Raw genomic sequence first — 50,168 nt, 5'->3', positions numbered from 1 at the left:
GCCCGTGAACGTCTCCACCCACACCGGCTCAGCCCGCAACACCCCACCCATACAGGCAAAATGCCCAGAACAGAGCCTTCTGCAACACCCTTTAGCTCCAGCCAGATATGTTCGGCCTTGCTCAGCCAGTCGACCGTACGGCCGTCGAGTCCAGCCAGGACTTCTTGCGACATACCGCGCCGCTGGCGATCTCAGGCGAATCGCCCGACGGGCACAGGTTGGTCACCGAGCTTGGCCTTGCTGCCGCACAAGATCCTCAAGTTGATCCAACCGCTCGGTGAGACGGCGCACATCCCGATGCATCTCCGACAGATACTCAGTGATCTGCTCGAACTCGGCGCTTCGCTTCGGCGAGGCACCCTCACCGGGCAGTGCGACAAAGCTGCCTTTGCCCTGGTGAGAACTCGCGTAGCCGTCCTCACGGAGCCGAGAGATCGCCTGCCGGGCCACAGTACGCGATACGCCGTGCTCGGTCATCAGCTTCGCCTCTGAGGGCAACCTGTCGCCCGGTTCGAGTTCCCCGTTTCGGATCTTGCGCTTGAACTCGTCGGCGATCTGCAAGTACGCGGCCCGCCCGGCGGTGAAGTCGGCCATAGCCCCTCTCAGTGGTTGTCATACCTAAGGGCTGTCCCGTAATCCCCGGCGGGCGCACGACGACAGCTACGGCACCTCGCCGCGTTGTCGAATCACCCAAATACATCCAGTATGAGGGCGACCCTCCGCCTTGCGATGCACCGCATCTGACGCCGTGCGCTGATCCACCGGGGGGATTACGGGACAGCCCTTAGTCCAGCACATCCCGCGCAAGGGAGTCGAGACCGACCACTTGACACAACAAGTGGTACGAGTTCATGCTCAACCCAGAGATGACGTACTAAGTACGTCAAGTAGTCGCATCTAGGAGCGCACTCATGCGTCAGATCCCCGTTGACACCTCCGCCGCCACCGTGACGGTCACCCAGCCTCCCCAGAAAAAGATCCACGACCGCCGCTCCGGCGAGATCGCCACCGACGCAGAGACCGGCGCCGACCTGATGACCGTGGACGTAATGTTCGCGCTCAACGGTGCGGTCGAGATCCTAACCGTGACCGTCCCCGAGCCGGGCATTACTGGTGAACTGACGATGGGCACGCCCCTCGCGCTGACCGGTCTGACCGCCCGGCCGTGGGAGAACGAGTTCAACGGCCAGAAGCGGCACGGCATCGCCTTCCGCGCGGTCGCCGTTACCTCGCTGACCGTCGGCGCCTCGCAGCCGAAGGCGGCCTGATTATGATCTGGTTAACGGTCGCTCTGGTGCTGGGCGTCGCCACTGCGGGTCTCCTGCGTTGGCGGCTCCCCACCTGGCACTGGCTCACCTTCGGTGCCACCCTGACGAGTCTTCGGGTTCTATTCCGCTACATAACTGTCATGGATGCCTGCGGGCTGACGGTCCCGCCCTCGTGCTGGCACCTCACACTGGCTCGGGCCACAAACCGACCGGTTCCTGGTCCCCGCGCCCGGCGCATCCTGCATCTGCAACTGACCGGGCTGGTGCTGCGGCTCAAGCTCCGCTCTGGTCAAGACGTGTTCGACGTAGCAGCCTCGTGTGACCGGCTGCGGCACTCGTTCACCATGTACGGCGTAACCTCGCGAGAACTGCGCTCCGGCGTCGTGGAAATGCAGGTGACCGGATACGACGTGCTCAAGCGGGTGCAGATACCGACCAAGGGTGTGCTGCAGCCGGACTGTCGCCGTTCAAGCTCGCGTACTTGCCGGCCTGCGCGGTGGCCATGACCAGATGTCCCAGCGACTCGACGCTGACGCGCACCAGCCGGTCGTCCACCCGGACGGGCCTCACAGCGTGGGGCGGGGCGGCACCCGGCGCCCGCTCGGCGGTCGCCTTCACGATGATGTCGGCCACCGCCTCCGGGGTGACCAGGTGGACGGCTTCCTCCTCGTCCATCCCGACCCGCTGCGCCATGGCGCCGACGAGGTGAGCGACGACCCCATGCACGGCGGCGGTCTCCACCTCGACTCCGCGGGTCAGCAGCACGGCGCTCGTCTGCGCGACCAGTGCCCTGAACGGGACGGTCTCCTGGGGATCTGCCACAGCCCCAGCCTACGAGGGGATCTTGGAGTGGTTCCACAAAATGATCCGATCCCGCCAGAGACTCGTCCGGGCCGCCCGGCTGCGATCCGGCGGGCTTCCGCGCACACTCCACCGCACACCGGCTGCGCAAATGCGCTCCCCTTGCGCCCCCTTGGACCGGGCGGCACGGAACGGGAGTCTCCGTCCGCCGGGTAATCACCCCGGCAAAGCGAAAAACCCCAGGTCACGGCGAGTGAGTCCTGGGGTTCTTCAGAGCCGCCTTCGGGATTCGAACCCGAGACCTACGCATTACGAGTGCGTTGCTCTGGCCAACTGAGCTAAGGCGGCAAGCTGCGGGATACCGGCTCTTGCGAGACACATTGGCATCAGCAGCGGTGACGAGTCTACAGGGTTGTTGTGAGTGCCCCGAACCACCCAGGGCTTCGGACGGGAGGCTCACTCGCCTCAATTCCACTTGCGCATGAGAGGGCAAAACGGGACATACTTTTACGAAGATCCATTCATCCCTTCGACCCGGTCATGCGCCTCCTCACGACCGTCGCACGGACACCCCCAGCCCTCTCCCGATGAAGCGAGGCACCATGGGCCGAGCCACCCAGCAGGCCGCCGCCGATGCTCCGTGGCAGCCCGGGCGGGAGCGGTGGGCGATGTTGGCGGTGTTGTGCGCCAGTCTGCTGCTGGTTGCGCTGGACGCCACCATCCTGAACGTCGCCCTGCCCTCGCTGATCGACGACCTCCAGCCCAGCGCCATCGAACAGCTGTGGATCATCGACATCTATGGGCTCGTCCTCGGCGGTCTGCTCGTCACCACCGGCGCGGTCAGTGACCGGTACGGCCGTAAGCGCCTCTTCCTCGGCGGGATCGTGATCTTCGGACTGGCGTCCGTCGTCGCCGCCACCGCCAGCAGCACCTGGCAGCTGATCGGGGGCCGGGTACTGCTCGGGGTGGGCGGGGCCATGGTCATGCCGTCCACGCTCTCCCTCATCCGGAACATCTTCACCAACGCCCGCGAGCGCGCCCGGGCCATCGGCATCTGGGCCGCCGTCGCAGGAGCCGGCGCGGCCCTGGGGCCGCTGATCGGCGGAGTGCTCGTGGAGGAGTACGGATGGGCCGCGGCCTTCTGGCTCAACGTTCCGGTCGTCATCGCCACCTTCGTCGCCGGCCTCTGGCTGCTTCCGGAGTTCAAGGACGCTGGGCATGCCCCGCTCGATGTGCCGAGCGCACTCCTCTCGGTCGTCGGTGTGGTGGGGCTGGCCTGGGGCATCAAACACATCGCCAAGGGCAGTCCGGGTGTCGTGGACATCGTCGTCCTGGCCGTCGGGGTGCTCGTCCTGGTGGTGTTCGCCCGTCGGCAGTTGGGACTGCCCGACCCGCTGCTGGACGTTCGGCTCTTCCGGAACCGAGCCTTCACCGCCGCGGCCCTGGTCATCCTGATGGCGATGCTCGCGATCGGGGCGGCCCTCTTCCTGATGTCGCTCTGGCTCCAGTACGTCCACGGCTACTCGCCTTCCCAGGCAGGGTTGCGCACGCTGCCCGCAGCGCTCGCCGTGCTCAGCGGATCGCTGCTGGCTCCCGTGTTGATGGACCGGCTGGGGGTCCGCGCCCTCATGACGCTGGGGCTCGGGGGTGTCGTCGCCGGGTTCCTGGTCCTGGCGCTCTCACCGGAGCCGACCAGTTACGGATACGTCGCCGTCGTCCTGGTGCTGCTGGGCCTCGGAGATGGACTCGCAATCACCACGGCGTCGTCCGTTCTCGTATCGGCCGTTCCCGCGGCCCGGGCCGGGCAGGCAGGGGCGGTTTCCGAGACCAGCTACGAACTCGGCGTCGGGCTGGGCGTGGCCCTGCTCGGGTCGATTCACGGGGCGGTCTACGCGGACCACATGGTCGGGCAGCCGGCGCAGGCCCGGGAGTCGATCGGTGGTGCGTTCGAGCTGGCTCAAGGTGGGGGCGGGCAGATCCTGGAGGTCGCACGGATCGCCTTCGACGACGCGTTGACCACGACGGCCTTCGTCTCGGCCGGGATCGTCGCCGTGGTCACCGTACTGGTGGCGTGGTTGGTGCCGCGGGGATTCACCGCCACGGCCGGGCACTGACCCCGCGCAACCCCTCAGGGGCCGACAGACGGCGGCAGGAGGCGGCAGGGGTGGTGGATCAGCGGCAGCGCTTGCCGTCCTGCGGCACCGTGCCCTTCAGGAGGTAGGCGTTGATGGCCGAGTCGATGCACTCGCTGCCCCGCCCGTACGCCGTGTGCCCGTCCCCGTCGTAGGTCAGCAGCCGACCCGACGCGAGCTGGTCGGCAAGTGCCTGAGCCCACTTGTAGGGGGTCGCCGGGTCCTTCGTCGTGCCGACCACCAGGATCGGGTCCGCGCCCTTGGCCTCGATGGGGTGCGGTGTGCCGGTGGCGGGGGTGGGCCAGTACGCGCAGTTCAGCGCCGCCCAGGCGAACCCTCGCCCGAACACCGGCGATGCCTTCTCGAAGTCGGGGAGCGCTTCCTCCACCTCCTGCGGCCGGCTGAAGGCGGGGGGCAGGTCCAGACAGTTCACAGCGGCGTTGGCGTACATCAGATTGGTGTACGAGCCGTCGCTCTCGCGCTCGTAGTAGCTGTCGGCGAGCGCCAACAGGCCGGCGCCGTCGCCCTCCATCGCGCTCGCCAGTCCCTCACGCAGCTGTGGCCAGGCGTTCTCGTCGTACATCGCCGTGAGCACACCGGTCGTGGCCAGCGACTCGCCGAGTTCACGGCTCTCGCCGGTGGGCACCGGGCGCGCATCCAGTTCGGCGAAGAACTCCTTGAGGCGGGCGGAGGCGTCCGCGACCGAGGTGCTGCCCAGCGGGCAGTCGGTCCGTGTCACACAGTCGGTCGCGAAGGAGCGGAAGGCGGTCTCGAACCCTGCGGTCTGATCACGGTTCACCTGACGGGCGGGCAGCGAGGGGTCGAGTGCGCCGTCGAGCACGAGGCGTCCGGCCCGGTCGGGGAAGAGTTCCGCGTACGTCGCCCCCAGGAAGGTTCCGTACGACGCTCCGACGTACGCGAGTTTCCGGTCGCCGAGTACTGCGCGCAGTACATCCATGTCACGCGCGGAATCCTCGGTGGAGACATGGGGCAGGACCGTGCCGGAGCGCTTCTCGCATCCGGCGGCGAATGCCTTGAAGGAGGTGGTGAGCCGATTGGTCTCGGCCGGGTCGTCCGGCGTCTGGTCCACCTGGGTGTAGGCGTCCATCTCCTTGCCCGTCAGGCATTCGACGGGCTCGCTGCGGGCGACCCCCCGCGGGTCGATGGCAACCATGTCGTAGCGGGCACGGACCTGGGCCGGATAGCCGATGCCCGCGTACGCCTGGAGGTATCCGATGGCGGACCCGCCGGGGCCACCGGGGTTGACCAGCAACGATCCGATCCGGGCGCCCGGCCCGGTGGCCTTCTTGCGGGCCACCGCGAGTTTGATGGACTCCCCCTCCGGCTTCTCGTAGTCGAGGGGCGCCTTCAGGGTGCTGCACTCGAATCCGGGGACCCCGCACTCCCGCCAGGCCAACTTCTGCGCGTAGTACGGCTTGAGCTCGGCGACAGGGGCGGCGCTCGTGCCTGAGCCCGAACCGCCGCCCTCGGGAGTGGATACCGAGGAACTGTTGGAAGGATCCGTTCCGGTGCAGCCCGACAACAGCAGGCCGGCTGCGGTCACGGCGAGGACTGAGCTGCGGAGCATGCGCCTTGGGTCCATCCCCGGAGCCTAGGCGACTGTGGGAAAAGTTGCCCATCCGTGCTCTTACGGGTGAATTCAACCGGTAGATGGATGCCTCTTCGTGCGACGAACAACCATCGGGACGTGGTGGAGCACAGCGTCGAACTGGTGCCGTGCCCTTCCGCTGTGGTCAACCCGCGCGCAGCGCCATCGCCATGGATTCGACGGCCAGCAGGGCGGCCACGTTCTTCTGGAGGGCGTCCCGGCAGGCGAACACCGCCTCGATCCGCCGCAGGGTGTTCTCCGGTGTGGAGGAACGGGCGATCCGCTCCAGGCCGTCCCGTACGTCCCCATTGGCGATGGCGACCTCCGAGCCCAGTTGGAGGGCGAGCACATCGCGGTAGAAGCTGGTGAGATCGCCGAGCGCAAGATCCAGGGTGTCCCGTTGGGTGCGGGTCCTACGGCTCTTCTGGTCTTTCTCCAGTTCCTTCATCACGCCCGCTGTCCCGCGCGGCATCCGACCGCCCTGTGCGGCACCGAGAGCGGCCTTCAACTCGTCGACCTCCTTGGTGTCGACCTCGTCCGCGACCTGCTTGGCATCGTCCTCGGCGGCATCGATCAGCTCCTGGGCGGCCTTGAGCGCGGCTCCGACGTCATCGACCCGCAGGGGCAGTTTGAGGATCGTGGCCCGACGGGCCCGGGCCCGCTCATCGGTGGCGAGCCGTCGGGCCCGGTCGATGTGCCCCTGGGTGGCACGAGCGGCGGCGGCGGCGACCTCGGGCTCGATGCCGTCCCGACGGATCAGCACATCGGCGACCGCGTCGACGGGGGGCGTACGCAGCATCAGATGACGGCACCGGGAACGAATCGTGGGCAGCACGTCCTCCAGCGACGGCGCGCACAGCAACCACACCGTACGGGGAGCGGGCTCCTCGACGGCCTTCAGCAGTACGTTGCCCGCGCCCTCGGTGAGTCGATCCGCGTTCTCCAGGATGATCACCTGCCAGCGGCCGACGGCCGGGGAGAGCTGAGCGCGACGGACCAGGTCCCTGGTCCCCTTGACACCGATCGACAGCAGGTCGGTGCGGACGACCTGGACATCCGTGTGCGTACCGATGAGGGCGGTGTGGCAGCCGTCACAGAATCCACAGCCCGGCACCCCGCCGAGGGCACGGTCGGGGCTGATGCACTGCAACGCCGCGGCGAAGGCACGGGCGGCCGTGGCCAATCCGGAGCCGGGGGGGCCGGTGAACAACCACGCATGCGTCATTGTGGAGGTGTCGGCGAGGGTTTCCCCACTGGCCTCGGCGGTGACGAGCGCATCGGCGTCACGGGCAGCGGCGCTGAGCTGCTTGTGCACCCGCTCCTGGCCGACGAGGTCATCCCAAACCGCCATCTGCCGGTCACCTGCCTTCTGTGCTGAGGGCTCCCATTGTGCGCCAGGGGACTGACAGTGCCGTCCACCGAGAGGCCAGCGGCTCCCGTACGGGAGCCGCTGGGGCAGTGACAGCCGCAAGCCCAGCCGACAAAGGGCCCGCTCCTGCTATCGCCCGCGCCGACGGCCGGGGCCGTTGCCCCTCTCGTCGTCGTCCCCGTGGGAGCCGAACAGTTCATCGGCGAGCGTCGGCAGATCGTCGAGAGGGGTCTCCTCCGCCCAGTCCGAACGGCGGCGCGGACGCCCGGTTTCCGGGTCGATCTGGGGCAGCTCCCGTGTGCGGTCGTTGGGTCCGACGAGACCCGACCCCGCGGACGATCGCGGGTCCTCCGCAGCCCGGGGGCGGGAGGCCGGACCGGAATCCGACCGCGGCTTACGACCAGTGCCCCGGCCGCCCGAACCCGTGGAGCGGGCCGAACCGGTCGGCCGACGCTTCGGCTGCTCATCGCGGAAGATCCCCGGGGGCACCCGATCGGTCGGCTCCTCGTCCCGCACCGGCGGCAGAACCGCCGTCTCCTCCAACCGCTCGTCCCGCACGGGCGGCAGAACCGCCGTCTCCTCCAACCGCTCGTCCCGCACGGGTGGCAGAACCGCCGTCTCGTCCAGTTCACGATCCGCAGGAGCACTCCCGGAGATCTTGGGGACCTCCTGCGTCACATCATTGGGTCCCACCACGGGGGTGGGTGCGGTGATCTCCTGGGTTGACGGGTCGGTCGTGTCCACGATCGGCGTCGGCACGGTCACCTCATGGCCCGAGGTCACCCCGCTCTTCGCGGTGGCACCGCGAGCCGGTCCCGCACTGTCGTCCTGAGCGTGCCCAGATCGCTCGGCCTGCTCAGTTTGTTCGGCTTGCTCAGCTTGCTTAGCTTGTTCGGCCTGCTCAGCTTGCTTAGCTTGTTCGGCTTCCCGAGCCGCTGACTCCCGGGCGGCCTCCGCCGCAACCGCTGCTTCCTCAGCCCTGGCCTTCGCCGCAGCTCGCTCCGCCGCCCGAGCCTTCGCAGCAGCCGCCTCCTCGGCAGCCCTGACCTTCGCGGCAGCTTCCTCAGCCGCCTGAGCCTCCGCCGCCTCCTTCGCGGCCTTGGCCGCCGCAGCCGCTTCGGCGAGCAACCGGGCCTCTTCCGCTCGCAGCAGGGCCTCCTCAGCCCTGCGCTGCTTCTCCAGCCGCCGTTCCTCGGCCTCGGCGCGCAGCCGTGCCTGCTCCTCGGCGAGCCTGCGCAGTCGCTCCTGCTCCTCCTGCTTCGCCTTTTCCTCGGCTTCCCGCCTGCGACGCTCCTCCTCGGCCGCCCGGCGCTCCTCCTCGGCGCGCTGACGGGCCTCTTCCGCCTTGCGCTCCTCCTCGCGCTGGCGTGCGGCCTCCTCCTCGGCCTTGCGACGGGCCTCCTCCTCGGCGCGGAGCTTCGCGAGCTGCTCCTGACGTACGCGCTCCAGCCGTTCTTCCTCAGCCTTGCGAGCAGCTTCCTCCTCGGCCTTGCGGCGCAGCTCTTCCTCCGCCTTGCGACGGGCCTCCTCCTGGGCCCGCACCTCGGCTTCGGAGAGGGGGAGCAACCGGTCGAGCCGATGGCGTACGACCGTCGTCACGGCTTCGGGGTCCTGTCCGGCATCCACCACGAGATAGCGTCCGGGATCGCCAGCGGCGAGCGTCAGGAATCCGGATCGCACCCGTCCGTGGAACTCGGCCGGCTCCGACTCCAGCCGGTCCGGAGCCTCGGTGAACCGCTCCCGCGCGGTCGCGGGCGAGACATCGAGCAGGACCGTCAGATTCGGCACCAGCCCGTCCGTCGCCCAGCGCGAGATACGGGCGATCTCCGTCGGAGACAGATCACGGCCCGCGCCCTGATAGGCGACCGAGGAGTCGATGTACCGGTCGGAGATGACGATCGCGCCCCGTTCGAGGGCGGGCCGCACCACCGAGTCGACGTGTTCCGCGCGGTCGGCGGCGTACAGCAGTGCCTCGGCACGGTTGGAGAGTCCCGCGGATGACACATCGAGCAGAATTGACCTCAGCCGCTTGCCCACCGGGGTGGCGCCCGGTTCGCGGGTGACGACGACCTCGTGGCCCTTGGCGCGGATCCATCGCGCGAGGGCTTCGACCTGCGTGGACTTGCCCGCACCGTCGCCGCCTTCGAGGGCGATGAAGAAACCGGTGGGAGCGATCGCCTGTGCCGGGTCGGCCCCGCCGCGCAGCGCCTCGGTCAGATCGCGACGCAGCGGTACGCCGGAGCGGTCGTCCGTCTTGGCGAGCAGGACCGCCGCGACGGGCAGCAGCAGCGCACCCATCAGCATCAGACTGAAGGCCGCACCGCCGCGGACGAAGGCGAGGTCGCCGCCGGCCAGTCGCTGCGGTCCGATCGCCGCGGCGAACAGGGGCGCCGCGAGGGCGCCGAAGGCGATGGAGACGCGCACGACCGCCTGGAGGTGGTCGTTCATCCGGGCCTGTCGGGGGTCCTCGCACTCCTGGGCGATGAGCGCATGACCGGTCTTCGCGGCGACACCGGCTGCGAAACCGCCGATCACCGCGGCGAACACGACGGTCGCCGTGTCGGGCACCAGCCCCATCGACAGCAGCGCGATCCCCGTAACCGCGAGGGCGAGCGCCAGCAGACGTCGGCGGGAGAGCGTCGGCAGCACCGACTCGCCCCCGCGGATTCCGAGGGTCGTACCACCGGTCAGAGCGAGGACGAGAAGGGCGAAGGTCAGCGGGCCGCCACCCAGGTCGACGGCGTGGAGCACGGACACGGCAACGGCTGCCGCGACCGCACCAGCGACCGCCGCGCAGCCGATGACGAGGAGCGGGATCGCGCCCGTACGACCCTTCTCGACGCCGTCACCGCCGACGGCGGACGGTCGACGCAGCCCTTCTAGCGGCGAGCGCGGGCGCGGAGTCGGCGACGAAGGCAGGGTGACGAAGGCGAGTACGGAGACGGACGCGGCGAAGAGCCCGGCTGCGACGTACGAACCGAGGGCCGCCTGGTGCAGGGAGAACCAGTCGACGCCCGTGCCCAGCGCCTTGCCGACCAGTGTGGCGACGAGCAGCGCCACGGCGGCGATCGGGATGGCGACGAAGCCCGTGCGGAGCCAGAGCCTGCGCAGGGCGTCGAGGTGGTCCGGCAGGGGACGCACCGCAGCGCCCTCCAGGGGCGGCGCGGGGAGCAGTGCCGGGGCGGCGCCGTCTCGGGCAACGGTCCAGAAGCGTTCGGCGACGCCCAGGACGAACACGGTGACCAGCAGCATCAGTACGGCGTTCGCCGGGGTCCAGTCGAGCCACAGGGGGGCGACGATCAGCAGGGCCAATCGCACCCCATCCGACGCGATCATGGTCCAGCGACGGTCCAGGGGGCCCTTGGGCGAGGTCAGCGAGGTCAGCGGACCGAGCAGTACCGCGCCGAAGAGGAAGGTGGCGAGGATGCGTGCGCCGAGAACGGCGGCGACGGAGAAGGCCGCTCCTCGATAGCCGTCACCGAGGGTTCCCTCCGCCACCGCCGCTTGGAGGGTGAGCAGGAGCAGCACCAGAACGGCCATGGCGTCGCCGACCGCTCCGACCGCCTGGGCGTTCCACAGCCGACGCAGTGAGGGGACGCGCAGCAGGGAGCGCAGCGCCCGCTCGCGGGAGTCCGCGGCAAGGGCGTCGGAGTCTGAGGCAGTCTCTGAGACGGTGCCCTCGACCGTCTGCTGCTTGGCTGGCTGCTCGGCTCGCGTCATCCGCCCAGCCTATCCGGAGCGCCTAGCTCCCTGAGGGGTCAGCCCGAACATATGGGCGTTTCTGGACAGGGCTGCCGGCTCCGCCGCAGGCCATCGCCGACCTCTCGACACCCTTGCGACGCAACCGTCACATTCTCCACACAGCGCGATCATCCACACGGAAGAGGATGCAGGGGGTAAAACAACCGAACGGGCCTTCACGACCGGAGCTGAAGCCGGTCGTGAAGGCCCGTTAGGTGGACCCGTTCGGCGAACCATGCGGTGGACTCGTGCAGTGAGCCCGTGCAGCGAGCCCATGCAGTGAGCCCGTGCAGTGATGAGCCTTGGTGCGTCTATGCGTCGCCGGTGGCCTTGGCCGACGCAGTGGTCTTCTTGGCGGGCGCCTTCTTCGCCACCGTCTTCTTCGCGGTGGTCTTGGCAGCCGTCTTCTTGGCCGTGGTCTTCGTGGCCGTGGCCTTCTTCGCGGTGGCCTTCTTGGCGGGCGCCTTCTTCGCCGTCTTCTTGGCAGGTGCCTTGGCGCGCTTCTCGGCGAGCAGCTCGTAGCCGCGCTCCGGAGTGATGTCCTCCACGCTGTCACCGCTGCGCAGGGTGGCGTTGGTCTCGCCATCGGTGACGTACGGACCGAAGCGGCCGTCCTTGACCACCACGGGACGCTCGCTCACCGGGTCGTTGCCCAGTTCCTTCAGCGGCGGCTTGGCCGCTGCCCGCCCGCGCTGCTTGGGCTGCGCGTAGATCGCCAGGGCCTCGTCCAGCGTGATCGTGAAGAGCTGATCCTCGTTCTCCAGGGAGCGCGAGTCGGTGCCCTTCTTGAGGTACGGGCCGTACCGACCGTTCTGCGCGGTGATCTCAACGCCTTCGGCGTCCTTGCCGACGACACGCGGCAGGGACATCAGCTTGAGGGCGTCGGCCAGGGTGACCGTGTCCGGGGACATGCTCTTGAAGAGCGAGGCCGTGCGCGGCTTGACCGCGTTCTTGCCGGTCTTCGGGGTGCCTTCCGGCAGGATCTCGGTGACGTACGGGCCGTAGCGCCCGTCCTTCGCCACGATCTCGTTCCCCGACACCGGGTCGGTGCCCAGGGCGAAGTCCCCGCTGGGCTTGGCCAGCAGCTCCTCCGCGTACTCCACCGTCAGCTCATCCGGAGCGAGGTCGTCCGGAACATCGGCGCGCTGGTGGCCCTCCTGGTCCTTCTCACCCCGCTCGACATAGGGGCCGTAGCGCCCGACGCGCAGGACGATGCCGTCGCCCACCGGGAAGCTAGAGATCTCCCGGGCGTCGATCGCACCGAGATCGGTCACCAGGGCCTTGAGACCGCCGAGGTGGTCGCCGTCCCCGTTGCCCGCGGCTGCGGCGTCGCTCTGGGGGGCACCGGCGGCCTGTGCGCCCTGACCGAAGTAGAAACGCTTCAGCCACGGCACCGACTGCGCCTCGCCCCGGGCGATGCAGTCGAGGTCGTCCTCCATCTTGGCGGTGAAGTCATAGTCGACGAGCCGGCCGAAGTGCTTCTCCAGCAGGTTGACGACGGCGAAACTCAGGAAGGAGGGCACGAGGGCCGTCCCCTTCTTGAAGACATAGCCGCGGTCCAGAATGGTGCCGATGATCGAGGCATAGGTGGAGGGGCGACCGATCTCGCGCTCTTCCAGCTCCTTGACCAGCGACGCCTCGGTGTAGCGCGCGGGCGGCTTGGTCGCGTGGCCGTCGACCGAGATCTCTTCGGCGGCGAGCGCGTCTCCCTCAGCGACCTGCGGCAGCCGGCGCTCACGGTCGTCGAGCTCGGCGTTCGGGTCGTCGGCCCCTTCGACGTACGCCTTCATGAAGCCGTGGAAGGTGATCGTCTTGCCGGACGCGGTGAACTCGACGTCGCGGCCGTCCGCCGCGGCGCCACCGATCCGTACGGTGACCGAGTTACCGACGGCGTCCTTCATCTGGGAAGCCACGGTCCGCTTCCAGATCAGCTCATAGAGCCGGAACTGGTCACCGGTCAGGCCCGTCTCGGCCGGAGTGCGGAAACGATCACCCGAAGGGCGGATCGCCTCGTGGGCCTCCTGCGCGTTCTTGACCTTGCCCGCATAGACGCGGGGCTTGTCCGGCAGATAGCTGGCTCCGTAGAGCTGGGTCACCTGGGCACGTGCCGCCGACACCGCGGTGTCGGAGAGCGTGGTGGAGTCGGTACGCATATAGGTGATGAAGCCGTTCTCGTACAGCTTCTGCGCGACCTGCATCGTGGCCTTGGCGCCGAAGCCCAGCTTCCGCGACGCCTCCTGCTGCATCGTCGTCGTACGGAAGGGAGCATACGGGGAGCGGCGGTAGGGCTTGGACTCGACCGAGCGGACGGAGAACGAGGTGTTCTCCAGCGCGACGGCCAACGCACGGGCATGTGCCTCGTCCAGGTGCAGGATCTGGGCCTGGCCCGACTTGAGCTGTCCGTCCGGACCGAAGTCCCGCCCCTGGGCGACCCGCTTGCCGTCGACCGTGTTCAGTCGGGCGGCGAGGGTCGAGGGGTCGGAGGGATCGCCGGCGCGGCCGGTCGAGAACGTCCCGGTCAGATCCCAGTACTCGGCGGAGCGGAACGCCCTGCGCTCACGCTCACGCTCGACGACCAACCGGGTGGCGACGGACTGCACCCGGCCGGCGGACAGCCGGGGCATGACCTTCTTCCACAGGACCGGCGAAACCTCGTAGCCGTAGAGCCGGTCCAGGATGCGACGGGTCTCCTGGGCGTCGACCATGCGCTTGTTCAGCTCGCGCGGATTGGCGACGGCCTCTCGGATCGCTTCCTTGGTGATCTCGTGGAAGACCATCCGGTGGACCGGGACCTTGGGCTTGAGGACCTCAAGGAGATGCCAGGCGATGGCCTCGCCCTCGCGGTCCTCATCGGTGGCCAGATAGAGCTCGTCGGAGTCGGCGAGCTGTTCCTTGAGCTTTCTGACCTGCGCCTTCTTATCGGCATTGACGACGTAGACAGGCTGGAAGTCATGCTCGACGTCGACACCGAGTCGGCGCACCTCACCGGTGTACTTCTCGGGCACCTCAGCCGCGCCGTTCGGGAGGTCGCGGATGTGCCCGACGCTCGCCTCGACGACATAGCCGGGGCCGAGGTAGCCCTTGATCGTCTTCGCCTTGGCTGGCGACTCGACGATCACGAGGCGTCGGCCGCCCTGTGCGGTCTCGCTGGTCGGGGACAACTTCGCTCTTCTCTCCGGTTGAATGCTTGGCTGGGCAGACACGGCAGTACGACGCTGATGACGCACGTCGTGACACTGCTGCGGCACTGCTGGGCACTGCTCGAAACTTTGGCGCTCCTGCTGCCGCTGCGGAGTGTGACGGTACAACCCGCCCCCGTGTCAAACGGTAAAAGCCCGCAACGGCCACTCGAACGGTAACCCGAGTCCGGGCATTCCTGCCGCCCGGACCGACACGCCACTGTTCTGGCGCCCCGATGGAAGGCGACCGGGCGCCGACCGCGGAAGGTGGGAGGTCGGGCACGCACTCCAGGACGCCGAAACGAGGCCGACGGTCCAGGTCGGGCGGTCACCCCCGAGGGCGCCCCTCATCGATCACAACTCTTGATCAGAACCAGGAGTCCCAGGATCGAGGCCGGTCGGGCAGCGTTCAAACAGTCGCAAAAGTCGTCTCAAGAGTACGCATCGAGGCAGCGTCGAACGGCGCGCCCACCCCAGACCGCCACCCCGAGCAATTCACAGACGCACAGACGCACAGACACGCAGACACACAGGACACTCAGCCGGCTCAGCAGTCTCAGATGGTCCAGTCGACTCAGCGGGCCCAGGGAACTCAGCAGGGCGGCCGAGCTCACCAGATTCGACGAGCCGGCCGGAAGCGAACGCACCGCGAGCATCAGAGTGCCGTTGAACGAGGGGGCGGAAACGTACTCCGGAGGGAAGAACAGGTCTCACCATGGTGCGCCTGGAGCCACAGTCGACCGAGCGTCTGCCGACCGCCGTCGACCAGGAGAGGTGCGCCTAGCTCATCGGCAGGCTCACCCTTCGTTCACCAGCACGCGTCGGCGGCTGTGAACCAGCAGGTCGCGCCTCCACCCAGCACACGGGATGGCCCACATCCAGGGACTCGGCCCGATCGGGCGGCGGGCCCACCCCTGCCCGATGGCCCCTTGTTCGGACACGGCGACGACTCAGGCAGACGGCTCCTCAACTCAGGCACGGCCTCAGACCCGGCCGAAGCACCAGACGCCCAGGGCCAGTGACACAGCGCCGAACCCGACGGTGAGGGCGACGGCCATCCCGGGATGCACCCCGTGGGCAACCGGTGCGCGATGGGTGGATCGGACCGCCGTCCACAGCAACAATCCGGCCCCGAACAGCGAGAACGCCGCTCCTGCGAAGATCGCTGGTCCACTTTCCATGCCGTGCCCCGTCCCGCGCCCGTGCCGCCATCGAGGTGTTGTGGGGTGATTCCCCGCGGCTGAGGCTGGCAGTTCATGACGTCCTGGACACCAATTCCGGATGAACGCCACGGGGGTTCACCCGAGCGAGGGGGGCACTCCTCTTTTTGGGCTCTGGGTTTGCGCTTTGGGTTTGGGTTTGGGTTTGGGGCTCTGGGTTTGGGCTCTGGGTTCACCATTTGGCGTTTCCTGGGCTGTTCTTGTTGCTGTCTCGTCCTTCCTCGGGCGCCCGAACGTTCAACACGGCAGGTATCGGCGTTCACCCCATGGCGGGTGGCAGCCGTTCGGCCGACCGCCCGTAGGGACGCCTCGCTGCCCGGAGGGCCTGGTCGAACGCGCTCGGGGCGGTCGAAGGGTGCGGTCGAAGCACCGCACATCCGTCCGAGCCCATGCACCTAAGTGGAGTCGGACAGCGATGCCGTCACAGACAACCCCCGAAGCCGAACAATGGCCTGTTCTCTTCCACATCTCTTCCAAGGGGCGACTGGACTCCCCTGGTGCGAGCGGTAGCCGCACACGAAGAGGCTCCCGACCGGTGCGCGGCTTCCGGATCCGCCCCCGTACAACGCCCGGGGCCGAATCCGAGCCGACCCGTCTCGGTTCGCTTCGGGGCGATCAACCGCCGCCGTTCGTCCGAGCCCTGAGGCAGCGACCGGCCGCTGGGCTGCCGGACACGGCCACTACCTCCACGCCGACCGCCGCGGGGCGTTCAGGTCATTCAGGTCATTCAGGGTGAAACATCACAGTACGGTTGGATCGGTTGATGGGACGGGCTCCAGGAAGCCCTCCTCCACCAGCAGTCGCAGCGCCTGTGGCGTGCGGTCCCGCAGCAGCACAGGGTCCTCGTTGATCAACTGGGCGATGGCGTCCAGGATCCGGCCGGCGCTCAACGTCCCGTCACAGGCACCCGCGAACCCCGCGCCGACCGTGTCCACCTTGGTCGCGCGGCGCATGCCGCGGTGCTGCCTGAGCACCACATGCTCCGGATCCTCGGCGCCGGGCTGACCGACCTGTTCCTGGACCACGTCGGCGGACAGGATGAAGCGGTCCGCGAGAAGGGCCGCGTCGTCATGGCTGCGCAGATAGTCCTGGCGGGCGAAGTGGGCCCGTACGGTCTCACCGAGCGGCTGCTCCACCGGATGCGGCCACTCCTCCACCACCACGGAAGGCCGATCGACGCCCGACTTCCGCAGGGTGATCCAGCCGAAGCCGACCGCCCGGGTGCCCCGCGCCTCGAACTCGTCCAGCCATCGCTCGTACCGTTCGGCGTAGCGAGCGGGGTCGCCGCGGTGGTCACCGCTGTCGCGCAGCCACAACTCGGCGTACTGCGTCACGTCCTGCACCTCTCGCTGGACGATCCACGCGTCACAGCCGTCGGGCACCCAGGAACGCAACCTCTCCTGCCACTCCTCGCCCTCGACGTGCTCCCAGTTGGCAAGGAAATGCGCATATCCGCCGGAATTCAGGCGGTCCCCCGCCCGCTGGACGAGGGAGCGACACAACTCGTCCCCCGCCATGCCACCGTCGCGGTAGGTCAGCCGGGCGTCCGCGCCGGGTGAGATCACAAAGGGCGGATTGGAAACGACCAGGTCGAAGGTGTCCTCCCCGACCGGGTCGAAGAGCGAGCCCTGCCGCAGATCGGCCGCGGGAGCCGCGGAGAGCGCGAGGGTCAGTCGGGTGAAGTCCAGTGCACGGGGGTTCAGATCCGTGGCCGTCACCCGACCGGAGTGCTGTGCGGCGTGGAGCGCTTGGATGCCGGAACCGGTGCCGATGTCGAGCGCGGCGGACACAGGGGTGCGCACGGTGATCCCGGCGAGCGTCGTGGACGCACCTCCGACACCGAGGACAACTGCCTCGCTCTGCCCACTGGCACCACCAGCCCCACCGACTGCGAAGCCCAGGTCGGAGACGATGAACCAGTCCTGGCCTTCGGGACCGCCGTACGGACGGATGTCCACCGTCGCCCGGACCAAGCCGTCCGAACGGACCAACCAGCCGTCGGCCAAGCACTCCTCCAGCGGCAGGACGGCACCGGCCTGCGCCTCGTCCACGGGCTGTTGGAGCAGGAACAGCCGAACGAGTCCGGCCAGAGCCGCCCCGCCGCGCGTGGCTCTCAGGGCGGGCACGGTCTCACTGCGAGCGAGCGCGGCGTACGCGGACCCGCCCAGGAGATCGAGCAGCCCATCGACGGTGAAGTCGCCGAGGAGCAACGCCTCACGCAGCTTGAGCGCGTGGACGGCGGACGGTAGGTCGGGCGAGGCATCGGTCGTACTCACCCGCCCATTGTGGCCGCCGCCGCTGACAACCGCTGCCCCGCCCACCGGGGAACGGGCAAGGGGCCCCCTGCCCGGGACGCCCGCCGGGCCTCAGGCTCGGGCGAAAGACAGGCACCGCCGCAACCGGAGCCCGGGCGGCGGCGCGGATGACAGCCGTCGGCCCGTGTGGCTGCGGGAGGGAGCCGGGCCCGGTGAGCCGGTCCGCCGCCCCGCTCGGCCGGGCGTGTCGCTGGGCATCGCGCCGTCAGCCCCCCGCGGGCCACCGCGCTCAGGTGGCCGAACTGGCCGCGGGGCTCGGCTTCACGGGCTTGCAGCCCGGCTGCTTCGCCATGGCCGTACCGGTCTCCCCCGACCGCAACTTCTGACGGGCGCTCTGGTTCACCTCGATCTTCGCCAACCCCTCCGCGATCGGCTTGAGGCCGTCGGCGAAGTTCTGCTGGTTCTGGACGTCGAGCGCATCCACCTGCTTCTTCAGATTCAGATACGCGGTGGACTCGGCGTCGAACTCGGCCGCGGCATTCTTGACCAGCTCTTCTCCACCGTCGACGGGCGGAGTTCCAGCGGCCCTCAGCGCTGCGGCGTGGCCCTTGTCCGCGTCGGAGAGGTCCTGGAACGCCTTGGAGTCCGCGGACTGGATGTCAGCCGGTTTGCCGTCCGACGCAGTCGAGCGGATGAGCTGTTCGGCGTCGGCCCGCTTCTTGATCTGGGGCTGTGCCGCGTCGCAGTACTTCTTGGCCCAGTCGTCGACCGTGAATTTGTCCTCGTCGCTGCTGCAACCCGACAGCGCCAGTACCAGCACCGCACTGCTGGTCAGCGCGACCGCAAGCTTCTTGTTCACCGGATTGGTCCCTTCCAAGGCTCCTCGGCCCCGGAACATACACGCCATGTGGGCGACCACAGCGCGCCCTGCATCCGGTTCATACCTCATTGCGCCATTTGCATCAGGAGAGAGAAGGCTCACGGCAAGCGGCTGAACACCATGACGAACGGGCGGACACCACGTCATGACATGGCGTCCGCCCGCTCTTTGGAAGTGCGCGGTCAATCGGTTGTCACGAGACCACCGCGGGATCGGGCGACGGACTGCTCCGCTCCGCCGGCTGGGGCTCGTCCTCCCCGACGGTGATGCCGCGCCGTTTGGAGATGTAGACAGCGGCCACGATGATCAGCACGGAGAGGACCGCGACCACCGCCCTGACGCCCGCGCTCGCATCGTCTCCGTAGCTGAACTGGACCACCGCCGGAGCGATCAGCAGCGCGACCAGGTTCATGACCTTGAGCAGGGGGTTGATCGCCGGACCCGCCGTGTCCTTGAAGGGATCGCCGACCGTGTCGCCGATCACGGTCGCGGCGTGTGCCTCGCTGCCCTTGCCTCCGTGGTGGCCGTCCTCCACCAGTTTCTTGGCGTTGTCCCACGCACCTCCGGAGTTGGCGAGGAAGACGGCCATCAGCGTGCCGGTGCCGATCGCCCCCGCGAGGAAGGCGCCGAGGGCTCCGACACCCAGGGAGAACCCGACCGCGATGGGCGTGAGCACGGCCAGAAGCCCGGGAGTCGCCAGTTCCCGCAGGGCGTCCTTGGTACAGATGTCGACGACCCGACCGTATTCGGGCTTCTCGGTGTAGTCCATGATCCCGGGGTGCTCACGGAACTGCCGTCGCACCTCGTACACCACGGCCCCCGCCGACCGGGACACCGCGTTGATCGCCAGCCCCGAGAAGAGGAAGACGACCGCGGCGCCCAGGATCAGGCCCACCAGGTTGTTGGGCTGCGAGATGTCCATGACGAGGTTCATCGGAGCGCCGTCGCCGACCTTCTCCCCGACGTCCCGGGCCGCGGTCGCGATGGCGTCGCGGTACGACCCGAAGAGCGCCGCAGCCGCCAGTACGGCGGTGGCGATGGCGATTCCCTTGGTGATGGCCTTGGTGGTGTTGCCGACAGCGTCCAGGTCGGTGAGGACCTGCGCGCCCGCGCCCTGCACGTCACCGGACATCTCGGCGATGCCCTGGGCGTTGTCGGACACGGGCCCGAAGGTGTCCATGGCCACGATGACGCCGACCGTGGTGAGCAGTCCCGTACCGGCGAGAGCCACCGCGAAGAGCGCCAACATGATGGACGTGCCGCCCAGCAGGAAGGCTCCGTACACACCCAGCCCGATCAGGAGCGCGGTGTAGACGGCGGACTCCAGGCCGATGGAGATCCCGGCCAGGACGACGGTCGCCGGACCGGTCAGCGAGGACTTGCCGATGTCCCTGACGGGCCGTCGGTTGGTCTCGGTGAAGTACCCCGTCAACTGCTGGATCAGGGCGGCGAGCACGATCCCGATCGCGACGGCGGCGAGGGCGAAGATCCGGGGGTCGCCCTCGTGTGACGAAACCGCGGTTTCGGTGACTCCTTCCAACTCGGCGAACGTGGACGGAAGGTAGACGAAGGCCGCCACCGCCACCAGGGCGAGCGAGATCAGCGCGGAGATGAAGAACCCCCGGTTGATCGCGGTCATACCGCTGCGGTCGGAGCGCCGTGGAGCCACCGCAAAGATGCCGATCATCGCGGTGAGCACGCCGATCGCAGGGACGATCAGCGGAAAGGCGAGTCCCGCGTCACCGAAGGCGGCCGTACCGAGGATGAGCGCCGCGACCAGAGTGACCGCGTACGACTCGAAGAGGTCGGCGGCCATTCCCGCGCAGTCGCCGACGTTGTCGCCCACGTTGTCGGCGATGGTGGCCGCGTTACGGGGGTCGTCCTCGGGGATGCCCTGTTCGACCTTGCCGACGAGGTCGGCGCCGACGTCAGCGGCCTTGGTGAAGATCCCGCCACCGACACGCATGAACATCGCGATCAGCGCTGCGCCGAGACCGAAGCCCTCCAGGACCTTGGGGGCGTCGGCGGCATAGACGAGAACGACACAGGAGGCCCCGAGCAGACCGAGGCCCACGGTGAACATTCCCACCACGCCTCCCGTACGGAAAGCGATCTTCATTGCTTTGTGTGCGACGGCGGTCAGGTCCCTTTCTGGTTCACCCGGCGCCGGTGTGGCCTCTCGCGCCGCCGCGGCCACACGCACATTCGCCCGAACGGCGAGCCGCATGCCGATGTATCCGGTGGCTGCCGAGAAAAGCGCACCCACCAGGAAGAACACCGAGCGCCCGGCGCGCTGTGACCAGTTGTCCGCTGGAAGTAGGAGGAGGAGAAAGAACACGACGACTGCGAACACGCCGAGTGTGCGCAACTGACGGGCCAGATAGGCATTTGCGCCTTCCTGGACCGCAGCTGCGATCTTCTTCATGGAATCGGTGCCCTCGCCGGCCGCCAGTACTTGGCGGACCAGGAGCTGGGCAACGACGAGCGCTGCCAGTGCCACGGCGGCGACGACAATAATGATCAGGCGATTGTCGTCCGTGAGTACCGCGGCTGCGAGTGAGGTGGGGTGGTCGGCCAGTTCTGAGGTGTAGAGCCCCGCCATTCGTCCTCCTTGACGTCGTCCAGAGCTCAAGATGTGGACGGATTGTAGGGAGCGGAACCCGATCAAAACAGGGCGCGACAAATCCAATTGACCTTCACTTGCCGCTCATCAAATGATCCAGTCCCAAAAAACACTCCGAATGGAGTAATGGGGCGAAGGCATTGACTTCCCGTGAACGATCTAGAGAAATGTAAAGAGTTGCAGCTCAGCAGTGTCGGAATGATCGCGAACTCGAATTTCTTACGCCCCGTGGTGATGTCTCACGGGTATCACTTGGACCCAAACGAGCGGTGGCCGACAACTACTGAGGATGGGCGCCAATACGTCTGTCACGGCGTGTTGCCCCATCGACGGCGGCTTGCACCCGGCTCGCTTCGTCGCCTGGGCGATACGACGGGGGCGGTCTCACGGTGATGCCCGGCCTCCCCGCAGCACCTGTGCCCACTCCCGGACGGACGCGGTGCTGGACTCCGAACGGGTCACCGCGCCGTCGTCCCTTCCGCGCCGACGGCGGTGCAGGGACTTCCTGGAGCGGGACTCCCCGGTGCGGTCCCGGTGCGGGAGTCCCCGGTGCGGGACTGCCGGCGCCGGGCCGGGTCAAGGATGGAGCGCAAGAGCATTCGAGCGGCGGTAGCTGCACCGGGCTCGTCCTCTCGCGCCCGTTGCCTCAGGCGCGGAGAAGCAGGAACCGGCGGGTCGAGCGGGTCGAGTACGGGAAACCCTTCACGGCCTGGGGGCGCAATGCGCGCGGCACCATCGCTCCGCCGACGAGGCGCATAGCCCACACAGGCCCCGCGGGGCTCAGATGGCCGCTGAAAGCGCGGCGGGGGCGGCTCTGGACCTGGGCCGGGGGCGAGTGCCTCCACGGGCGGGAGAAGCGCGCCCAGGGCCCCGCTCGGGCAGGTGGGGCACCCAGGGCTGAAGCTCACTCAACGGGATGGGATGCCTGTGGCCAATGCCTGCGGCTGATGAGCCTGTGACCGATGAGCTTGTGATTGATGAGCCTGTGGCCGATGAGAGTAAGTGAGCTGTGGCACGCGACCATCTCACCCAGGCCGCTGAAGACCCCACGTCCTCGTCACTGAGGGATCCGCTGGGGCCGCGAAGGTCACAGGGAGTGGCCGGGCCATGAACCATGGCTGCCGTACGGACGCTCGGAGGCCAATCAGTTGCTTGCGGCCGAGACAGTTCCTTGACGGTCGGACAGCCCGGACGACCCGGGCCAGTCACGGAAGAACGGGCATCGAGACGGGCATCGAGAAGCCGGCCACGTACCAGCCGAACATCAGCACCAGCAGGGCTGGCGAAGGTCGGTGCAGAACGTAGAAGTACAGCGGTTCAGAACGGTTCAGGGGCAGATGCCTCAGGGCAACAGAATGGCAGGGGTGGTCGGCCAGCTCATCCGGATGACACCACCGACGTCGCTGGAACTGACGTCCATGTCGTCGACGAGTCCCCTAATGACCGCAAGACCCATCTCGTCCTCACCGTCGGCGTCCTCATCGACACCACGCGCAGCACCGGATGCGTCCGGTGAACCGCTGGCGCCCGGCAGGGGAACCTCGTCCCCGACCTCGATGGAGAAAGCCTTCTCCTCATCGGTCAAGACCACTCGGATGGGCGCATCCACACCATGACTTCGATGCAGACCAACGGCCCGACTGCACGCCTCACCGACCGCGAGGCGCACCTCATCCAGTACGGCCTCGTCGACACCTGCCCGTCGCGCCACGGCAGCGGCCACCAGACGGGCGGTCCTCACATGCTCAGGCTGGGCGCTGAAGCGCAGTTCGACGGTCGCCATGCGATCCCCCTCGGACGTACGGGCGTGCTTCTCAGGGGCCCGGGCTGGGTGCCCGGTGCCCCTTGCTCTCTCGGTGCTCCCGGTGGTCCCGACCAGCCTCCGCCGGTCAGAACCACCGTCCGACATCAGTCGGTGGCAGCAACGGCCTCGTCGACCGTGGTGTGAATGGGAAACACCTTGGTCAGGCCCGTAATCCGAAAGATCTTGAGAATGCGCTCCTGGTTGCAGACCAGGCGCAGCGACCCTTCATGCGCGCGAACGCGCTTCAGGCCGCCCACCAGCACACCGAGCCCAGTGGAGTCGAGGAAGTCCACGCCCTCCATGTCGACAACCAGGTGATAGCTGCCGTCGTTCACCAACTCGACCAACTGCTCGCGCAGCTTGGGCGCGGTATACACATCAATCTCGCCACCGACCTCGACGACCGTACGGTCGCCTGCAGGCCCAGACACATTGCGAGTCGACAGGGACAGGTCCACGGATCCTCCAGCACCTTGCTATCGAGCGGCCGCCCCCAATTAGGTCTCCCCGGCGGAGCCGGAGGACGGTCGCCAGCCGCGATGGCATTCAATCACTTACCAGCAGCCATGCACGACGCCTTGGGACCATTGTCCGTCACGCCAGTGACACACTCGGTGCCGATGGCCAAGAATCTCCGTCCCAATCGACCACCCGAGAGCGGGGAAACCCGCCCCTCCCCCGGTGTAGTCCTTGCCCGACTCGCCGCAGGGGCGGGCCGGGCTGCGCGCATCACTCATACGGAGCACTTGCCCCCGCGGCCGGGACGCCATGCTTCCTGGCCCGACCGCATCCGCCCAGAAGTGATCAACGCCATTCAGCAGGCGGGCATCGACCGACCCTGGGCGCACCAGGCGGTCGCGGCCGAGCACGCCCTGGCCGGGGAATCGGTCGTCATCTCCACGGGAACGGCCTCCGGGAAGTCGCTGGCCTATCTGGCGCCCGCCCTCACAGCCCTCCTCGACGGTTCAGAGGCCCCGAACGGTCGCGGAGCCACCACGCTCTACCTGGCGCCTACGAAGGCCCTGGCGGCCGACCAGTGCCGTGCGGTGAAGGAGCTCGCGGCTCCCCTGGGGAACCGGATCCGCCCCGCCGTCTATGACGGCGACACTCCCTTCGAGGAGCGGGAATGGGTCCGGCAGTACGCCACCTACGTCCTGACCAACCCGGACATGCTCCATCGCGGCATCCTGCCCTCACACCCCCGCTGGTCCTCCTTCCTGCGAGCCCTGCGCTATGTGGTGATCGACGAGTGCCACACCTACCGGGGTGTCTTCGGCTCCCATGTCGCCCAGGTACTGCGCCGGCTGCGTCGGATATGTGCGCGCTACGGCGCCGATCCTGTCTTCCTCCTCGCCTCGGCCACGGCGGCAGAGCCCGCGGTGGCCGCGACACGGCTCACGGGCCTTCCCGTCCGGGAGGTCTCCGATGACGCTTCTCCCCGTGGTGAACTCGTCTTCGCCCTCTGGGAACCACCGCTGACCGAACTCCATGGCGAGAAGGGTGCTCCCGTACGCCGTACGGCGACCGCCGAGACTGCGGACCTCCTCACCGACCTGACCGTGCAGGGAATCCGCACGGTCGCCTTCGTCCGGTCCCGCCGGGGCGCCGAACTGATCTCGTTGATCACCAAGGAACGTCTGGCGGAGGTGGACCGCTCGCTGCCTCGGCGGGTCGCCGCCTACCGTGGCGGCTACCTGCCGGAGGAGCGCAGGGCACTGGAGCGGGCACTGCACTCCGGCGAACTCCTGGGCCTGGCCGCCACGACGGCCCTGGAGCTCGGCGTGGACGTCTCCGGCCTCGACGCCGTCGTGATCGCCGGCTACCCGGGCACCCGGGCGTCCCTGTGGCAGCAGGCGGGTCGCGCCGGGCGCTCGGGAGGCGGCGCCCTGGCGGTGCTCGTCGCCCGGGACGACCCTTTGGACACCTATCTGGTGCACCACCCCGAAGCGCTGTTCCAACAGCCGGTGGAGTCGACGGTCCTCGATCCCGACAATCCGTATGTGCTCACCCCGCATCTGTGTGCCGCGGCAGCCGAACTCCCGCTCACTGAAGACGATCTCCAACTCTTCGGTCCGGCGGCGGCGGACCTGATGCCCCAACTCGTGGCGGCTCGACTGTTGCGCCGTCGCCCCACCGGCTGGCACTGGACCCGTCGGGAACGGGCTGCGGACCTCACCGACATCCGGGGCGAGAGCGGCCCTCCGGTGCAGATCGTGGAAGCCGCGACCGGCAGGCTGCTGGGCACGGTCGACGAATCGGCCGCCCACACCACCGTCCACGAGGGGGCCGTCCACCTCCACCAGGGGCGCAGCTATCTGGTGAGTCAACTCGACCTGGCCGACCCTCATGGTGCCGTCGCCCTCGTCGAGGAGGCCAACCCTCCGTACTCGACCACCGCCCGTGACACGACGGCCATCACCGTCCTCGCCACGGACACCGAAGTCCCCTGGGGCGATGGACGTCTCTGCTTCGGTTCCGTCGAGGTGACCAATCAGGTGGTTTCCTTCCTTCGTCGAAAACTGATCACCGGCGAGGTGCTCGGCGAGACCAAGCTCGACCTGCCGGCCCGCACCCTTCGCACACGGGCCGTCTGGTGGACGGTTACGGAGGACCAGTTGGACGCCGCCCGGGTGAATCCCGAGCAGTTGGGCGGTGCCCTGCACGCGGCTGAGCACGCTTCCATCGGGATGCTGCCGCTCTTCGCGACCTGCGATCGCTGGGACATCGGCGGGGTGTCCGTCCCGCTCCACCCGGACACCTTGCTGCCGACGGTCTTCGTGTACGACGGGCATCCGGGAGGCGCCGGGTTCGCCGAACGGGCCTTCCACACGGCACGCGGCTGGCTGGCCGCGACCCGGGAGGCCATCGCAGCCTGCGAATGCGAGGCGGGCTGCCCGTCATGCATTCAGTCCCCCAAGTGCGGCAACGGCAACGAACCTCTCCACAAACGGGCCGCTGTCCGGCTGTTGACGGAGCTCCTCAAAGGCGCCCCACTGAGTGCCGAGTAGACCCCCTTTCGACTCCGCGGGCGCCGGAGAGTGCAACCGGCAACTCCATCGCCTCCGGCGGACCCGCCCTGGCCCTCGCCTCGGGCGCGTACGGACCGAATGGGACTCTGGTCGTCACCTCGGCGACCTCGCCCCGCACCGCGCATCGCACCACCTCGGCCCCCTGCGCCCGGGCCACCATCGCCCCTTTCGCACAGGCGGGAGCCGGGCCGAGCAACGCATGGCTCGCGGCGGCGAGCGACGCCAAATCAGCTGCGGTGGACGCTCGGTGACGGGTCACCACGGCTTGGCCCAGCGCCAGTACCGCGACGAAGACGAGGCACAGCGTGGTCACGGCCATGGCGGTCCACACCGTTGCCGAACCACGGTCGGCCGCGGCAGACATCCGGGCTCGTTCACCAGGAAGGGCCTCTCCCAGCGTCATTGCAGCGCTCCCTTCGCCCCTGCCGGAACCGGCTCGGCGCCCACCAGGGCGTCTTCCGCGTGAGCCGCGGCCTCTGCGCTGAGCGTGATCCCCAATCCATCCGGTCCGGGCGCCGGCGACTCCACCCGGACCCGCCAGAGGTCCCCCTCCCGCTCCACGGCGACCCGTGCCCCCTCCGGCGCTGCGGCCTTCGCCGCGGCTAGCACGGTGGTGGTCGGCTCGGAACGGGCCGCCGCACGGGCTCCCGCCCGAGCGGCGTCCACACATTGGATCTGTGCCGCTGACGACATCAGGGCCCACACCAGAGAGAGGGTGAAGATCACCAGCGCCGGTACGGCAACGGCTGCCTCTGCGGTCACCGAACCCCGATCCGCTGATTCATCTCCCCGCTCAGAACTGCACATCGAGCGCCTTCCCCACCAGCGACCCCAACGCATCCGAGACAGCTCCACTCGTGACGATCTTGTAGAGCACGGCCGCAAAGGCACAGGCCGCGATCGTGCCCATCGCGTACTCGGAGGTGGTCATGCCCCCGTCCCTCCGACCCGCCCTGAGCCGAGCCCTGAGGTGTGCCCAGCGAAGGGCGGACCCCAGACGTCGTCCTACTCGCTTCATCTCAACCCCCGTGGTTTGTTGGTTCAGTTGCCGTTCAGCAGCCCGCCGGCAAGGCCGATGACGACCGGTGCGACACCGACGGCCAAGAAGGCGGGCAGGAAGCACAGCCCCACCGGTGCGGTGATCAACACCTGCGCGGTGCGCCCTCGGCCGACCGCCATCCGCGCCCGGTCAGCCCTCAGTCGTTCCGCCAACCGCGACACCGACTCCGCCGCGGGCGCACCGGTCAGATCCGCGCGCTCCATACATCGGGCCAACGCGGCGGCCCCAGGTATCCGAGCAAACCCGCCCCAGGCGGCGACGGGCTCGCCGCCCAGCCGCAACTGAGCTGCGACCCTGGTAAGTTGCTCGCCGACCGGTCCACCCAGTGCGTCACCGACTGCCTCGGCGGCCTCACGTGGACCGGCGCCCGCCGACACGCATGCCGCCAGAAGATCTGCTGCAAGGGGAAGTTGGCGCTCGATGGCGTCCTCGTCCGGCGACGGTCCCGGATCACGACTTCGCTGCCAGCGCCACACCGCATAGGCGGCAAGCAGTCCCAGAACTGCCCCGAGCAGGTCTTCGACCAGTACGAATCCTGCGGTCGCCGCCCCCAGCGGGGCCGTCCAGCGCCGCGCCGTGTGCAACGAGGAGCTGCGACGCCGAGCCAGTTGGACCCGTTCCCTACCCATCAGGTGTTCGACTCTGCGTCGCAAGCTGCGTTCACGGCTGCGACAGGTCAGCGAGACACCTATGCCCAGAGGGACCGCAAGGGCCAGTCCGACGGCTCCGAGGGTCTGCGGCGTATCGCTCACGGCCCGCTCCCCGTGTGAGCCACCTGCCCCTTCCGCACAATGCGCACGGCCCAGCACACTCCGGCGGCCTCCAAGGCTCCCCCGATCAGCAAACAGGCCAGTCCCGCCGGGGTGTGCAGCAGTACGCGTAGCGGATCCGCACCCAATGCCCACCCCATGGCAAGCCCCACCACGGGCAGGAGCGCCAGCAGGGCAATCGTCGATCTGGCACCCGCCAGGTGGGCAGTTACGTCGGCGCGCTGATCGTGTTCGGCTCTGAGCGCGGCCTCCAGTCGATCGAGACCGGCCGCAAGCCCCACGCCTCCGTCGACCGAGACCCGCCAACAAGCGGCCACTCCGGCCAGTCCCCCCGCTCCCGGCTCCTGGGCAGCCACCCTCAACTCGTGCGGCACATCGCCGCCGAACCGGGCGGCTGCCAACACCGAGGCTTCTGCCGCACCGAGGCCCCCCACGCTTCGAGCTGCCGTGAGAAGTGCCTGGGCCGGCTGGAGCCCCGCGCGCAGCTCACCGACAAACGACCCACAGAAGGCGATCACCGCTTCGGCGCGAAGATCCCGCTGGCCGGCCCGTTCCCGTGCCGTGAGCCAGCGCTTCACCAGCGGAACCGCCGCGGCGCCTGCCAGCAGGGGCAGGACCGACTTGCCGAGCACCGCAAGGAGCAAGCCCACCGGTAGACAGAGCCATTCCCGCCGTCGTGGCAGCTCTCGTTGCATCCATGGCCGTAGACCCGCTCCCGACCACCAGGGAGTCGGTCGGAACTCGCCGCCACCGGACAGGAGGAGCCGGGACCGCGTCCCGCCCGATTCTTGCCTCATTGCCAACCACGCCATGGCGCCCGCGCAGACAGTTGCGACATGAGTCGGCTCAGGTGCCCTCATGGTGCGCCACCGATCCGGGAGCACAGTTGCGGCCAGCCCTGTTCGGGGGCGAACCCGGTGGGCTGCCAACGCAGCGCGGGAACCGTCTGCACCAGCCCGACCGCATTCCGCTCCAGGACATGGACCTCGGCAAGCCGTCGAAGACCGTCCCGGTCCCGGGTCAGATGGATGACCACCGACAAGGCCGCGGCGAGCTGACTGTGCAGAGCGGCCCGGTCGAGTCCCGCGGACATCCCCAACGCCTCCAGGCGAGCCGGAACGTCCGATGCGGCATTCGCATGAACTGTCCCACAACCACCTTCATGTCCCGTATTCAAGGCTGCGAGGAGATCCGTGACCTCGGGCCCCCTGACCTCACCGACGACCAGTCGGTCCGGGCGCATGCGCAACGCCTGCCGCACCAACTCCCGTAGCGTCACCTGGCCCGCTCCCTCCTGATTCGCCGTGCGCGACTCCAGACGGACCACATGCGGATGATCGGGCCGCAACTCCCCCGAGTCCTCGGCGAGCACCAACCTCTCGTGCTCGCCGACGAGTCCGAGCAGGCTCGAAAGAAGCGTGGTCTTGCCCGTGCCCGTGCCTCCACTGATCAGAAACGAGGCCCGGGCATCGATGAGTGCACGCAGGACCCGCTCGCCTCCAGGCGGTACGGTCCCTGCCTCGACCAGTTCTTCCAGGGAAAACGCCCGGGGGCGAACCACCCGCAGTGACAGACAGGTGGAGCCGACCGCCACCGGGGGGATCACCGCGTGCATCCGGGTCCCGTCCGGTAGACGTGCGTCCACCCAGGGACGCGCATCGTCCAACCGACGTTCCGCCACTGCCGCCAGCCGCTGGGCCAGCCTGCGGACCGAAGCCGCGTCGGTGAAGGTGACCCTGGTCAGTTCCAGGCCGCGCCCTCGATCGACCCACACCCGGTCGGGAGCGGAGACGAGGACGTCCGTCACCGCCGGGTCGGCAAGCAACGGCTCCAGAGGCCCCGTGCCCACCAGTTCGCAGCGCAGCGTCTCGGTGCCGCCGAGCACTTCGGCATCGCCCAACAAGCGTCCGTGGGCTCGCAGCGCAGCGGCGACTCGTGCGGGCGTGGGCTCGGCACCGCTCTCGGCCAGGCGCTGTCGTACGGCATCCAGCAGTCCAGTGGTCATGAGGCAGCGCTCCCCGTCAGCAGCACCCGGCCCCAGAACTCCCCGCAGAACCGGCTCAAGGGTCCTGGCGATCCACCCGGTGGCGCTCCCTGTTCCTGGGCTGAGGGCAGACCAGGCTCCCAGGGCACCTCGCCCGCGAACGGCAGCCCCAGCGAGGCTGCCACCCACGCCTCGTCCAGTCCCGCGCCGTAGGGGCCTCGGGCGACCACCCGCAGGTCCTGAAGCACCATCCCGACCACGGATGCCACTCGATTGGCGGCGGCCACCGCCCGCAACTCACCCGGCACAACCAACAGCCCCAGATCAAGCTGGGCAAGTGCCTCTGCCACTCCCTCGTCGACTCGACGCGGCAGATCGACGACGACCACACCACCACGGCGGCGCGCAGCGGCCAGCACCGACCGCATGGCTTCCGGCGGGACGAGCACCGAATCCCCACGGTCCCAACTGAGCACCCTCAACTGATGCAGTTCAGGCAGCGATTCCTCCAGCGCGCCACCTGCGACCCTCCCCTTGGACCCGGCGAAATCAGGCCATCGCATCCCCTGTGTTCGCTCACCGCCGAGTAGTACGTCGATGCCTCCGCCCAATGGATCAGCATCGATGAGCATGGTCCTCTGGCCCGCCTGCGCAGCCGCGATCGCCAGGGCGCAGGACAGTGTCGACGCCCCCGCCCCACCGCTGCCTCCGACCACCCCGACCGTCAGGGCCGGGGCAGCGACACCTTCGGCCACATCGGCGATCCGGTCGAGCAGCCACCCCTCGGCATCCGGCAGGCGCAGCACGCCCTCGGCACCGATTTCCACCGCCAGACGCCAGACGTTCGGATCGTCCTGGTCTCGGCCGACCAGCAGCACGCCTCGCCTGCGGGTCGCCCCGCGACAACGCTCAGCCGCATCGTCGCCGACGAGGACCAGGGGAGCCGCTTCCCAGCCGCCCCTGTGTTCCGGCACCGAGTGATGCACTTCCGGCTCTACTCCCGCTGCGGCGCACAACCGCAGCAGATCGTCGAGAAGGTCCGTGTCCTCGGTGACGATCAGAGGTCCCTCCCGCGGACCTTCGACGACCGGGACTGTCTTAGACGTGAGTGATCCAGCCACTTCGCCCCCCACTTACTTCGATCTCGCCTAGAAACGGGATCGGCGATTCCTGTTGTCCGCGAACTGCCGCGGCTGGAATCACGGTGGAGCACACCGAAAAATCGTGTGGATCTTGCTCAAAAGCTGTGGACAACTAGCCGCCTGTGAATAACTCGGTAGTCCATACCGGTGACTCCCAGCCGCACCTCTTCCACTACGCACAGTGACGTTGCAGAGTGGTGGATGCCCAGGACGCAAACGGCCCACGAAAGGGGGTCAGCCATCGAAATGGATCTCGACCCACAAGAGAAAACCCGCCCGGACATGCGACGACCCCCGCCGGGGGGGAGAGCGGGGGTCGTCTCTCCGGCCGACTCGGGGGGGGAGGAGCCGGACCGGGTTAGCACGGTCGCGAACGATCCGTGACTTCCATGGTGTACCCGAGAGCCTTCTCAGGCAAACCCACACGCCCAGGCGTACGCCGAATGGCGGGCACCTATGCTCTGCTCGTGGATAACCACTCCTTGCCTCGCGCAGCTGCGTTCTTTGACCTGGACAAGACGGTCATTGCGAAGTCTTCGACACTGACCTTCAGTAAGTCCTTCTACCAAGGCGGCCTGATCAACCGGCGGGCCGTACTACGCACCGCCTATGCCCAGTTCGTTTTTCTTGCTGGCGGTGCCGACCACGACCAGATGGAGGGCATGCGCGAGTACCTTTCCGCGCTTTGTAAGGGCTGGAACGTCCAGCAGGTGAAGGAGATCGTCGCCGAGACCCTTCACGACCTCATCGACCCGATCATCTACGACGAGGCCGCTTCCCTGATCGAGGAGCACCACACCGCAGGCCGGGACGTGGTGATCGTCTCCACCTCCGGCGCGGAGGTGGTCGAGCCGATCGGTGAGCTGCTGGGCGCCGATCGAGTCGTGGCGACGCGCATGGTGGTCGGAGAGGACGGGTGCTTCACGGGGGAGGTGGAGTACTACGCCTACGGACCCACCAAGGCCGAGGCCATCAGAGAACTGGCCGAGTCCGAGGGGTACGACCTTTCACGTTGCTACGCATACAGCGACTCCATCACCGACGTTCCCATGCTGGAGTCGGTCGGCCACCCCTACGCCGTGAACCCGGACCGAGCTCTCCGTCGGGAAGCAACCGTACGAGACTGGCCGATTCTCGTCTTCAACCGACCCGTCCGGCTCAAGCAACGCCTACCTGCCTTCTCGATGCCACCCCGGCCGGCTCTGGTTGCTGCTGCCGCAGTGGGTGCGGCAGCAGCGACAGCGGGGCTCGTTTGGTACGCGAGCCGCCGGCGCAGTACAGCCGCGCAAGCAGCCGCCGGGGCCCTCGAAGGCATAGCCGACCGACTTGCCCGTATTTGAAGCTAAAAGTAAAGAAGTTGAGCCAGGGGTTCCGCTTCCTCGCGTACCGGAGTACAAAGGAGTCAACGGCCCGCGAGACCAAGGACATCCGAGAGGATCACCGAGAAACGCATCAAGGCCCCACGGACCGAAGCATGAAAGCTGAGCACCCACGCGACGTCGACCCGTCGAATACGGGCCAGCCGCACCAGGTGACGGGCAGAAGTTCCCGACCTGATGGGCACATCTTCGAGGACGCTTGGTAACTCGGCGGACATGCCAGCGGCGGTGCCGGATATCGGTACCGCCGCAACCATGTCGACACGCCCGCAGCGCGGGCGCTTCGACGAGCACATAACGGGCCGCTGACCGGCAGCCAGGCCCACTTGCCAGCACGGGCCGTGGCGCCCACGAGGCCCTTCCCTGCCAGCGCCATTCCCAGCCCGCACGGCATCCGTCAGCCACACAGGCCGCATCACATGCAGGCAGGACTCTCCGCAAGGGCGAGTGACCCGGGGGAAACCCTCCCGAGGGCGAGTGACACGCCGAGCCAGGCACGATCGAGCGGCTCCAGACGGCGCCCACCCCAGCGGATACCGCAACCGGCTCAGGCCGCTCCCCGTTGCAGCGCCCCTCAGGCCGCTCCCCGCTGGAGCGCCTCGCAGACCGCCGTCGATTCCCTGGCACCCAGCTCAACCGCGCGACCGCAGTGCGCAAACCAATCGCTCATGCCCTCCGGCGTACCGGACAGGTATCCCTCGAAGGCCGCACCGTAAGCAGCCTGCCCCTGCTCGGCATGGCCCACTTCCGCAGGGCAGATGGCCTTGGGGTCGAGCCCACTGCCGATCAGCACAATCCGCTCTGCCGCCCGAGCAACGAGACCGTTGTGAGAACCGAAAGGACGCAGCGCCAACAACTCGCCGTGAACAACGGCAGCGATCACCAGAGCAGGCGCGGAAGACCCTGAAATGATCAGTCGAGCCAGTCCGTCCAGTCGCCCCGCGACCTCATCCGCGCTGGGCAGCGGCGCCTGGATGAAGGGTTCGTCGACCGCTTCGCCTACGAGTCGTGGGCGTCCAACGGTTGCCTCCTCCGTGGCATTGCCCGAAGCAACCAGATGAAGCCTGGCCAGCACCCTCAGCGGCGACTGCCGCCAGACGGACAGGAGTTGCCCCGCCTCCGCTGTCAATCGCAATGCCGCCCCCACCGTGCGGGCCTCGGGGTCACCGCTGAAGTCAGTACGCCTGCGCACCTCCTCCAGGGCCCAGTCAGCTCCAGCCAGCGCGGCGGAACCACGCGCCCCGCGCAGCGCGGCCTCGGAGGTCACCTCGTTGCTGCGACGCCGCATGACGCGGTGCCCGTAGACACGATCGACAGCCTTGCGCATGGCCTCGACGGCTTCCGTGACACCGGTCAGGGACGCCAGAGCAACCAACGGGTCGCCCCCTGGCGGCACCGAAGCATCGCTCCCCGCTCCACGCGGAGCCTTCCCACTCGGGGTCGCTCCCGCTCGGGGCGAGGAAGGCGGCAGGGAGACCCCGGACTCAGAGGAGGCGCCGAAGGACGTGCCGTCCGCGCCGGAGATGTCCTGGCCGACGCGCCGTTCCCCTGCTCCGGCCCCCTCCGACGGGGCACCGGATCCGATGCCGTCTCTGACATCGGCGCGGACCGGAGTTGCCGGAGTGACGGCAGCCGCAGAGGAAGAGGGTGCGGCGGTGGGGGCCTGTGCATCCGACGGAACGGACCCTGCCGATGCAGCGGACGAAGCATGCGTGCTCATAGCCAGCGAGGCTACGCGCCCTCGGCGCGCACCCCACCTTGGAGTGGTCTTCTTCACGCTGCATGACAGCGGGGCGACATAGAGCTACTACCCTAGGTGAACATGAAGATCGCTTTCGTAGGGAAGGGCGGCAGCGGGAAGACCACGCTGTCCTCGCTCTTCATCCGTCATCTGGCCGCCAATGAAGCTGCGGTCATCGCTGTGGACGCCGACATCAACCAGCACCTCGGAGCAGCGCTCGGGCTCGATGAGACTCAGACGGCCGAACTGCCGGCCATGGGCGCCCACCTCCCGTTGATCAAGGAGTACCTGCGCGGTTCCAACCCCCGTATCGCCTCGCCCGACAGCATGATCAAGACGACTCCTCCGGGCGAGGGCTCGCAGTTGCTGAGGGTCGACGAGGACAACCCCATCTACGACGCGTGCGCACGCACGGTCCGTCTGGACGACGGTGACATCCGGCTGATGGCCACCGGCCCCTTCACTGAGTCCGACCTGGGTGTGGCCTGCTACCACTCCAAGGTGGGGGCGGTGGAGTTGTGTCTCAACCATCTCGTCGACGGGCTCGATGAGTACGTGGTCGTGGACATGACCGCAGGATCGGACTCCTTCGCCTCCGGGATGTTCACCCGCTTCGACATGACGTTCCTGGTCGCCGAACCCACCCGCAAGGGCGTCTCGGTCTACCGCCAGTACAAGGAGTACGCACGGGACTTCGGCGTATCGCTCAAGGTGGTGGGCAACAAGGTCCAGGGGCAGGACGACGTGGACTTCCTCCGCGAGGAGGTAGGTGACGACCTGCTGATCACCGTGGGCCACTCCGACTGGGTACGGGCGATGGAGAAGGGTCGACCGCGCCCGTTCGAGCTGCTGGAAGCGGACAATCGGATGTCGCTCCAGGCCCTTCAGAACGCGGCGGACGACTCGTACGACCATCGCGACTGGGAGCGGTACACGCGCCAGATGGTCCACTTCCATCTCAGGAACGCGGAGAGTTGGGGCAATGCCAAGACGGGGGTCGACCTGGCGGCCCAGGTCGACCCCGCCTTCGTACTGAGGGAGCGAGTAGCGGAGGTCGGCGCTCCACTACCGGCCTGATCTCGGGCCCCGCGCCTGCGCGGGAGCCGCTCGATCAGTCCTTTTCCGCTGGCTTGCCCGCCGGAACCACCGGAGCGGCGGGCTTGGCAGGTTCTGCGGGAGCAGCGGGCTTGACCGGTTTGGCCTTCTCACGGCCGGACTTCGCAGGCTGGGCGGCAGTGAGGTACGTCGCCCAGCCGCCCTTGGGCTCCTCCCCCACCTTCAGGGTCCTCAGTTTCGCCAGGACCTCGGGGTCCTGAGCGTCGAGCCAGTCCGCAAGCTGCTTGAAGGACACGCACTTGACGTCCTTCTTCACACAGACCGTGGCGATCGTCTCCTCGATGGCGCGCATATAGGTGCCGCCGTTCCAGGACTCGAAGTGATTGCCGATGATCAACGGTGCCCGGTTGCCCTCGTACGCGCGATCGAATGCCTGTACGAGGCCATCGCGCATCTGATTGCCCCAGTAGGCGTGGGAGGCCGGGTCGCCCTTGACCGTCCCCGACTGGTTGACCATGAAGTTGTAGTCCATGGAGAGGGTCTCGAAGTCCCGACCGGGCACCGGCACCAACTGGAGGGAGAGGTCCCAGACGTCGAGTTCCTTCTCGGGCCAGATCTGGTCGTTGACCCCGCTGGTGTCATAGCGGAGGCCGAGTTCGCTGGCGGCGCGAACGAAGTTCTTGCGTCCCTCCAGGCACGGCGTGCGCGCCCCGACCATTTCCTTCTCGTAGTCGAAGGGCAGCGGCTGTTCCGCAGTGAGGCCGGAGTTGGTCTTCCAGTTCTTCACAAAGGACTTGGCCTGGCTGATCTCGCTCTTCCATTCGTCGACCGACCAGGTCCCCACCCCGCCGTCCGCACCGCAGAAGTGGCCGTTGAAGTGGGTGCCCACCTCGTTGCCCTCCAGCCAGGCCCCGCGCAACTCCCGCACGGTGTTCCGAATGCCCTCGGCATCATTGAATCCGATGTCCGACCGACCTGCGGAGTGCTGGGGCGGAAGATAGAGGCTCGACTTCGCCTCGGGCAACAGATAAACACCACTGAGGAAGTACGTCATGGTCGCGTTGTACTTCTTGCCGACCTTGCGGAAGTGGGAGAAGAGTTTCTGGCTGTCCTCGCCTGCCCCGTCCCAGGAGAACACGACGAACTGGGGTGGCTTCTCACCCGCCTTGAGACGTTCCGGTTTGAGTTGGGCCGGCTGAACTCCCGTGTACGCAGTCGAGCCGTCGCCGATGAGCCGTGGTGCGAGCTTGGGCGCTCCGGCCTTCTTCGCACCCGGTGCACCTTCCTGCTGGGCGTCCTTCCCGACCACTGAGCAGCCCGCGACCCCTGCGATCAGCGCCGTGACGGCGGCGCCGACGGCAACCCTTTGTACGGCGGATTTCATCCGCTCACCTCATTTCATATGACTTTGTGTTTTTCCGACCGGTATCGATGGCCGACAAAGTCGCACTGGGTGAGCGAAGGAAGGTTCGCGACGGGCCGCATTAAGCGCACTAATCACTGAAACGGGTGAATCGTTGCCCTATTTGCGCAGAAAATCATGCCTCAGTCTTTACTCTGCATTACGATCAATTTACTGAAAGTTGAGCCTCCCGCCGCTTTACGCCGTGACCCACGGCCGCGTCCCCACATTCCGCGACCGCGCTGCCCCGGAGGAGACGGGAACCATGTCCGCCTGCGTCCCCACCCGCACCGACGAATCACCTCGTGAGCCCAACAAGGCCCAGCGAACTCGCCGAGGCCGCTCCCACGAGCCACCGACGGGTCCGACCCGCTTCCGCATCAGCGGCGCGGACCTGTCCGCATCGATCGCCGTGTTCCTCATCGCGCTGCCCCTCTCCCTGGGCATCGCGCTGGCAACCGGAGCACCACTGCAAGCGGGACTCGTCGCCGCAGCAGTCGGTGGCATCGTCGTAGGCCGCTTCGGCGGCGCCCCGCTCCAGGTCAGCGGACCGGCCGCCGGACTGACGGTGGTCACCGCCGACCTGATCCAGCAGTACGGCTGGCGGGTCACCTGCGCCATCACGGTGCTCGCCGGCTTCGCGCAACTGGGCCTCGCCGCCCTTCGGGTTGCCCGTTCCGCCCTCGCCGTCAGCCCTGCGATCGTCCATGGAATGCTCGCCGGCATCGGCGTCACCATCGCCCTGGCGCAACTCCACATCGTCCTCGGCGGCACACCGCAGAGTTCGGCGATCGCCAACGTCCGCGCGCTGCCCGCCCAACTTGCGGCGCTACAGCCGGCAGCAATCACCGTCAGCGCCCTGACCGTCGCGGTACTGCTGGCCTGGCCGCGGATTCCGGGCGCGGTAGGCCGGATCGTTCGAAAGATCCCGGGCGCGCTCGCTGCGGTGGCCGCCGCAACCACGCTCGCCGTCCTGGCCGGGCTACATCTCCCCCGTGTCGATCTGCCGTCGTGGAGCAGTCATGCGCTGCCCGGGATGCCGCAGGGACCGGCGCTCGGCCTCCTCGCCGCCGTGCTGACCATCACCCTGGTGGGCAGTGTGGAGTCGCTTCTGTCGGCCGTGGCAGTCGACAAGTTGATCGGTGGCCGTAAAGACCAGGAAGTCCGCATCCCCCGCGCAGATCTGGATCGTGAGTTGGCCGGGCAGGGGGCCGCCAATGTGGTCTCCGGCGCGCTGGGAGGCTTGCCCATCACCGGGGTGGCCGTGCGCAGTTCCGCCAATGTGTCAGCGGGCGCGATCAGTCGAAACTCCACGATGCTGCACGGGTTGTGGATCGTGTTGGCCGCGGTGCTGCTGGTTCCCGTGCTCGATCTGATCCCGCTGGCGGCACTCGCGGCGCTGGTGATGGTCGTGGGTGTGCAGATGGTCAACATCACCCATATGCGGACCGTGCGACGCAATCGCGAAGTCCTGGTCTACGCGGTGACCTTGGCCTCGGTCGTGCTCACCGGGGTACTGGAGGGAGTGATCATCGGCGTCGCCGTGGCCGTAGCGGTCGCGCTGCACCGGTTGACCCGGACCAGGATCACGGAGGAGGAGCACGGCGGTGTCCATCGGGTCCAAGTGCGTGGGCAGTTGACGTTCCTCGCCGTTCCCCGACTGAGCAGGGCGCTCAGCCTCGTACCTGTGGGCGCCCAGTGCGTCGTCGAGTTGGACGGGTCCTTCATGGACCACGCCGCCTACGAGGCCCTGCACGACTGGCAGTCCTCCCATGTGGGACAGGGCGGCACGGTGGAGTTCACCGGTCGGGCCGGGGGGCGCATCAGTGAACCCGCGTCGGAGACCCATGGCTGTTGTCGCCCGTGGACTCCCTGGCGCAACCACCACTGCGAAGACCGGGTGCAGGGCCCCACGACCCATCAACTCGCGGACGGGCTCAGTTCCTTCCAGCGCGACACGGCCCCACTGGTGCGCCACGAGTTGGCGCGGCTGGAGCGGGAAGGCCAGCGACCGTCGCAGCTCTTTCTCACCTGTTCCGACTCCCGGCTGGTCACCAGCATGATCACAGCCAGTGGCCCCGGCGATCTCTTCACCGTGCGCAACATGGGCAATCTGGTCCCCCTGCCCGGTGCGAAGAACGGCGATGACTCGGTGGCCGCAGCCATCGAGTACGCGGTGGACGTGTTGCAGGTCGGTTCCATCACCATCTGTGGCCACTCCGGTTGCGGCGCCATGGAAGCGCTGCTGACCACTCCTCCCGGAGGCACACAGACCCCTTGGAAGCGATGGTTGAGGCATGGACGGCCGAGCCTGGAGCGGATGAGAAGCCGGCACCGTTCCTGGGCACGGATCTCCGGCAGGCTGCCGACCGACGCCCTGGAGCAGTTGTGCCTGACCAACGTGGTCCAGCAACTGGATCATCTACGGGCGCATGAATCGGTCGCACGCAGACTCGCTGAGGGCACCTTGGAACTCCATGGCATGTACTTCCACGGCGGCGAAGCCCAGGCGTATCTGTTGGCCAGGAGCGACGATCACACCTTTGACGCGGTGTTCACCCGGGTTGCACCGGCGTCGTCGGCCCTGGTCAAGGCACATGTCTGAGCTGATGGAGCTGATGAAGCTGATGGCAGCCCGCGGCTGAAACGGCGCGGACTGTAAGTGCTGCCCCTGGTGACGCGAAGTGGCTAGGGGCAGCGCAGCCTGACCGAGAGGAAGCTCGGCTGGCTGTGCGTTTTGTCGTACCGGCGCGGATCAACCCGGCGGGCCTCCTCCTCGGCCCGGGGCTCCAGGAGGCGTTCCAGTGCGAACCCCGCACCGAGCAGCTCTCCGAGGAACTTCTCCAGGGTCATGCGCCAGTAGTTCAGGGCGAATCCGTCACCGAAGGGCAGCTCGGCTTGCTCATCCGCGAAGTAGGAACCGCCGAAGTAGGTCCAATCGCCGGTGGGGTGGGTCGTCGAGACCAGTAGGGCCCCGCCCGGCCGCAGCACACGCCGGATCTCGGCGAGCAGTTGCTCGCGGGCGGTGATGTGGTGGTAGACGAGGGCCATCACCACCAGGTCGAACGACTGGTCGGCCAAGAAGGTGAGCGGCTCTTCCAGATCATGGTGGTGCAGGACGGCCCCAGCTCCGATGCGCTCCTGCGCGGCACGCAGCAGGCTTTCGCTGCCGTCGACGCCGACGACCTGCGCGGCACCTCGCTCCAGCAGATCCGCGGCATAGTGGCCGGCCCCGCACCCGAGGTCCAGAACGGACAGCCCGTCCACATCACCGGCGAGCTCCAGCATGGCGGGCCGATCGGTGTGGGCGTTGTAGGTGCTGTTCGTGGCCTGGGCGGCGAACTGTTTCCCCATCTCGCCGTGGTACGCGGTCTCAGCTTTCATACGTTCATCCTCACTGCTGCCGCCGCAGTCCGAAATCGGAGCGAAACACTCACCCACCGGTGCCGGGGTCGGGTCCCGAACCCCCTCCGCCCAACCTCATCGATGCACCCGCCCCGAGTGGATTCGATCGTTCCGGGATCGGGACCGAGCACGCAGCAGATATGCAGAGGGCTCGTAGTGGGCTCACAGGGTGCTCGCAGTGGGCAAGGCCACTCGGGACGGCATCGCGGCCCTCGCCCATCCGTGGATGAGCGGGATCAGACACTTGTCCGAACCTAGAGCTCACCCACAGCGGCTCCCGGCCATTCGTAGGAGAATCAGCCATCGAGAGCCGAAGGTGAACCGCCCCGGGGCGGCATCCGTGCAACCGTACGGCCCCTCCTTCCCGCCGCCCGGGAAGGAGGGGCCGTCTCATAGCATCAACCAAGACTCAAAAGGTCTAAACCAATTTCTGGAAGGCTCTTGTCACCCGACCCCCTGGGCTGGTGAGCTATGGGCTCGGACACATACGCACAGAGGACGCCCTGGGAAAGGGAGATGTCGTGAGCAACGAAAGCCTGGCAAATCTTCTCAAAGAAGAGCGGCGGTTCGCGCCGCCGGCCGAGCTGGCCGCGAACGCCAATGTGACAGCGGAGGCGTACGAGCAGGCCGAGGCTGACAGGCTTGGCTTCTGGGCCGAGCAGGCACGGAGACTCACGTGGGCCACCGAGCCGACCGAGACCCTCGACTGGAGCAACCCGCCCTTCGCCAAGTGGTTCGCGGACGGCAAGCTCAACGTCGCCTACAACTGCGTGGACCGCCATGTCGAGGCCGGAAACGGCGACCGGGTGGCGATCCACTTCGAGGGCGAGCCCGGAGACAGCCGCGCCGTCACCTACGCCGAGCTGAAGGATGAGGTCTCGCGGGCCGCGAACGCCCTGACCGAGCTGGGTGTACAGAAGGGCGACCGCGTCGCCATCTATCTGCCGATGATTCCCGAGGCCGCGGTGGCGATGCTGGCCTGCGCCCGGATCGGCGCCGCCCATTCGGTGGTCTTCGGCGGCTTCTCCGCCGATGCTGTCGCCTCCCGCATCCTGGACGCCGACGCCAAACTGGTCATCACCGCCGACGGCGGCTACCGCCGTGGCAAGCCGATGGCGCTGAAGCCCGCCATCGACGACGCCGTCGCCAAGTGCCCCCAGGTCGAGAACGTACTGGTGGTCCGTCGCACGGGCCAGGACACGGCCGTCACCGAAGGCCGCGACGTGTGGTGGCACGACATCGTCGACCGCCAGTCCGCGGAGCACACCCCCGAGGCGTTCGACGCGGAGCACCCGCTCTTCATCCTGTACACCTCCGGCACCACTGGGAAGCCCAAGGGCATCCTGCACACCTCCGGCGGTTACCTCACCCAGGCCGCCTACACCCACCACGCCGTCTTCGACCTCAAGCCGGAGTCGGACGTCTACTGGTGTACCGCCGACATCGGCTGGGTCACCGGGCACTCGTACATCGTGTACGGCCCGCTGGCCAACGGCGCGACGCAGGTCATGTACGAGGGCACGCCGGACACCCCGCACCAGGGCCGGTTCTGGGAGGTCATCCAGAAGTACGGGGTCACGATCCTCTACACCGCGCCCACCGCGATCCGCACGTTCATGAAGTGGGGAGACGACATCCCCGCGAAGTTCGACCTCTCCAGCCTGCGCGTCCTCGGCTCGGTCGGTGAGCCGATCAACCCCGAGGCATGGATCTGGTACCGGGAGCACATCGGCGGCGGCAGCACCCCCATCGTCGACACCTGGTGGCAGACGGAAACCGGCGCGATGATGATCTCGCCGCTGCCCGGCGTCACCGAGACGAAGCCCGGATCCGCCCAGCGGGCCCTGCCCGGAATCGCCGCGACCGTCGTCGACGACGAGGCCAACGAGGTCCCGAACGGTGGCGGCGGCTATCTGGTCCTCACCGAGCCGTGGCCGTCGATGCTGCGCACGATCTGGGGCGACGACCAGCGGTTCATCGACACCTACTGGTCCCGCTTCGAGGGCAAGTACTTCGCCGGGGACGGCGCCAAGAAGGACGACGACGGCGACATCTGGCTGCTCGGCCGGGTCGACGACGTCATGTTGGTCTCCGGTCACAACATCTCCACGACCGAGGTCGAGTCCGCGCTGGTCTCCCACCCCAAGGTCGCCGAGGCTGCCGTCGTCGGCGCGAACGACGAGACGACCGGACAGGCCATCGTCGCGTTCGTCATCCTGCGGGGCACGGCGTCCGAGGATGAGAACCTGGTGGCTGACCTGCGCAATCACGTCGGCAAGACCCTTGGACCGATCGCCAAGCCCAAGCGTGTCCTGCCGGTGGCGGAGCTGCCAAAGACGCGTTCCGGAAAGATCATGCGGCGGCTGCTGCGGGATGTCGCCGAGAACCGTCAGATGGGCGATGTGACGACGCTGACGGACTCCTCGGTGATGGATCTGATCCAGTCCCGTCTGCCGAGCGCGCCTTCCGAGGACTGACGCTCCCTCGGGGCGACGCCGCTTGGACGGTCGCCTCGGGAGACGGACCACGGGCACCCCGCAGCTTCCGCGCGGGGTGCCCCTGGTCTGTGCGGCCCCCTGCTCCTCGCCCTCCGAACGCCACTTCAGCTGCCCAGAAAGTCCGCTATGCCCCTAAAGTAAGATCACAAAGAGGATCACCGGATACCCACGAGCGTCTCCTTAGGTTTATGGTGAGCCGCGCGTTAAGAGCGCGACAATGTGAACCTAGGTGCGCCGGGAAGTCTGGTCGGCAGGTGCTTTGCCCTGCCCGACCTACCGGAGGTACACCCGTCATGACGTCGCCGAGCCCGCGCAAGTTCCTTGGCCGGATGTCGTTGCCGGAGCGCACTTTCGTAGCGAACGCCCTGCGCACCGAAACCGTCGGCGGAGTCCTGCTCCTCATCGCTGCCATCGTGGCCCTGATCTGGGCCAACACTCCCCTGTCGAGCAGCTATGAGTCCCTCAGTTCCTTCCACATAGGCCCTGAGTCGCTCGGCCTGGACCTTTCGATACAGCACTGGGCGGCCGACGGCCTGCTCGCCATCTTCTTCTTCGTGGCCGGCATCGAACTCAAGCGCGAACTGGTCGCGGGCGAATTGCGCGACCCCAAGGCCGCCGCCCTTCCCGTGATCGCCGCGCTCAGCGGCATGGCCGTTCCCGCACTGGTCTACCTCGCGGTCAACACGATCGGAGGCGGCTCAACCGACGGATGGGCCGTTCCCACCGCCACGGACATCGCCTTCGCCCTCGCCGTACTCGCCGTTCTCGGCGCCTCGCTCCCGTCCGCTCTGCGCGCGTTCCTGCTGACCCTCGCCGTGGTGGACGACCTCTTCGCCATCCTGATCATCGCCGTCTTCTTCACCAGCGATCTGAACTTCGCCGCACTCGGCGGCGCCTTCGCCGGACTCGTCCTCTTCTGGGTCCTCCTCCGCAAGGAAGTGCGCGGCTGGTACGTGTACGTCCCACTGGCCCTGGTCATCTGGGGCCTGATGTACAACAGCGGCGTCCACGCCACGATCGCGGGCGTCGCCATGGGCCTGATGCTGCGCTGCTCCCGCCGGGAGGGTGAGGACCACTCGCCCGGCGAGCACATCGAACATCTGGTGCGCCCCGTGTCGGCAGGGCTCGCCGTACCGCTCTTCGCCCTGTTCTCGGCCGGTGTCAGTGTCTCCGGAGGCGTACTCGGCGATGTCTTCACCAAGCCCGAAACGCTCGGCGTGGTCCTCGGCCTCGTGGTCGGCAAGGCGTTCGGCATCTTCGGTGGCACCTGGCTCGCGGCCCGCTTCACCCGAGCGGAACTCAACGAGGATCTGGCCTGGCCTGATGTCTTCGCCGTCGCCACCCTGGCCGGCATCGGCTTCACGGTCTCCCTGCTGATCGGCGAACTGGCCTTCGCCGGCGATGCGGGGCTCACCGACCAGGTGAAGGCAGCCGTTCTGATGGGCTCCCTGATTGCCGCCGTGCTCGCCGGTGTTCTTCTCAAATTGCGGGTACGCAAGTACCGGGCGCTCATCGCGGACGAGGAACGCGACGACGACCAGGACGGCATTCCCGACATCTACGAACAGGACGACCCGGCGTACCACCTCCGCATGGCGGAGATCTACGAGAAGAGGGCCGCGGAGCACCGTCGGCTGGCAGGCGTCTCAGCCGGCGGCGGACAGGAAGCCGCGGGGGCGTCGCGCGAAGACCGTGGACGTCCGGCATGATCTGATAACGGACCCCGGACAATTCAGAAGAGTCCCGGTCTCCAGGACACTCCAGGAGCGCCCGGACACCGCAGCAGAGCCAGGAAAGAGGGAGTAGCGATGAGCGACCCCGGCACCAGTGCAGAGCGGAGCCTCGGGCAGTTGGTCGCCTCGGCGACCGCCGAGATGTCGGCACTTGTGCACGATGAGATCGCCCTGGCCAAGGCCGAGATCCGGCAGGACGTCAAACGCGGCGTCACGGGCAGTGTCGCCTTGATCGTGGCAGGGGTGTTCGTGCTCTTCTCGCTACCCGTGCTCAGCTTTGCCGCGGCGTACGGAATCCACAATCTGGGGCTCGGGCTCGCCTGGTCGTTCCTGATCGTGGGTGTGGCGTTCCTGCTGCTGGCCGGCGGACTGGCGCTGTTGGCGGTCGCCAAGTTCAAGAAGGTCAAGCCGCCGGAGAAGTCGATCGCCTCCGCCAAGGAGACCGCCGCGGTGCTCCAGGGCGTGAAGCCGCATCCGCGTGCGTCGCAGCAGGTGATCCTGGTGAAGGCGCCGGTCGCGGAAGTCGGTGCGACGGCCCGCTGACCGGCGCTCCCACATCACGCGTTCGCCGCTGAGACCCCTTGGGCCACTCGGATCAGAGGTGTGGGCCTTCGGGTCCTCCTCCCGTTCACCAGGGGCTCACCCCGGCGCTCCCGGGCGGACAGGCATGGCAAACACGACATGCCTGGGTATGGCACGCTCGTCTGCATGACCGCCCCTGACACCGGTAGTGGAAGTCCCGTTCGCATCGACGGTCCCTGGACCCATCGCGACGTGGCGGCCAACGGCGCGCGTTTCCACATCGCCGAGATGGGCGATGGACCACTGGTCCTGCTCCTCCATGGCTTTCCGCAGTTCTGGTGGACCTGGCGGCACCAGTTGACCGCGCTCGCCGACGCCGGCTACCGGGCAGTGGCCATGGACCTGCGGGGTGTGGGAGGAAGCGACCGTACGCCCAGGGGGTACGACCCGGCGAACCTGGCCCTCGACATCACGGGGGTGGTGCGCTCGTTGGGCGAGCCGGACGCGGCGCTGGTGGGGCACGATCTCGGTGGCTACCTGGCGTGGACGGCGGCGGTGATGCGGCCGAAGCTGGTGCGCCGGCTCGCGGTCTCCTCCATGCCGCACCCTCGCCGTTGGCGGTCGGCGATGCTCTCGGACTTCTCGCAGAGCAGGGCCGGTTCGTACATCTGGGGCTTCCAACGCCCTTGGCTGCCGGAACGTCAACTCGTCGCGGACGGTGCGACCCTGGTGGGAGAGCTGATCGAGAGCTGGTCAGGACCCAAACCGCCCGATGAGCAGACGCTGAACACCTACCGGCGGGCGATGAGCATCCCGTCGACGGCGCATTGTTCGATCGAGCCGTACCGCTGGATGGTGCGGTCGATGGCCCGCCCGGACGGCATCCAGTTCAATCGTCGGATGAAGCGGCCGGTTCGGGTGCCCACCCTCCATCTGCACGGTTCTCTGGACCCGGCCATGCGCACGCGAAGCGCCGCCGGGTCGGGGGAGTATGTGGAAGCCCCCTACCGCTGGCGGCTGTTCGACGGGCTCGGGCACTTCCCGCACGAGGAGGATCCGGTGGCCTTCTCGTCGGAGCTGATCAATTGGCTCAAGGATCCCGAACCGGACCGGTAGCGGGCGCGGAGCTCCGCCGAGCTGGCAGCCGTTGCCGAAGGTGGTCCAACTGACGGTTCGTCGCCGGGGCGGGTCTCTACCGAGGTGCCCCGACCGCAACAGGGAACACGCGCAGGGAACAGGCGTCCGACGAACAGCCACTTGCCCCGCGCATAGGCCAATTGGCTGCCCTCAGTACGGTTACCGACCTTGGGCCACGGGCACAGGTCCCGGTATGGGTTGGACGTACGACTACGGTGACGCCGCACGCAACCGTCGCTCGGCCAATGGCCCGAGCACCCACAGCAGTGATGGCCCGCAAGGTCAGGGGCCTGAGCACTCTGCACAGGGCATGGGCATTCCACGAATTCTGAGGCGGCGCGCGCGCTGGGTCTCAGCTCGCCTTCGGCATTCGCGCGGCTAGGACCTGCCGGGCGAGATCCAGCCATCTGCGGCGCCCTTGCCGTGGAGGCGGACTCGCCTTGGAGTGTCCGCCGTCGATCAGGTGCCGGGCGTCTGCCGCTGACGGAGTGGGCAAGGCCAGGTGCGCTACTTCGGGCTGCGCACGGCACATGTCCCATCCCCGCAGCGGGCTCGTCCCTGCACTCCTTGTCGCGCCTCGCCGCGCTTCGTCACGCCGGGAACTCCGTGCGCCCACGTGGTCTCACCGCGAGGCGGGCGCCACGGCCAGGCAGCTCGGGCGGGCGACTCGGTCGGCCAGCACTGCACTGCCCGCACACTGTCGGCTTGCACACCACCAGATTCACGCACCGCCATCGGTCTGTACAACCGCCGACCGCCTCGCCGGCGCCTGGTCGTCCGACGTCCAGCAGCAACGCCGCAGCGCTGGGGGTAGAGCCCCGCACCCTCCCCATGCTCCCGTAGAGCCCTGGAGGCCCGGTCAGAGGGCTACAGCGCGCATCCCTGGCTGTCCACCTGCTGATTCGCCGAGAGCCCGGCCGAAATGTCCTCGGTGATCTCATCGACCGTCAGGGCGTAGCCGGTCTTCGGATCGTCCAGCGAACGGGCGAAGATGACTCCGGCCACCTCACCGTCGGGGGTGAGCAGCGGACCGCCCGAGTTGCCCTGCCGAACCATCGTGTACAGCGAGTAGACATCGCGCCGGACCGTGCCGCGGTGGTAGATGTCGGGCCCGTTGGCGTTGATGCGGCCCCTCACCCGTGCCGAGCGCACGTCGTACGCTCCGTTCTCGGGGAAGCCCGCCACGATCGCGCTGTCCCCGGTCTTGGCGTCGGGGTCTGCGAAGCGCAGCGGCTTGGCCTTGAGGTCGGGGACGTCCAGTACGGCGATGTCCCGCTGCCAGTCGTACAGCACGACCTTTGCGTCGTAGCGACGGCCCTCGCCACCGATCTGGACGGTCGGCTCGTCGACACCTCCCACGACGTGGGCGTTGGTCATGACCCGACGCTCGCCGAAGACGAACCCGGTTCCTTCGAGGACCTTGCTACAGCTCTGTGCCGTGCCCACGACCTTCACGATCGACTTCTTGGCACGCTCTGCGACCGGACTGCCCACCAGAGCGGGGTCGGGGGGCTCCACCTCGGTGATCGGCTCGTTGGAGAAGGGGCTGAAGACCTGCGGGAGTCCGTTCTGCGCGAGGACTGTGGTGAAGTCGGTGAAGAGGGTGGACGCCTGGTCGGGCATCACTCGGGAGACTCCCAGCAGCACCTTGGAGCTGCGGACCTCCTTGCCGAGAGTCGGCAGCGCGGTCCCCGCGAGCGCGGAACCGATCAGCCAGGCGACCAGGAGCATCGCGATGACGTTGACGAGCGCACCACCGGTGGCGTCCAGGGCCCGGGCGGGGGTCCAGGTGATGTATCGGCGGAGCTTGTTGCCGAGGTGCGTGGTGAACGCCTGGCCGATCGAGGCACAGATGATGACGACCACGACGGCGACGACAGCGACGGTCGTGGACACCTCGGAGCCGTCGTCGGTCACCTCCGCCCAGAGCACGGGCAGCAGATAGACCGCGACCAGCCCACCGCCGAGGAAGCCGATCACCGAGAGGATGCCGACGACGAAGCCCTGCCGATAGCCGACGATCGCGAACCACACGGCCGCGACCAGCAGCAGGATGTCCAGCACATTCACCGTCATTTGCCTCGCAGATCCATCGCTTCAACGCCGGACCCCGGTCCGGTCGTCGCCGGTTTCGAGCCGGCAGGTTCGGAGGGTCAGCCTGTCATGGGTGCCAGTCGAGCGGGACCTGACGTTCGCGGTCCCAAGGCCGTTCCCAGCCTGCGAAGTGCAGCAGTCGGTCGATCACCCCTGCGGTAAAGCCCCAGACCAGGGCCCCTTCCACGGTGAACGCCGGGCCGAGGTGACCGCTCGGATGGAGGGTCGTGACCCGGTTCGCCGGGTCCGTGAGATCTGCCACGGGCACGGTGAAGACGCGTGCCGTCTCCGCGGGATCGACCGCTCCGATCGGACTGGGTGTGCGCCACCATCCCAGTACGGGCGTCACGACGAATCCGCTCACCGGAATGTAGAGCTTGGGAAGGACTCCGAAGACCTGCACACCCGAGGGGTCGAGCCCGGTCTCCTCCTCGGCTTCTCGAAGGGCGGCCCTGAGGGGTCCGGTGGTCGTCGGATCACCGTCCTCGGGGTCCAGGGCGCCGCCCGGGAACGAGGGCTGACCGGCGTGGGCGCGCAGGGTGCCGGACCGCTCCATCAACAGCAGCTCGGGGCCGGTCGCGCCCTCTCCGAAGAGCACCAGGACTGCGGACTGTCGTCCTCTGCCGTTCTTGGGCGGCAGGAATCGGCTCAGCTGCTCGGGCGCGACGCCGCCCACGGTCCGTGCGACGGGGTGGAGCCAGGTCGGCAGGCCGTCGGCGGTGACGGCCACCTCGGACCCACGGACGGTGTGAGGGTCCTGAGACATACGGCCCGCGGGAGAGACACGGTCCGCAGCGGTCCGATGTCTGGACGGGCTCGACGCCCGGCGCGACCGATCGTGCCCAGTCGACTCATGGCCCTCGCGAGGTGCAGGCCGCGGATCGACGGGGTCACCCGCGCACGCCGCGGTACGAAGGGCAGGAGCAGCCTGCGCTGATGCGGCAGGCGATCCGGCCCCGGCCGGGCTGTCGGCCGGGCCCCGGGGAGCCCTACTCGGGGCCCCTGTCACCGCCCGGTCGTCCACTTCGGCTGCGCCGGTACCGGCCGCCCTCGCACGGAGGGTCGGGTCGATGCCTTGCCCTGTCGGAAGCGTCCCCGAGCGCGCGCTTCCGGGCGGAGCAGCCAGATCACCGGCTTCGGGCAGACAGGACGCAACGACGTCGCCGGGAGCTGCCACTCCGGGCAACACGGCCGTGCTCCCCGCCGTCACCGCGGGACGGAACGGGCCGCTGGCGCGAGGCGTCTCGTATGTCGTGTCGTGTGTGTCGTCTCCTGTGCGCATGGGCACCCCCTCGTTCACAACGCCCCACAGCGCAGGGATCGTTCCTTCATCCGGCCTCCCGCAACCCAGGGGCGGGCCGGCCGGGATAGTCCGCCGGAGGGTTGAGCCGCTGGCCCGGCTGCCCGCCCAACTCGTACTTCAGCAGCTTCTTCGCCTTCTCCGGGTCCGTCTCGCCCTCTCCGTAGGAAGGGCAGAGATGTGTGATCGGACAGGCGCCGCACGCCGGCTTGCGCGCGTGGCAGACCCGACGGCCGTGGAAGATGACCCGGTGCGAGAGCATCGTCCACTCGGACTTGGGGAAGATCGCGGCGATGTCCGTCTCGACCTTGACCGGGTCTTCGTGTTCGGTCCACTTCCACCGCCGCACCAAACGGCCGAAATGCGTGTCAACCGTGATGCCGGGCACCCCGAACGCATTGCCGAGAACCACGAACGCGGTCTTCCGTCCGACTCCGGGCAGGGTCACCAGGTCCTCCAGTCGGCCGGGGACCTCGCCGCCGAAGTCATCCCGTAGCGCCGCGGAGAGGCCGAGTAGCGACCGGGCCTTGGCACGGAAGAATCCGGTGGGCCGAATGATCGCCTCCAGATCCTCCGGTGCCGCCTCGGCCATGTCGTCGGCGGTGGGGTACTTCGCGAACAGCGCGGGCGTGGTCTGGTTCACCCTGAGGTCGGTCGTCTGAGCGGAGAGGACCGTCGCAACGAGGAGTTCGAAGGGGTCGCGGAAGTCGAGCTCCGGATGGGCGTACGGATAGACCTCGGCCAGCTCACGATTGATCCGGCGGGCGCGACGGACCATCGCCAACCGGGACTCGGGCTTCCGCACCCCTGACCTTTTCGCGCTTTTTGCGGCTTTCGGAGCACCGGACGGCGCATGTTCGCCCACAGCGGAATCTTGCTTTTCGGCCACTCTTCCAGCCCCCTCGGCCTGCGCTCTCACCGGCAAATTGGACACTCGGCCACCCTACGGTCCACCACTGACATCCGCCCCGGTCACAGGTAATCAGGACCCAATCGGGCCCCTGCCGCACGAACAGACGCTCCAGTGCGTCAGAC

General features: G+C 68.0%; 36 protein-coding genes, 1 tRNA gene and 1 pseudogene. 12 read left to right on the top strand and 26 right to left on the bottom strand.

Annotation, left to right across the window (positions count from 1 at the left end):
• Positions 1-222 precede the first annotated feature (222 nt).
• A complete protein-coding gene (locus ACFXJL_RS08065; protein ID WP_384690295.1) occupies positions 223-594 on the bottom strand; it encodes a winged helix-turn-helix domain-containing protein in 372 nt (123 codons plus the stop codon).
• A 317-nt stretch (positions 595-911) separates the two neighbouring features.
• On the opposite strand from ACFXJL_RS08065, the gene ACFXJL_RS08060 reads away from it, so the two are divergent.
• Both ACFXJL_RS08060 and ACFXJL_RS08055 read left to right on the top strand, forming a co-directional pair.
• Positions 912-1,268, top strand: coding sequence for a hypothetical protein (locus tag ACFXJL_RS08060; RefSeq protein WP_384690292.1), 357 nt, complete (start codon positions 912-914; stop codon positions 1,266-1,268).
• Positions 1,269-1,270: 2 nt separating this feature from the next.
• Positions 1,271-1,708 (top strand): annotated as a pseudogene (locus ACFXJL_RS08055) (plasmid transfer protein); the annotation flags it as partial.
• On the opposite strand, the gene ACFXJL_RS08050 reads toward ACFXJL_RS08055, so the two are convergent.
• Positions 1,683-2,090 carry a hypothetical protein gene (locus ACFXJL_RS08050; protein ID WP_384690289.1) on the bottom strand — a complete coding sequence of 136 codons (408 nt, stop codon included), beginning with the start codon at positions 2,088-2,090 and terminating at the stop codon, positions 1,683-1,685. The pseudogene ACFXJL_RS08055 and the gene ACFXJL_RS08050 overlap by 26 nt on opposite strands.
• A gap of 253 nt (positions 2,091-2,343) precedes the next feature.
• Positions 2,344-2,417, bottom strand: a tRNA-Thr gene (locus tag ACFXJL_RS08045).
• A 239-nt stretch (positions 2,418-2,656) separates the two neighbouring features.
• On the opposite strand from ACFXJL_RS08045, the gene ACFXJL_RS08040 reads away from it, so the two are divergent.
• Positions 2,657-4,183, top strand: coding sequence for an MFS transporter (locus tag ACFXJL_RS08040; protein ID WP_384690286.1), 1,527 nt, complete (start codon positions 2,657-2,659; stop codon positions 4,181-4,183).
• A 58-nt stretch (positions 4,184-4,241) separates the two neighbouring features.
• Here the strand turns inward: ACFXJL_RS08040 and ACFXJL_RS08035 are convergent, their stop codons facing one another.
• The 10 genes from ACFXJL_RS08035 to ACFXJL_RS07990 form a co-directional block, all read right to left on the bottom strand.
• Positions 4,242-5,804 carry an alpha/beta hydrolase gene (locus ACFXJL_RS08035; RefSeq protein WP_384690283.1) on the bottom strand — a complete coding sequence of 521 codons (1,563 nt, stop codon included), beginning with the start codon at positions 5,802-5,804 and terminating at the stop codon, positions 4,242-4,244.
• Positions 5,805-5,955: 151 nt separating this feature from the next.
• The gene (locus tag ACFXJL_RS08030; RefSeq protein ID WP_358876617.1) at positions 5,956-7,161 is read right to left on the bottom strand and encodes a DNA polymerase III subunit delta'; all 1,206 of its coding nucleotides are present in this window, start codon (positions 7,159-7,161) and stop codon (positions 5,956-5,958) included.
• Between the two features lie 147 nt (positions 7,162-7,308).
• Positions 7,309-10,899 (bottom strand): dTMP kinase, encoded by a 3,591-nt coding sequence (gene tmk, locus ACFXJL_RS08025; RefSeq protein WP_384690280.1) that lies wholly within the window; start codon positions 10,897-10,899, stop codon positions 7,309-7,311.
• A gap of 332 nt (positions 10,900-11,231) precedes the next feature.
• Positions 11,232-14,081, bottom strand: coding sequence for a type I DNA topoisomerase (topA, locus tag ACFXJL_RS08020; protein WP_384690277.1), 2,850 nt, complete (start codon positions 14,079-14,081; stop codon positions 11,232-11,234).
• A gap of 1,001 nt (positions 14,082-15,082) precedes the next feature.
• Entirely contained in the window at positions 15,083-15,280 is a 198-nt protein-coding gene (locus ACFXJL_RS08015; protein WP_384636156.1) for a hypothetical protein, read from the bottom strand.
• A 779-nt stretch (positions 15,281-16,059) separates the two neighbouring features.
• Positions 16,060-17,595, bottom strand: coding sequence for a class I SAM-dependent methyltransferase (locus ACFXJL_RS08010; RefSeq protein ID WP_358876620.1), 1,536 nt, complete (start codon positions 17,593-17,595; stop codon positions 16,060-16,062).
• A 268-nt stretch (positions 17,596-17,863) separates the two neighbouring features.
• Entirely contained in the window at positions 17,864-18,433 is a 570-nt protein-coding gene (locus ACFXJL_RS08005) for a small secreted protein (protein ID WP_384636150.1), read from the bottom strand.
• A gap of 214 nt (positions 18,434-18,647) precedes the next feature.
• Positions 18,648-21,056 carry a sodium-translocating pyrophosphatase gene (locus tag ACFXJL_RS08000; protein WP_384690274.1) on the bottom strand — a complete coding sequence of 803 codons (2,409 nt, stop codon included), beginning with the start codon at positions 21,054-21,056 and terminating at the stop codon, positions 18,648-18,650.
• 1,363 nt (positions 21,057-22,419) lie between these two features.
• Positions 22,420-22,860: an ATP-binding protein gene (locus ACFXJL_RS07995; protein ID WP_358876623.1), complete on the bottom strand. Its 441-nt coding sequence runs from the start codon at positions 22,858-22,860 to the stop codon at positions 22,420-22,422.
• A gap of 125 nt (positions 22,861-22,985) precedes the next feature.
• Positions 22,986-23,339, bottom strand: a complete 354-nt coding sequence (locus tag ACFXJL_RS07990) for an STAS domain-containing protein (RefSeq protein ID WP_250921495.1) — start codon at positions 23,337-23,339, stop codon at positions 22,986-22,988.
• Positions 23,340-23,420: 81 nt separating this feature from the next.
• Here ACFXJL_RS07990 and ACFXJL_RS07985 point away from each other — a divergent pair, with 81 nt between their 5' ends.
• A complete protein-coding gene (locus ACFXJL_RS07985) occupies positions 23,421-25,889 on the top strand; it encodes a DEAD/DEAH box helicase (RefSeq protein WP_384690269.1) in 2,469 nt (822 codons plus the stop codon).
• Here ACFXJL_RS07985 and ACFXJL_RS07980 read toward each other — a convergent pair.
• The 7 genes from ACFXJL_RS07980 to ssd are packed head-to-tail and all read right to left on the bottom strand — an operon-like array spanning position 25,861 to position 30,845.
• Positions 25,861-26,274, bottom strand: a complete 414-nt coding sequence (locus ACFXJL_RS07980; protein ID WP_384690267.1) for an Rv3654c family TadE-like protein — start codon at positions 26,272-26,274, stop codon at positions 25,861-25,863. The genes ACFXJL_RS07985 and ACFXJL_RS07980 overlap by 29 nt on opposite strands.
• Positions 26,275-26,309: 35 nt before the next feature.
• Entirely contained in the window at positions 26,310-26,672 is a 363-nt protein-coding gene (locus tag ACFXJL_RS07975; protein ID WP_384636137.1) for a TadE family type IV pilus minor pilin, read from the bottom strand.
• Positions 26,673-26,703: 31 nt separating this feature from the next.
• A complete protein-coding gene (locus ACFXJL_RS07970) occupies positions 26,704-26,928 on the bottom strand; it encodes a DUF4244 domain-containing protein (RefSeq protein ID WP_384690264.1) in 225 nt (74 codons plus the stop codon).
• Positions 26,929-26,951: 23 nt separating this feature from the next.
• A complete protein-coding gene (locus tag ACFXJL_RS07965) occupies positions 26,952-27,722 on the bottom strand; it encodes a type II secretion system F family protein (RefSeq protein ID WP_384690261.1) in 771 nt (256 codons plus the stop codon).
• Positions 27,719-28,600, bottom strand: a complete 882-nt coding sequence (locus ACFXJL_RS07960) for a type II secretion system F family protein (protein WP_384690258.1) — start codon at positions 28,598-28,600, stop codon at positions 27,719-27,721. Before ACFXJL_RS07960 ends, ACFXJL_RS07965 begins: the two co-directional genes overlap by 4 nt.
• Positions 28,597-29,745, bottom strand: coding sequence for a TadA family conjugal transfer-associated ATPase (locus ACFXJL_RS07955; protein WP_384690256.1), 1,149 nt, complete (start codon positions 29,743-29,745; stop codon positions 28,597-28,599). Before ACFXJL_RS07955 ends, ACFXJL_RS07960 begins: the two co-directional genes overlap by 4 nt.
• On the bottom strand, positions 29,742-30,845 hold the full coding sequence (ssd, locus tag ACFXJL_RS07950; RefSeq protein ID WP_384690253.1) for a septum site-determining protein Ssd: 1,104 nt from the start codon (positions 30,843-30,845) through the stop codon (positions 29,742-29,744). Before ssd ends, ACFXJL_RS07955 begins: the two co-directional genes overlap by 4 nt.
• A gap of 464 nt (positions 30,846-31,309) precedes the next feature.
• Between ssd and ACFXJL_RS07945 the strand changes: the two genes are divergently transcribed.
• Positions 31,310-32,206 carry an HAD family hydrolase gene (locus tag ACFXJL_RS07945; protein WP_384636127.1) on the top strand — a complete coding sequence of 299 codons (897 nt, stop codon included), beginning with the start codon at positions 31,310-31,312 and terminating at the stop codon, positions 32,204-32,206.
• Positions 32,207-32,819: 613 nt separating this feature from the next.
• Here ACFXJL_RS07945 and ACFXJL_RS07940 read toward each other — a convergent pair.
• Positions 32,820-33,641: an oxidoreductase gene (locus tag ACFXJL_RS07940; protein WP_384690349.1), complete on the bottom strand. Its 822-nt coding sequence runs from the start codon at positions 33,639-33,641 to the stop codon at positions 32,820-32,822.
• Between the two features lie 420 nt (positions 33,642-34,061).
• Between ACFXJL_RS07940 and ACFXJL_RS07935 the strand changes: the two genes are divergently transcribed.
• Complete coding sequence (locus ACFXJL_RS07935) at positions 34,062-35,063, top strand: ATP-binding protein (protein WP_384690249.1); 1,002 nt, start codon at positions 34,062-34,064, stop codon at positions 35,061-35,063.
• Positions 35,064-35,097: 34 nt separating this feature from the next.
• On the opposite strand, the gene ACFXJL_RS07930 is transcribed toward ACFXJL_RS07935, so the two are convergent.
• Entirely contained in the window at positions 35,098-36,426 is a 1,329-nt protein-coding gene (locus tag ACFXJL_RS07930; protein WP_384636121.1) for a hypothetical protein, read from the bottom strand.
• A 283-nt stretch (positions 36,427-36,709) separates the two neighbouring features.
• Here ACFXJL_RS07930 and ACFXJL_RS07925 point away from each other — a divergent pair, with 283 nt between their 5' ends.
• Complete coding sequence (locus tag ACFXJL_RS07925; RefSeq protein ID WP_358876635.1) at positions 36,710-39,049, top strand: SulP family inorganic anion transporter; 2,340 nt, start codon at positions 36,710-36,712, stop codon at positions 39,047-39,049.
• Between the two features lie 83 nt (positions 39,050-39,132).
• Here the strand turns inward: ACFXJL_RS07925 and ACFXJL_RS07920 are convergent, their stop codons facing one another.
• Positions 39,133-39,828 (bottom strand): class I SAM-dependent methyltransferase, encoded by a 696-nt coding sequence (locus ACFXJL_RS07920; protein WP_384690246.1) that lies wholly within the window; start codon positions 39,826-39,828, stop codon positions 39,133-39,135.
• 542 nt (positions 39,829-40,370) lie between these two features.
• Between ACFXJL_RS07920 and acs the strand changes: the two genes are divergently transcribed.
• The 5 genes from acs (at position 40,371) to ACFXJL_RS07895 (ending at position 46,121) form a co-directional block, all read left to right on the top strand.
• Positions 40,371-42,326, top strand: coding sequence for an acetate--CoA ligase (acs, locus tag ACFXJL_RS07915; RefSeq protein ID WP_358876637.1), 1,956 nt, complete (start codon positions 40,371-40,373; stop codon positions 42,324-42,326).
• A 314-nt stretch (positions 42,327-42,640) separates the two neighbouring features.
• A complete protein-coding gene (gene nhaA / locus ACFXJL_RS07910) occupies positions 42,641-44,056 on the top strand; it encodes a Na+/H+ antiporter NhaA (RefSeq protein ID WP_358876638.1) in 1,416 nt (471 codons plus the stop codon).
• Between the two features lie 99 nt (positions 44,057-44,155).
• On the top strand, positions 44,156-44,623 hold the full coding sequence (locus ACFXJL_RS07905) for a phage holin family protein (RefSeq protein ID WP_358876639.1): 468 nt from the start codon (positions 44,156-44,158) through the stop codon (positions 44,621-44,623).
• A gap of 165 nt (positions 44,624-44,788) precedes the next feature.
• Entirely contained in the window at positions 44,789-45,718 is a 930-nt protein-coding gene (locus tag ACFXJL_RS07900; RefSeq protein WP_358876640.1) for an alpha/beta hydrolase, read from the top strand.
• 214 nt (positions 45,719-45,932) lie between these two features.
• Positions 45,933-46,121 carry a hypothetical protein gene (locus ACFXJL_RS07895; protein WP_358876641.1) on the top strand — a complete coding sequence of 63 codons (189 nt, stop codon included), beginning with the start codon at positions 45,933-45,935 and terminating at the stop codon, positions 46,119-46,121.
• Between the two features lie 485 nt (positions 46,122-46,606).
• Here the strand turns inward: ACFXJL_RS07895 and ACFXJL_RS07890 are convergent, their stop codons facing one another.
• From ACFXJL_RS07890 to nth, 3 genes are all read right to left on the bottom strand, one after another.
• Complete coding sequence (locus tag ACFXJL_RS07890) at positions 46,607-47,809, bottom strand: MarP family serine protease (protein WP_329027676.1); 1,203 nt, start codon at positions 47,807-47,809, stop codon at positions 46,607-46,609.
• 91 nt (positions 47,810-47,900) lie between these two features.
• Positions 47,901-48,599 (bottom strand): NUDIX hydrolase, encoded by a 699-nt coding sequence (locus tag ACFXJL_RS07885; protein WP_384690240.1) that lies wholly within the window; start codon positions 48,597-48,599, stop codon positions 47,901-47,903.
• 562 nt (positions 48,600-49,161) lie between these two features.
• Entirely contained in the window at positions 49,162-50,022 is an 861-nt protein-coding gene (nth, locus tag ACFXJL_RS07880) for an endonuclease III (RefSeq protein WP_358876643.1), read from the bottom strand.
• Between the last annotated feature and the right edge of the window lie 146 nt (positions 50,023-50,168).

It is taken from the genome of Streptomyces sp. NPDC059256, from assembly GCF_042753785.1.
Classification (GTDB): domain Bacteria; phylum Actinomycetota; class Actinomycetes; order Streptomycetales; family Streptomycetaceae; genus Streptomyces.
The sequence above is the reverse complement of the archived record's forward strand: the minus strand, read 5'-3'. Positions and strand labels throughout refer to the sequence as shown.

Excerpts from the sequence above, each read along its gene's own strand:
- ACFXJL_RS08065 (WP_384690295.1), bottom strand. The coding sequence starts at position 594 with ATGGCCGACTTCACCGCCGGGCGGGCCGCGTACTTGCAGATCGCCGAC.
- ACFXJL_RS08060 (WP_384690292.1), top strand. The coding sequence starts at position 912 with ATGCGTCAGATCCCCGTTGACACCTCCGCCGCCACCGTGACGGTCACC.
- ACFXJL_RS08040 (WP_384690286.1), top strand. The coding sequence starts at position 2,657 with ATGAAGCGAGGCACCATGGGCCGAGCCACCCAGCAGGCCGCCGCCGAT.
- ACFXJL_RS08035 (WP_384690283.1), bottom strand. The coding sequence starts at position 5,804 with ATGGACCCAAGGCGCATGCTCCGCAGCTCAGTCCTCGCCGTGACCGCA.
- ACFXJL_RS08030 (WP_358876617.1), bottom strand. The coding sequence starts at position 7,161 with ATGGCGGTTTGGGATGACCTCGTCGGCCAGGAGCGGGTGCACAAGCAG.
- tmk (WP_384690280.1), bottom strand. The coding sequence starts at position 10,899 with ATGACGCGAGCCGAGCAGCCAGCCAAGCAGCAGACGGTCGAGGGCACC.
- ACFXJL_RS08015 (WP_384636156.1), bottom strand. The coding sequence starts at position 15,280 with ATGGAAAGTGGACCAGCGATCTTCGCAGGAGCGGCGTTCTCGCTGTTC.
- ACFXJL_RS08000 (WP_384690274.1), bottom strand. The coding sequence starts at position 21,056 with ATGGCGGGGCTCTACACCTCAGAACTGGCCGACCACCCCACCTCACTC.
- ACFXJL_RS07995 (WP_358876623.1), bottom strand. The coding sequence starts at position 22,860 with ATGGCGACCGTCGAACTGCGCTTCAGCGCCCAGCCTGAGCATGTGAGG.
- ACFXJL_RS07985 (WP_384690269.1), top strand. The coding sequence starts at position 23,421 with ATGGCATTCAATCACTTACCAGCAGCCATGCACGACGCCTTGGGACCA.
- ACFXJL_RS07980 (WP_384690267.1), bottom strand. The coding sequence starts at position 26,274 with ATGTCTGCCGCGGCCGACCGTGGTTCGGCAACGGTGTGGACCGCCATG.
- ACFXJL_RS07970 (WP_384690264.1), bottom strand. The coding sequence starts at position 26,928 with ATGAAGCGAGTAGGACGACGTCTGGGGTCCGCCCTTCGCTGGGCACAC.
- ACFXJL_RS07960 (WP_384690258.1), bottom strand. The coding sequence starts at position 28,600 with ATGAGGGCACCTGAGCCGACTCATGTCGCAACTGTCTGCGCGGGCGCC.
- ACFXJL_RS07955 (WP_384690256.1), bottom strand. The coding sequence starts at position 29,745 with ATGACCACTGGACTGCTGGATGCCGTACGACAGCGCCTGGCCGAGAGC.
- ACFXJL_RS07945 (WP_384636127.1), top strand. The coding sequence starts at position 31,310 with ATGGCGGGCACCTATGCTCTGCTCGTGGATAACCACTCCTTGCCTCGC.
- ACFXJL_RS07930 (WP_384636121.1), bottom strand. The coding sequence starts at position 36,426 with ATGAAATCCGCCGTACAAAGGGTTGCCGTCGGCGCCGCCGTCACGGCG.
- ACFXJL_RS07925 (WP_358876635.1), top strand. The coding sequence starts at position 36,710 with ATGTCCGCCTGCGTCCCCACCCGCACCGACGAATCACCTCGTGAGCCC.
- ACFXJL_RS07920 (WP_384690246.1), bottom strand. The coding sequence starts at position 39,828 with ATGAAAGCTGAGACCGCGTACCACGGCGAGATGGGGAAACAGTTCGCC.
- nhaA (WP_358876638.1), top strand. The coding sequence starts at position 42,641 with ATGACGTCGCCGAGCCCGCGCAAGTTCCTTGGCCGGATGTCGTTGCCG.
- ACFXJL_RS07905 (WP_358876639.1), top strand. The coding sequence starts at position 44,156 with ATGAGCGACCCCGGCACCAGTGCAGAGCGGAGCCTCGGGCAGTTGGTC.
- ACFXJL_RS07900 (WP_358876640.1), top strand. The coding sequence starts at position 44,789 with ATGACCGCCCCTGACACCGGTAGTGGAAGTCCCGTTCGCATCGACGGT.
- ACFXJL_RS07895 (WP_358876641.1), top strand. The coding sequence starts at position 45,933 with ATGGGTTGGACGTACGACTACGGTGACGCCGCACGCAACCGTCGCTCG.
- ACFXJL_RS07885 (WP_384690240.1), bottom strand. The coding sequence starts at position 48,599 with ATGTCTCAGGACCCTCACACCGTCCGTGGGTCCGAGGTGGCCGTCACC.